Source organism: uncultured Gimesia sp. (genome assembly GCF_963972345.1).
Classification (GTDB): domain Bacteria; phylum Planctomycetota; class Planctomycetia; order Planctomycetales; family Planctomycetaceae; genus Gimesia.
Genome location: NZ_CAXAVM010000010.1, coordinates 1 through 57,671 on the forward strand (window position 1 = coordinate 1; position 57,671 = coordinate 57,671).

49 protein-coding genes, 1 tRNA gene and 1 pseudogene (1 of these 51 running past the window's edge) are annotated in these 57,671 nt (G+C 51.9%); 29 read left to right on the forward strand and 22 right to left on the reverse strand.

Annotated features, from left to right (window positions below; all coding sequences use genetic code 11):
* Positions 1–45 precede the first annotated feature (45 nt).
* Together AACZ40_RS02915 and AACZ40_RS02920 are read left to right on the forward strand one after the other, a co-directional pair.
* Positions 46–921, forward strand: a complete 876-nt coding sequence (locus AACZ40_RS02915; RefSeq protein ID WP_291176179.1) for a hypothetical protein — start codon at positions 46–48, stop codon at positions 919–921.
* A 225-nt stretch (positions 922–1,146) separates the two neighbouring features.
* The gene (locus AACZ40_RS02920; RefSeq protein ID WP_291176182.1) at positions 1,147–1,443 is read left to right on the forward strand and encodes a hypothetical protein; all 297 of its coding nucleotides are present in this window, start codon (positions 1,147–1,149) and stop codon (positions 1,441–1,443) included.
* A gap of 18 nt (positions 1,444–1,461) precedes the next feature.
* Here AACZ40_RS02920 and AACZ40_RS02925 read toward each other — a convergent pair whose 3' ends face one another.
* Both AACZ40_RS02925 and tdh read right to left on the reverse strand, forming a co-directional pair.
* Complete coding sequence (locus AACZ40_RS02925) at positions 1,462–2,652, reverse strand: glycine C-acetyltransferase (protein ID WP_291176184.1); 1,191 nt, start codon at positions 2,650–2,652, stop codon at positions 1,462–1,464.
* A gap of 57 nt (positions 2,653–2,709) precedes the next feature.
* On the reverse strand, positions 2,710–3,741 hold the full coding sequence (gene tdh, locus AACZ40_RS02930) for an L-threonine 3-dehydrogenase (RefSeq protein ID WP_291176187.1): 1,032 nt from the start codon (positions 3,739–3,741) through the stop codon (positions 2,710–2,712).
* Between the two features lie 134 nt (positions 3,742–3,875).
* Here tdh and AACZ40_RS02935 point away from each other — a divergent pair, with 134 nt between their 5' ends.
* Entirely contained in the window at positions 3,876–4,493 is a 618-nt protein-coding gene (locus AACZ40_RS02935) for an XRE family transcriptional regulator (RefSeq protein WP_291176191.1), read from the forward strand.
* 100 nt (positions 4,494–4,593) lie between these two features.
* On the opposite strand, the gene AACZ40_RS02940 is transcribed toward AACZ40_RS02935, so the two are convergent.
* From AACZ40_RS02940 to AACZ40_RS02955, 4 genes are all read right to left on the reverse strand, one after another.
* Positions 4,594–5,634, reverse strand: coding sequence for a bile acid:sodium symporter (locus AACZ40_RS02940; protein ID WP_339673208.1), 1,041 nt, complete (start codon positions 5,632–5,634; stop codon positions 4,594–4,596).
* 37 nt (positions 5,635–5,671) lie between these two features.
* Entirely contained in the window at positions 5,672–7,294 is a 1,623-nt protein-coding gene (locus tag AACZ40_RS02945; RefSeq protein ID WP_291176196.1) for a hypothetical protein, read from the reverse strand.
* A 210-nt stretch (positions 7,295–7,504) separates the two neighbouring features.
* A complete protein-coding gene (gene kdsA / locus AACZ40_RS02950; protein ID WP_291176199.1) occupies positions 7,505–8,365 on the reverse strand; it encodes a 3-deoxy-8-phosphooctulonate synthase in 861 nt (286 codons plus the stop codon).
* Positions 8,366–8,432: 67 nt separating this feature from the next.
* Positions 8,433–9,308, reverse strand: coding sequence for a diacylglycerol kinase family lipid kinase (locus AACZ40_RS02955; RefSeq protein WP_291176200.1), 876 nt, complete (start codon positions 9,306–9,308; stop codon positions 8,433–8,435).
* A 410-nt stretch (positions 9,309–9,718) separates the two neighbouring features.
* Here AACZ40_RS02955 and AACZ40_RS02960 point away from each other — a divergent pair, with 410 nt between their 5' ends.
* Together AACZ40_RS02960 and AACZ40_RS02965 are read left to right on the forward strand one after the other, a co-directional pair.
* The gene (locus tag AACZ40_RS02960) at positions 9,719–11,443 is read left to right on the forward strand and encodes a response regulator (RefSeq protein ID WP_291176203.1); all 1,725 of its coding nucleotides are present in this window, start codon (positions 9,719–9,721) and stop codon (positions 11,441–11,443) included.
* A 224-nt stretch (positions 11,444–11,667) separates the two neighbouring features.
* Complete coding sequence (locus AACZ40_RS02965; RefSeq protein WP_291176206.1) at positions 11,668–12,975, forward strand: Gfo/Idh/MocA family oxidoreductase; 1,308 nt, start codon at positions 11,668–11,670, stop codon at positions 12,973–12,975.
* A 104-nt stretch (positions 12,976–13,079) separates the two neighbouring features.
* On the opposite strand, the gene AACZ40_RS02970 is transcribed toward AACZ40_RS02965, so the two are convergent.
* From AACZ40_RS02970 to AACZ40_RS02985, 4 genes and pseudogenes are all read right to left on the reverse strand, one after another.
* Positions 13,080–13,466, reverse strand: a complete 387-nt coding sequence (locus AACZ40_RS02970; RefSeq protein ID WP_291176209.1) for a hypothetical protein — start codon at positions 13,464–13,466, stop codon at positions 13,080–13,082.
* 285 nt (positions 13,467–13,751) lie between these two features.
* Positions 13,752–14,708: pseudogene (locus AACZ40_RS02975) on the reverse strand (mannonate dehydratase).
* A 19-nt stretch (positions 14,709–14,727) separates the two neighbouring features.
* Positions 14,728–15,945, reverse strand: coding sequence for a mandelate racemase/muconate lactonizing enzyme family protein (locus AACZ40_RS02980; protein ID WP_291176213.1), 1,218 nt, complete (start codon positions 15,943–15,945; stop codon positions 14,728–14,730).
* A gap of 44 nt (positions 15,946–15,989) precedes the next feature.
* Positions 15,990–17,462, reverse strand: coding sequence for a M81 family metallopeptidase (locus AACZ40_RS02985; RefSeq protein WP_291176216.1), 1,473 nt, complete (start codon positions 17,460–17,462; stop codon positions 15,990–15,992).
* A gap of 168 nt (positions 17,463–17,630) precedes the next feature.
* Between AACZ40_RS02985 and AACZ40_RS02990 the strand changes: the two genes are divergently transcribed.
* Both AACZ40_RS02990 and AACZ40_RS02995 read left to right on the forward strand, forming a co-directional pair.
* On the forward strand, positions 17,631–18,389 hold the full coding sequence (locus tag AACZ40_RS02990; protein ID WP_291176219.1) for an IclR family transcriptional regulator: 759 nt from the start codon (positions 17,631–17,633) through the stop codon (positions 18,387–18,389).
* A gap of 7 nt (positions 18,390–18,396) precedes the next feature.
* Positions 18,397–19,065 carry an RraA family protein gene (locus tag AACZ40_RS02995; protein ID WP_291176222.1) on the forward strand — a complete coding sequence of 223 codons (669 nt, stop codon included), beginning with the start codon at positions 18,397–18,399 and terminating at the stop codon, positions 19,063–19,065.
* A gap of 9 nt (positions 19,066–19,074) precedes the next feature.
* Here the strand turns inward: AACZ40_RS02995 and AACZ40_RS03000 are convergent, their stop codons facing one another.
* Positions 19,075–20,547, reverse strand: coding sequence for a sulfatase-like hydrolase/transferase (locus AACZ40_RS03000; RefSeq protein ID WP_291176225.1), 1,473 nt, complete (start codon positions 20,545–20,547; stop codon positions 19,075–19,077).
* A 312-nt stretch (positions 20,548–20,859) separates the two neighbouring features.
* Between AACZ40_RS03000 and AACZ40_RS03005 the strand changes: the two genes are divergently transcribed.
* The 6 genes from AACZ40_RS03005 (at position 20,860) to AACZ40_RS03030 (ending at position 25,575) form a co-directional block, all read left to right on the forward strand.
* Entirely contained in the window at positions 20,860–22,107 is a 1,248-nt protein-coding gene (locus AACZ40_RS03005; RefSeq protein WP_291176227.1) for a hypothetical protein, read from the forward strand.
* 65 nt (positions 22,108–22,172) lie between these two features.
* Positions 22,173–23,528, forward strand: a complete 1,356-nt coding sequence (locus AACZ40_RS03010; protein ID WP_291176230.1) for an NAD(P)/FAD-dependent oxidoreductase — start codon at positions 22,173–22,175, stop codon at positions 23,526–23,528.
* Positions 23,529–23,552: 24 nt separating this feature from the next.
* Entirely contained in the window at positions 23,553–23,861 is a 309-nt protein-coding gene (locus AACZ40_RS03015) for a hypothetical protein (RefSeq protein ID WP_291176232.1), read from the forward strand.
* 43 nt (positions 23,862–23,904) lie between these two features.
* Complete coding sequence (locus AACZ40_RS03020) at positions 23,905–24,111, forward strand: hypothetical protein (protein WP_291176234.1); 207 nt, start codon at positions 23,905–23,907, stop codon at positions 24,109–24,111.
* A 93-nt stretch (positions 24,112–24,204) separates the two neighbouring features.
* Positions 24,205–25,080: a hypothetical protein gene (locus AACZ40_RS03025; protein WP_291176236.1), complete on the forward strand. Its 876-nt coding sequence runs from the start codon at positions 24,205–24,207 to the stop codon at positions 25,078–25,080.
* A gap of 48 nt (positions 25,081–25,128) precedes the next feature.
* Positions 25,129–25,575, forward strand: a complete 447-nt coding sequence (locus AACZ40_RS03030; protein ID WP_291176238.1) for a hypothetical protein — start codon at positions 25,129–25,131, stop codon at positions 25,573–25,575.
* Between the two features lie 147 nt (positions 25,576–25,722).
* Here the strand turns inward: AACZ40_RS03030 and AACZ40_RS03035 are convergent, their stop codons facing one another.
* Positions 25,723–26,802 (reverse strand): hypothetical protein, encoded by a 1,080-nt coding sequence (locus tag AACZ40_RS03035; protein ID WP_291176240.1) that lies wholly within the window; start codon positions 26,800–26,802, stop codon positions 25,723–25,725.
* Positions 26,803–26,925: 123 nt separating this feature from the next.
* Between AACZ40_RS03035 and AACZ40_RS03040 the strand changes: the two genes are divergently transcribed.
* Positions 26,926–27,207, forward strand: a complete 282-nt coding sequence (locus AACZ40_RS03040; protein WP_291176243.1) for a hypothetical protein — start codon at positions 26,926–26,928, stop codon at positions 27,205–27,207.
* Here AACZ40_RS03040 and AACZ40_RS03045 read toward each other — a convergent pair.
* On the reverse strand, positions 27,195–28,004 hold the full coding sequence (locus tag AACZ40_RS03045; protein ID WP_291176246.1) for an oxidoreductase: 810 nt from the start codon (positions 28,002–28,004) through the stop codon (positions 27,195–27,197). The genes AACZ40_RS03040 and AACZ40_RS03045 overlap by 13 nt on opposite strands.
* Positions 28,005–28,101: 97 nt before the next feature.
* A complete protein-coding gene (locus tag AACZ40_RS03050; protein ID WP_291176249.1) occupies positions 28,102–28,476 on the reverse strand; it encodes a hypothetical protein in 375 nt (124 codons plus the stop codon).
* A 584-nt stretch (positions 28,477–29,060) separates the two neighbouring features.
* Between AACZ40_RS03050 and AACZ40_RS03055 the strand changes: the two genes are divergently transcribed.
* Entirely contained in the window at positions 29,061–29,360 is a 300-nt protein-coding gene (locus AACZ40_RS03055; RefSeq protein WP_291176252.1) for a hypothetical protein, read from the forward strand.
* A gap of 67 nt (positions 29,361–29,427) precedes the next feature.
* On the forward strand, positions 29,428–29,835 hold the full coding sequence (locus AACZ40_RS03060; protein ID WP_291176255.1) for a helix-turn-helix domain-containing protein: 408 nt from the start codon (positions 29,428–29,430) through the stop codon (positions 29,833–29,835).
* Between the two features lie 60 nt (positions 29,836–29,895).
* Here AACZ40_RS03060 and AACZ40_RS03065 read toward each other — a convergent pair.
* The 3 genes from AACZ40_RS03065 to AACZ40_RS03075 all read right to left on the reverse strand — a co-directional run bounded on the left by AACZ40_RS03065 (position 29,896) and on the right by AACZ40_RS03075 (position 32,070).
* Positions 29,896–29,969: transfer RNA gene (locus AACZ40_RS03065), tRNA-Asp, on the reverse strand.
* Between the two features lie 257 nt (positions 29,970–30,226).
* The gene (locus AACZ40_RS03070; RefSeq protein ID WP_291176258.1) at positions 30,227–31,426 is read right to left on the reverse strand and encodes an alanine--glyoxylate aminotransferase family protein; all 1,200 of its coding nucleotides are present in this window, start codon (positions 31,424–31,426) and stop codon (positions 30,227–30,229) included.
* A 59-nt stretch (positions 31,427–31,485) separates the two neighbouring features.
* Positions 31,486–32,070, reverse strand: a complete 585-nt coding sequence (locus AACZ40_RS03075; RefSeq protein ID WP_291176261.1) for an isochorismatase family protein — start codon at positions 32,068–32,070, stop codon at positions 31,486–31,488.
* 181 nt (positions 32,071–32,251) lie between these two features.
* Between AACZ40_RS03075 and AACZ40_RS03080 the strand changes: the two genes are divergently transcribed.
* Complete coding sequence (locus AACZ40_RS03080) at positions 32,252–33,166, forward strand: formylglycine-generating enzyme family protein (protein WP_291176264.1); 915 nt, start codon at positions 32,252–32,254, stop codon at positions 33,164–33,166.
* Between the two features lie 181 nt (positions 33,167–33,347).
* Positions 33,348–35,063, forward strand: a complete 1,716-nt coding sequence (locus AACZ40_RS03085; RefSeq protein WP_339673229.1) for a S1 RNA-binding domain-containing protein — start codon at positions 33,348–33,350, stop codon at positions 35,061–35,063.
* A gap of 99 nt (positions 35,064–35,162) precedes the next feature.
* Here AACZ40_RS03085 and AACZ40_RS03090 read toward each other — a convergent pair whose 3' ends face one another.
* Complete coding sequence (locus AACZ40_RS03090) at positions 35,163–35,909, reverse strand: TIM barrel protein (protein ID WP_291176270.1); 747 nt, start codon at positions 35,907–35,909, stop codon at positions 35,163–35,165.
* Between the two features lie 394 nt (positions 35,910–36,303).
* On the opposite strand from AACZ40_RS03090, the gene AACZ40_RS03095 reads away from it, so the two are divergent.
* Positions 36,304–36,738, forward strand: coding sequence for a hypothetical protein (locus AACZ40_RS03095; RefSeq protein WP_291176273.1), 435 nt, complete (start codon positions 36,304–36,306; stop codon positions 36,736–36,738).
* 185 nt (positions 36,739–36,923) lie between these two features.
* Positions 36,924–37,421, forward strand: a complete 498-nt coding sequence (locus AACZ40_RS03100; RefSeq protein ID WP_291176275.1) for a hypothetical protein — start codon at positions 36,924–36,926, stop codon at positions 37,419–37,421.
* A 92-nt stretch (positions 37,422–37,513) separates the two neighbouring features.
* Here the strand turns inward: AACZ40_RS03100 and AACZ40_RS03105 are convergent, their stop codons facing one another.
* Complete coding sequence (locus tag AACZ40_RS03105; RefSeq protein ID WP_291176278.1) at positions 37,514–38,938, reverse strand: sulfatase; 1,425 nt, start codon at positions 38,936–38,938, stop codon at positions 37,514–37,516.
* A gap of 268 nt (positions 38,939–39,206) precedes the next feature.
* Here AACZ40_RS03105 and AACZ40_RS03110 point away from each other — a divergent pair, with 268 nt between their 5' ends.
* From AACZ40_RS03110 to AACZ40_RS03145, 8 genes are all read left to right on the forward strand, one after another.
* A complete protein-coding gene (locus AACZ40_RS03110; RefSeq protein WP_339673234.1) occupies positions 39,207–39,761 on the forward strand; it encodes a MarR family transcriptional regulator in 555 nt (184 codons plus the stop codon).
* 66 nt (positions 39,762–39,827) lie between these two features.
* Positions 39,828–42,605 carry a TolC family protein gene (locus AACZ40_RS03115; protein ID WP_291176284.1) on the forward strand — a complete coding sequence of 926 codons (2,778 nt, stop codon included), beginning with the start codon at positions 39,828–39,830 and terminating at the stop codon, positions 42,603–42,605.
* 256 nt (positions 42,606–42,861) lie between these two features.
* On the forward strand, positions 42,862–44,469 hold the full coding sequence (locus AACZ40_RS03120; protein ID WP_291176343.1) for an efflux RND transporter periplasmic adaptor subunit: 1,608 nt from the start codon (positions 42,862–42,864) through the stop codon (positions 44,467–44,469).
* Complete coding sequence (locus tag AACZ40_RS03125; RefSeq protein ID WP_291176287.1) at positions 44,466–45,179, forward strand: ABC transporter ATP-binding protein; 714 nt, start codon at positions 44,466–44,468, stop codon at positions 45,177–45,179. The genes AACZ40_RS03120 and AACZ40_RS03125 overlap by 4 nt, the downstream gene beginning before the upstream one ends.
* A 56-nt stretch (positions 45,180–45,235) precedes the next feature.
* On the forward strand, positions 45,236–46,576 hold the full coding sequence (locus tag AACZ40_RS03130) for an ABC transporter permease (RefSeq protein WP_291176290.1): 1,341 nt from the start codon (positions 45,236–45,238) through the stop codon (positions 46,574–46,576).
* Between the two features lie 201 nt (positions 46,577–46,777).
* Entirely contained in the window at positions 46,778–48,829 is a 2,052-nt protein-coding gene (locus AACZ40_RS03135) for a thioredoxin-like domain-containing protein (protein ID WP_291176293.1), read from the forward strand.
* 273 nt (positions 48,830–49,102) lie between these two features.
* Positions 49,103–49,375 carry a 2TM domain-containing protein gene (locus AACZ40_RS03140; RefSeq protein ID WP_291176296.1) on the forward strand — a complete coding sequence of 91 codons (273 nt, stop codon included), beginning with the start codon at positions 49,103–49,105 and terminating at the stop codon, positions 49,373–49,375.
* Between the two features lie 26 nt (positions 49,376–49,401).
* A complete protein-coding gene (locus tag AACZ40_RS03145) occupies positions 49,402–51,762 on the forward strand; it encodes a heavy metal translocating P-type ATPase (protein WP_291176299.1) in 2,361 nt (786 codons plus the stop codon).
* A gap of 3 nt (positions 51,763–51,765) precedes the next feature.
* Here the strand turns inward: AACZ40_RS03145 and AACZ40_RS03150 are convergent, their stop codons facing one another.
* The 3 genes from AACZ40_RS03150 to AACZ40_RS03160 form a co-directional block, all read right to left on the reverse strand.
* Complete coding sequence (locus AACZ40_RS03150; RefSeq protein ID WP_291176301.1) at positions 51,766–52,629, reverse strand: alpha/beta hydrolase; 864 nt, start codon at positions 52,627–52,629, stop codon at positions 51,766–51,768.
* A gap of 82 nt (positions 52,630–52,711) precedes the next feature.
* Positions 52,712–53,929 (reverse strand): hypothetical protein, encoded by a 1,218-nt coding sequence (locus AACZ40_RS03155; RefSeq protein WP_291176304.1) that lies wholly within the window; start codon positions 53,927–53,929, stop codon positions 52,712–52,714.
* Between the two features lie 72 nt (positions 53,930–54,001).
* The gene (locus tag AACZ40_RS03160) at positions 54,002–56,227 is read right to left on the reverse strand and encodes a tetratricopeptide repeat protein (RefSeq protein ID WP_291176307.1); all 2,226 of its coding nucleotides are present in this window, start codon (positions 56,225–56,227) and stop codon (positions 54,002–54,004) included.
* A 302-nt stretch (positions 56,228–56,529) separates the two neighbouring features.
* Here AACZ40_RS03160 and AACZ40_RS03165 point away from each other — a divergent pair, with 302 nt between their 5' ends.
* On the forward strand, positions 56,530–57,671 hold the 5' portion of the coding sequence (locus tag AACZ40_RS03165; protein ID WP_291176310.1) for a CRTAC1 family protein. The gene runs 622 nt beyond the window's last position; 1,142 of the gene's 1,764 nt are visible here — the first part of the coding sequence; the start codon lies at positions 56,530–56,532; the stop codon falls past the right edge of the window.

A 57,671-nucleotide genomic window follows, 5' to 3' on the forward strand; every position in this document is an offset into this window, starting at 1 on the left:
TGCTAAACGGGACCTCGTCCTGGCCGGAGGAGGCGAGACACCAGCATGATCAGCCGCCGCCGTCTGACATTTCAACTGACACCGCTGCTGGACCTGCTCCTGATCGTGATCTTTGCGCAGTTCATGGATACTCAGGAGACGACGGCTCGCATCGAACAACGTTCTCAGCAGCAGGTGACGCAGGCTGAGCAGGAAGCGAAAACGCTCAGAGAAGAACAACGAATCGCACACCGAAAGCTCGCCGAACTGAATCGTTCGAACAGGCAACTGCTACTTGATGCAATGCAGGCAGAAAAGAACGCCATCGAGATACAGAAGCAGGCGCGTGCCAAAGCACAACTGACGGAGAAGCAGAACCGCGAACTCAGCGAACAACTGGAACAGACGCGAGAACAACGCAACCTCGTGGGTGAAATGGTGCAGCAACTGTTTCAACTGCCTGATTCCCTGCTGGATCCCCTGTTAAACGCCAAACCAGATCCGGAATCCGAACAGACAAAAAAGGAAATCGAACGCATCAAAAAACAACTGCAGGAACTGGCGGGGGGCAAAGCCATTGATGTCGTTAAGCATTTCCTGACTTATGATGAACTGACGAAACGCAGCGACATCTGGGAACTCTATCTGACAGAGAATGGGGTTTTTCGCTTGAAAATCGGCGATCAGTCTGCGGAATTCCGGGCAGATTCCCCGCAGGAGTTTGTCGATCGCTTTTATGCTGTCTACAAAACCGTACCTCAACCCAAGAGCCTGGTGATCATCCTCTTCTCCTATGGCGATGCCCGTGCTTCGCTACGTTTTGCCGCCACGCAGGGCCTGCCCCTGGTCGCCGAACGCATGCGAACCGACAGCAGCGGCCGCACCCGTTACGAATACGCGGTGATGGGCTTCGCCCCTGAATCCGTTCCCGTTTCTCCCTGAGCGGCGTAGCGTCTCTGCACGCATGACAGATTGTCGCAAGTCACAATTGTGCTGTTGACGTCCTCGTAATCAATTCCAAAAATAAAAGCAGAGCCTGATATTGACTGCTGAATCAACTGGAGTCCTGCGGACTCTGTTTCCAGTTAATGACACAGGGGGCTGCGAATGTCTCTCAATTTACAGGTTCCACGCAATTGGAAAACCGAGGCAAAAAGGAGGGTTAATATGTTACGGTATGAATTTCACGGCGGATTACTCGACGGATATAACGTGAGTGAAGACTCTTCCGGGGTAGAAAAGCAGATCTTTGAAAAAGCCAACTTTTTTACGGAAGGAAAACAGGGGCATCATTTCAACGAAATTCCCAAACCGGTACTGGAAGAAGTTCTGGCAGACAGCGATTCCCCGTCTGAGAAAGTAGACCGGTTAATGGAAATGATGTGTCACCGTTACACAGTCGAGAAAAAAGACCAGGCAGGGGAAGACGAAGTCATCACCATGGCCTACTCGTCGAACAAGTAAGCACTGTTGAACGCGGTATTACGAACCGATTCCCAGTTCCGTTTTGACTTCTTTGAACTTCTCAATCGCGAAGTCCAGGTCTTCAATCGAATGGGCGGCTGAGATCTGCGTTCGAATCCGTGCTTTGCCCTTGGGGACCACCGGGAACGAGAACCCGATGACATAGATGCCTTTCTGCAGCAGCGCATCCGCTACACGCGCTGCCAGGGCAGCATCGCCTAACATGATTGGCACAATAGGGTGTTCGCCGGGCAGGACTTCGAAGCCGACTTGAGAAATTCCGGCACGAAAGTGTTTCGTATTGGCTTCCAGTTTATCACGGAGCTCTGTTGAAGCAGTCAGCAGGTCAATCGCGGCAATGGAGGCAGTCACGATTGACGGTGCCACGGAGTTCGAAAACAGGTAAGGCCGCGAACGTTGTCTTAACAGTTCAATGATCTCTTTGCGCCCGCTGGTATAGCCGCCACTGGCACCGCCGAGTGCTTTCCCGAGTGTCCCCGTGATGATGTCAACGCGATCCATAACCCCATGAAATTCATGGGTTCCTTTACCACGCGCTCCCATGAAACCGACGGAATGGGAGTCATCCACCATCACCAGCGCATCGTATTTTTCCGCGAGATCACAGATCGCCGGCAGATTGGCGATGTAGCCGTCCATCGAAAACACCCCGTCAGTGGCAATCATACGATACCGGGCTGATGCAGCGGCTTTCAGCTGTTCTTCCAGGTCCTGCATGTTGTTGTTTTTGTAGCGAAACCGCTGCGCTTTACACAGTCGCACGCCATCAATGATGCTCGCATGGTTCAGCTCATCCGAAATAATCGCATCTTCGGCGGTGAGCAGCGTTTCGAACAGGCCGCCGTTGGCATCAAAACAGGATGTGTAGAGAATCGTATCTTCCGTCTCCAGGAACTGGCTCAGCTTCTGTTCCAGCTGCTTGTGAATCGCCTGGGTACCACAGATAAAGCGGACCGAAGAGAGACCGTAGCCCCATTCATCCAGGCCTGCATGAGCGGCGGCGATCACAGCCGGGTGCTCCGCCAGGCCCAGGTAATTGTTGGCACACATATTCAGAACCGGCTCTCCCTCCGCGACACGGATATGCGCGTCCTGAGGCGTGGTGATGATCCGCTCTGACTTATAAAGCCCTTCCTCGCGGATCGTCGAGAGTGTCCGTTCCAGTTCCTGTTTGATCGAGCCATACATGAGACAAATCCTGTTTCATTCCGGAGGTTAAGTAGCGATTAAGTCTGATGGAGTTCGTTAAATGTTATTCCAGTCAAGAATGACTTTGCCGGACTGACCCGACAGCATCACGTCAAATCCCGCCTTAAATTCACTGGCATGAAAACGGTGCGTGATAATCGGGCTGATGTCCAGTCCACTCTGCAGCATGACGGTCATTTTATACCAGGTCTCGTACATTTCGCGACCGTAGATCCCTTTCAGGGTCAGCATGTTGAATACGACCACGTTCCAGTCGATGGCAATTTCCTGTTCGGGAATTCCCAGCATGGCAATTTTTCCGCCATGGCACATGTTATTCAGCATATCACGAAAAGCCTGCGGATTACCTGACATTTCCAGGCCGACATCAAAACCCTCTGTCATGCCCAGTTGCTGTTGGGCACTGGCAATGGGATTCTCGCGCACATCAAGGGCCAGCGTGGCGCCCATCTTGCGGGCCAGGTCGAGACGGTAAGGGTTCACATCAGTCACCACAACGTGCCGGGCACCCGCATGTTTGACGACAGCCGCCGCCATCACACCAATCGGTCCGGCTCCCGTGATCAGCACATCTTCTCCCAGCACATCAAAGGAGAGCGCTGTATGGACTGCGTTACCAAACGGGTCAAAAATCGAAGCGATATCGCGGTCGATTGAGTCATCGTGATGCCAGATGTTGGTCATCGGCAGGGAAATATATTCGGCAAAAGCGCCGGGACGATTCACGCCCACGCCCCGGGTATGAGCACACAGATGCCGCCGTCCTGCGAAGCAGTTACGACAGCGTCCGCAGACAACGTGCCCTTCCCCACTGACGATTTCGCCTGGCGAATAGTCGACGACATTGGAACCGACCTCGACAATCTCGCCCACAAATTCATGCCCCACCACCATCGGAACAGGAATCGTTTTCTGAGCCCAGTTATCCCATTTATAAATATGCACGTCCGTCCCGCAAATACCCGTGCGGTCGACTTTGATCAGCACATCGTTGATACCAATCGTGGGAAGGGGAACGTCTTCCAGCCAAAGCCCCGGCTTTGACTCCTTTTTAACCAATGCTTTCATAATGGAACTCATCACTCAGGAGAATTGGAAAAATTAAAGGGTGAGAATCCTTTATATTGACTCATTATCCATTATAATAGAAAAAGAATATCCGTTTTGCAAGAGTGAATATCCATTATATTGGATTGTGCGTCATGTCGGCTCATTCCGCCAGAAAACAGTCTGCTGCGGCAGCAGGTTCCGAATTGTCTCCTGATGAAATCAGTGGTCAGCTTTCGCAGCGCGTACGCGAACTGCGAAAAGAGCGCGGCTGGTCTCTCGATTCGCTCTCCGCCGCCTGTGGTGTCAGTCGTTCGATGCTCAGCCAGATTGAACGTGGTGAAGCGAACCCGACGCTGGCCGTCACCGTGCGGATTTCTCAGGCGTTCGGTATTGCATTGGGAGAACTGGTTGAAGCTCCTGTCTCCTCTTCTTCGATCGAAGTCATCCGGGCCGAGGATCGAACGTTTCATTATCGCTCTGATTCGGAATGCCGCATTCGGACGCTCTCTCCCCTGCACCTGGAAAAGGATGTGGAGTTCTACGAAGTCCAGTTGCACGCCAGTGGCAAGTTGCAGAGCGCGCCTCACTTTCGGGGAACTCGCGAATTCCTGACGGTGGAAAAAGGAAAGGTTCAGGTCGAATCAGGTGAAGACAGCACCCTGCTAGAGCCCGGCGATTCTGCCAGCTATCGCGTCGATGTCCCGCATGCGATTATCAACGTCGGGCGCGGCGAAGCCGTTCTGTTTCTGGTGGTCATTTACCAGAACTGATGTCAACGACGAAATCGCCTCACATTTAACCATGGCGCCTTCAAACTATTATACTCGGTTCAAAGGACCTTGGAGACGCTACGATAAAACGGGACACAGTCTATTGTTCGCAGGCGGTCAGGCTCGGTTCTGTTTCAGCTGCGGCTTGTTCCAGTTCGGCTTCAAAATATTTCTCGCGATGTCGATCCGCCAGGATTGTATCGATAAAGAATTGAGACGTATGAAACATCAGTAGTGGAAAGACGGCTGAGGGAATTCCTGCATTCCCCAACATCGACGCATCGGTGGCGACGAACACGGCAATCGGCAATGTTTTCTGACTGCCGGCGATGGCACTGGCGATCCGGTCGCGTGGTGCAAAGCGGAAGGTTTTTCCCAGCAGCAGATTGGCAGCAAATCCGCTGACATGCACCACGATACAGCTGATCCACACGACGGCGACTGCTGCCAGCGAGATGCCCACTTCGGAGGTCTGAATACCATAGCCGGTCTGCACTGCCGCGAGCAGCACCATGAATAACACAAAGACCAAAGCCACCGTTCCCAGCCGGGAAGTGATCCGGTCGGCAAACGCTTTGATCTGCGAATTCATGCGCAGGATCTGACCGAAGACTACAGGGAGCATCGCAGCATAGAACAGTTTGGTGATCATGGCGACGCGATCAAATTCGACCTCGCGTGACGTGATCAGCAGGATCCAGAATGGAACGGTAATAAAGCAGGCGCCGTTCGTAATCATCGTGACCATCAGGGAGATGCCGTCATTGCCGCCGCCACGGCGGGGCCAGACCGAGGCGCCACATAACGTGCAGGGTACGCAGGCCATGATGATCAATCCGATGCCAAAATCTGCCGTTAACTGCAGAGGCAGCAATGCCCAGGCAATCAAAGGCAGTAGAACCACGTTCGTCGCCAGGGACAGGATCAGTGGTCCCGGTTTTTTGATTGACGTCAGCAGGTGTTCTGAGTTCAGGCTCAATGACATCAGAAACAGCACAATCGCCGTTAACCAGGACGGGCGGATGAACAGTTTCACCTGCGCGAGGGTGTCCTGTGATCCCGTCTGCCCCGCGTAGACGCCGATCGCAATCACAATTGTTATACAGACTAAAAACCAGCGACGACGTAAAAAGTCAAGCATGACTCAGATTTCAGTTGGAGGAGTGCTGCAGGGCGCGTTAATTTTTGGGAGCATTATCGCGAATCGCGCGCCACCGTTTTTCCAGATAGGGGAATGCCGGCTTGAGCGCTGCGGGAGGTTTATTTTCCGCCACGGCGACAATGGCGCTGGAAAGTTTGCCCGACTTCGCATCACTGATTGCCATCAGGTACATGGAAGCGATGGTACGCTCGGGATCCACGCGAGAATAGAGTCGGAAGTAATCATTAAACGAACGGCTGGCGGAAGCGTCTTCCCCCTGCAGGTATTGGCCTAACGCCAGAAAATAGGTCGCTTGCTGGGCCGCCATCAAATGCATCAGTCGCGTTTCCTGCGGCACAATCAGGTCGGAAGGAAAACCGGCTTCCAGACGCGTGGTAACATAGCTTTCGATGGCTGCTTCCTGATCTCCCATTAACTGAGCAGTGCGTGTTTTCAGCAGTTTTCGCGTCGGCGCACCCCACTGCACTTCAAATCCTTCCGGTTTTTGTATCCTTGCTTTCGGATCAAAGGGCACCGGAGCACGAAATGGTAATTTGAGCGAAGCAATTCGTTTCGCCAGATCACCTTCGACGGCTTCACTGGCATCAATTTCTTTATCAGGGTATTCCGACACTTTGATTTCCGCGTCTTTCAGAATTCCTTTTCCAATGGTCTGCAGATGTGAGATGAAACCCGGATCCCCTTTTAATTCTTCCAGGTTGCGGAACAGCACAAAGGTCTGTTTGCGCGACAGGGAATCTTCCAGGCGTCGCATCCGGCTCGACCATTCACAGCTGCGTCCCATGATCAGGGCCTGCGGGGCTTTCAGTTCTTCGGCTGAAAAACGGTTCGCCGCGTCTTCGCCATAAAAGTCTTTCAGGATCTCGGGAGACTTCAGCACCTCAGCCAAAGTTGCCGTCTTCTGGATCAGAACGGTATCTGCCGGTTGATCTTTGGCAGGGATCGGCAGACCCAGCACCGGATCAAACAGGTAGACACTTTCATTCAGCAGGACTCCCACCAGTAATTTATAGGGAGCTTCTTTAGCAGGTTTTAACAGGACAGCGTCCAGACGCAACTGCCTGAGCATGTCAATGTAAATCCAGGCGCGTTGTTCTGCAGAGCCGGCACCCAGAATACAGATTTCATAAGGAGACAGAGGCAGTACATTTTGTTGGTTTGTGATGAGCACGACATTATTCATGCAGTAATAGAAGGCAGAAGTAATCCGTTCGACATCATTCGATTTGCCTTCGATTGAGGCGTTGACCATTCCATTAAAAAGCTGTGAATCACGGATGAATTTGCCATCAAATTCCGTAAATCGCGTCAGATCCATTTTCGCCAGTTGCGCTTCACTCAGATATTTTTTGAGAAATGACTTCTGGGAATCCGTCAGGGAAGGGGGATCAGTATCGAAATTTCCGCATTTGAAGGTCCACTGATTCAACAGGCCCACTGCACGTTCCAGGGACGAACTGATTCCCAGCCGTTCCGGCTCCAGCATGCTCATGGCATTATCGATATAGCTGTTGCAGTCGGGATCATCCTGATTACCAGAACCCGATTCGCCGGCAGTTTCCTCTGAACTGGTAGTTTTAGCAGACGTTGTGGGAGGTGTCTGCTTTTTACAGCCTGATACAGAAATCAACAGGGCCAAACAGCAAACACCAGTTATCATCATCAGGCGGGCAGCAGAGACGCATCGTATCGGATTCAGGATCATCATATCAGTTTTGGCTTCGTCGTACTGTACAGTTCCGGCTTTCAGAAGACGGGACCGTGTCTGTCAAAGATCGGTTAGGCCTCTGGAAGGAATTTCAAGAAATATCAGAGGAGAACACGCTGTACCAGATACTATAACCAATTTTCAGGCAGATGGAATGTCTGAAGTACTACCGATTTCATTGAACAGATCGCGGAATTTCTGCATCTGGAGGGCGAAGCCGGTGAATTCGTCCAGCGGGACCATATTAGGACCGTCACTGAGCGCCTGTGAAGGATCAGGGTGGGTTTCGGCGAAAATGCCATCGCAGCCACACGCGACTGCCGCCCGGGCCAGGAACGGAATCATTGCGCGATCTCCCCCCGTCGATTTTCCTCCCGGTGTCTGGACGCTATGGGTAGCATCAAAGATGACCGGCGGCCCCATCTGCTGCATGATCGGAATACAGCGCATGTCGTTTACCAGCCGACCGTAGCCAAAGGTGGTTCCCCGTTCTGTCAGCAGCAGTCGCTCCAGCCCGAAGGCCTCGCATTTTTTCACGGCATGAATACAGTCTTCCGGAGCCACAAACTGTGGCTTCTTGATATTCACCACACCATCATATTTCAGCGCCGCTTTGGAAGCCGCTTCCAGTAAGTCGGTCTGTCGCGCCAGAAATGCGGGGATCTGTAAAATCCGGCAGACCTCGGCAGCGGGAGCCGCCTGACATGGTTCATGTATGTCGGTGGTGACTTCCAGGCCGGTTTCCTGTTTCACTTTCGCCAGGATCTCCAGGCCGCGTTCGAGACCAGGGCCACGAAAACTGTCCACACTGGTCCGGTTGGCTTTATCGAAACTGCACTTGAAGACGAGGGACAGGTTTTCTTTCGAAGCGATTTCAGCCAGTCGCCTGGCAGTCGTCAGAACCAGTTCTTCACTTTCAATGACGCATGGCCCGGCAATGAATACCAGGGGAAGTTTTTTTCCGCATTGAACCTGACCAATCGAAACCGGGTTATGTGACACCTGTGAATCCTTTCCAACAGTATTACTTAAATTGATGCTTCGGGAATTATGGTAGAATTTGCCAGGTTCAGCAAGGCACGATAAATCGACCTGCCTTGGGGAGCACCGTAATTTCCAGTGGAGTCAGTCCGGTCGCATCCCCGTCGGTCTGAACGGGCACCGGCCGGGCAGAGCGAATCTGAATCCGATTTGCCTGAATGCGTTGCACATCAGGTGAATTCAAATGGGAGCCCCGTACGATCTGGTACAGGTATTTTAACGTGCTCCACAGCCCTTTTTTCTTAAACAGGATCACATCGAGCAGACCATCCGCGTCGTTCGCCGTCGGAGAGAAATTCAGCTTCAGACCGTAAGCGGGAATGTTAACAATAATCGCATGGTAGGCGGTGATTTCCTCAGAACTCTGGTCTGTCGAGATTAACAGTGGTTCATATGGATAGGAACGAATGGTTCGCCAGAGCGGTTTCAGATAACTCAGGTGGGAAATATTCCCTTTCCGGAATTCGGTCAGATCTGCCACGACGGCCGCATCAAAGCCCACACTGGCCATCAGGATGAATCGCTGCTGCTGCATCTGGCATAAGTCGATCTCCCGGGTTGCTCCCCGGCTGATCATCTCCCCGACAAATACGCCTGAGCGGGGGATTCCCAGGTAACGGGCCATCAGATTCTCGGTTCCCAGGGGAAGAATCGCGATGCGCTGGTCGGGGTAGCGATTCACCAGATCCTGTACGGTTCCATCTCCGCCGGCGGCAACCACGCACACAGGCGGGTTTTCCTGCGACCGGACACGCAGCAGTTCCTGCATACGTTCCCGGTTGGAAAATAATCGTGGGCGAATGCCTTTCTGCTTCAGGTAGCGGATCAGGTCGATGATCAGCGAGGCACGGGTTCCTGTTCCGGAGATCGGATTTCTTTGGATAGCGACCCAGGGTAAATTCATTTGCAGTCCATCTCTATCGTGGCGGCAGCCTGGCGAATCGGCTCGCTGGAAAGGGAATCAATCTGGAAATCAGGCGGAAAAACTTGAGAAAAAATATCGGGAATCGAGCAGAATTTGAAGAAAATACCAGATTCCGTTCGTTGATTCTTAATTTTGGCTGACAGAAAGCCGATTTCATAGGTACGATATCGTTATACTGTTTATGTTATTCAAGATTTTGGTGAAAAGCATAAAAACCAGGGCAGGCATTCTATCATTCGTGCCTGATTCTGCGTAATACAGGATTGAGGCATCTTGTTTTTTAGCCGGTTGTTACTACAAATAAGTAAGCCGAATCGACAAGTGTCCCCGTTTGTGATGCAGTATAAGTGAAGCAATAAATGTCTTAGTGGACAAAGGCTGTTTTCGTAGTGACCAATCCGCAAAAAATTCTCTTCTGTGGGCCTCCAGATGACCAGACTTCTGAGTTGCGAGAACAGTTCTCCAACGAAGACTATGTGGTGGTGACCCCGGAGAATCTCGCGGAAGGGATTGCGGAATTTGATCAGGGAAACATTTCCGCACTGGTCGTGCCAGCCACGACCGAAACCTTACCCCTGGCGCTCATTCAGTCTGGCTCCCTGCTCGAATTTTTACCACACGCTGTTGTGGTCCTGGATGCCGACCTGCGGATTATCTGGTCGAATCACCAGCTGGGAGAGCTGTGCGGTCACGAGGAGTCACTGATCGGCCACTCCTTCTACGATGCCTTCGGCGCTCCCGAAATACTGGGCCCCGACTTCAGCCCGTTTCATTCCGCGTTCTCCACACGTAAGATTGCCAAGAGCGGACTGCGGGTGGGAGATAAGAGCTACTTTGATGTCGAAGTCATGCCTGTACTGACGGCCCACGACAGTAAACAGGAACCCGCGTATCTGGTAGCCAGCGTGCGTGACATTTCTGAAGAAGTATTACAGCGGCAGAAGCTGAATGCCATCTACCAGGCTGGTCTTGAGCTCGGCGATCTTTCTCCCGAAGAAATCTTCGAGATGACAACCGAAGATCGTATTGAACTCCTGAAAGCCAAAATTCTGCATTACACCCAGGATCTGCTAGAGTTTGAAACCGTTGAAATTCGTCTGCTGGATAAAGCCTCCAATCGGCTCGATGTTTTACTCGCTGTCGGCATGGAACAGATTGCAACGAATCGCACCCTGTATGCGGATCCTGAAGCGAACGGCGTAACCGGCTTCGTTGCCGCGACAGGCAAAAGTTACCTTTGTGAAGACACGGCGCACGATCCCCTGTATATGACAGGGGCTCCCAATGCCCGCAGCTCCCTGACGGTTCCCTTAAGTCTGCACGATGAAGTGCTGGGAACCTTCAATGTAGAAAGCCCGCATGCGGGCGCGTTTGATGAAAATGATCTGCACTTCCTGGAACTGTTCAGCCGCGAAGTCGCGATAGCCTTAAATACTCTGGAACTGCTGGTAGTCGAAAAACTGACGACCGCCTCTGCCAGTACCGAGTTAATTATGCGTGGGGTCGTTGATCCGGTGGATGAGATCCTCAACGATACGGCCTGGATTCTGGAGCGGTATATCGGTCACGAGCCGAGTGTGTGCGAGCGATTGCAGCGTATCCTTAAAGATACTCGCCACATCAAGCAACTGATTCAACAGGTGGGAGATGAAATTGCTCCCCAGACACCTCATCATCACAAAGTGCCCACGATGAGACAGGTGAATCCCAAACTGGTCAACAAGCGGATTCTGGTCGTCGACAGTGATGCCACTGTCAGGCGGGCAGCACATGAACTGCTGGGCCGACTGGGCTGTGAGGTAGAAACTGCTCACGATGGCGAAGAAGCTTTCCTGATGGTCCGCAGCTTTCATTATGATGTGGTCATCGCCGATATCCGGCTGCCCGATATGAACGGGTACGAATGCTTCGCCCAGATCCGGGAAATCCATGAGCACCTGCCTGTGATCCTGATGACAGGTTTTGGGTACGATCCCACGCACTCCATCGTCAAAGCCCGGCAGCTGGGACTGAAATGTGTCCTCTACAAGCCGTTCCGCCTCGATCAGCTGATTTCCGGCGTGGAAAAAGCCGTCAGCATTTCGGAAGATATCACTTCAGAAACTTCGAATTGAAGTTCCTGCTTCCCGCTACGCTAGACGGGTCGCTCCCCTTTCCTGCTCGCTCATTTTCTCTTTTCAGAATACAGGCTCGATTTCGCTTCAGCCCTGCGATATATTAAAAAAAGTTAAAATATTGAATCCGCGCTCAGTTGAGATGACGATTTTTTAACTCGGATCACCGCCAGACAAATTCATTCCAGTGACACCCGGGATCACTTCTCACAAGGAGATTTTTCATGTCCAATTCAGTCGACCGCCGCGAGTTCCTCAAGAAAGCATTGATCGCGGGAACAGCCGTTCCAGCCTTCACCGGTGCACTGCCTCTGCTGCCACTGGCAGCGGCTCCCAAAAGCAAAAGTCCGAATGAAAAACTGAACCTGGCTTCGATCGGCGTGGCCGCCCGGGCTTATGCGAATATCAGCGGTACGAAATCAGAAAACTTTGTCGCACTATGTGATATTGATTCGAAGCGTCTGGAGATTGCCTCCAAAGAATTTCCCAAGGCCGACAAGTACGACGACTACCGCAAGGTTCTGGAACGCAACGACCTGGACGGCGTCCTGGTCAGTACTCCCGATCACATGCATGCCCCGGCAGCGGCAGCAGCGCTGCGAAAAGGTCTTCCCGTTTATTGTGAAAAACCTCTCACGCACTCTGTGTATGAAGCACGCGTCCTGACCGACCTGGCCGCCAAAGCTGGCGTCGCCACTCAGATGGGGAATCAGATTCACGCGAGTGACAACTATCGCAAAGTCGTAGAGATGGTTCAGTCGGGAGTGATTGGCCCTGTCCGCCGCGTGCATGTCTGGGTCGGTGGCGGAGTGCGGATTGAAGGCGAACGCTCTAAAGAAAATAATCCACCCGCTCATGTCAATTACGATCAATGGATCGGACCGGCTCCCTTCCGTCCTTACAATGAATCGCATTTCCACTTCAACTGGCGCTACTGGTGGGACTTCGGAAACGGTCAGCTGGGTGACTTCGGTTGTCACTATATGGACCTGCCTTTCTGGGCGCTGAAGCTGAAATATCCCAAGACGGTCGTCGCGGTGGGCGAAAAAGCCCATGGTGGTGTGAATGACTGTCCCAGCCTGATGAAGGTCGATTACGAATACGAGGCCCGCGAAGATCTGCCCCCGGTTCACATGACCTGGTATCACGGTGGCTGGAAACCCAAAGGTGCTGAAATGTACGAGAAAAACAGCGCCGTCCTGTTCGAAGGGGACGATGGACGCCTGCTCGCTGATTACGGCACGAACAAGGTCTTCATGGAAGCCGGCAAAGAAGCGAAACCGGTCGAACCCTATCTGACCCGTCCCAAGAGCCACCACATCGAATGGCTCGACGCCATCCGCAATGGTACTCCGACCGGAAGCAACTTCGGTTACGCGGGTCCTCTCACCGAGACCGTGTTGCTGGGCAATGTTTCCTACCGCGTCGGTCAGAAGAAACTGGAATGGGATGCCGACAATCTCAAAGTCACTAACGTCCCCGAAGCCGCCCAGTACATCAAACGCGAATACCGCGAAGGCTGGACGCTGTAGTTGGCATGAATCCAACGGACGAACTTTGCTTTGTCACAAAAAAAACAGCCTGCTGATTCTGGTTCAGCAGGCTGATTCTGTTTTCACTTTAAATTGCAATCAGCTTATTTATACTTCACAACCGTTTTATAGTTGGGAGCTAAAAACCGGGGACCGCGGCTCTTGTAGACCACTTTGCGTGGAGAGTAATACGAGTAGGTCGAGACTGCCGGAGCATAATAGGTGGTGACCGGTTGCACCACGACTGGCGTCTGGTAGTAAACTGGCGTCACAACCGGCGCCGGTACCAGGGCAGGAGAGTAATACGCGTTCATGGCCGGCACATAGTAGGCTGTGTTGACGGGTGCGGGAACCGAGTAAACGGGAGCAGGTCCTACATAGGGAAACGGTGAGCTGTAGTAAGTGATGCGTCCTCCCGCTTCGGATACGGATGACATCAACGAGAAACAGGCGACAACAGCGGCCGCGGTAAACAGCATTCGAATACGCATGGGTCTGACTCCTAAAGAGTGGAAAATCGAGTTTAGTCACGGATGAACCGGGCTCAGTTCATGCTGCTCAGGCACGTCCCCAAAGAGGTGCTTCCTGCCTGCGATCTCGACTTCCCTGTCAGACGTCATCAACTGGGTAAGTTGTGCCTGCTATATCGATTATACCGGGAAATCCGCGCACAGCTACCAGCCAGTTCATGTTTTTTCAATCTCAGACAAATCAATAAACTGTTATGGGTTCTGGCTTTCCGAAAAATTGACTCGATTCAGGCTTCAAAACGATCCTCAGGATTTCTGAGCCCCCTCAATCAGTCCCTGCAGGTATCCGAATGCATGCAGCCGTCCCAGCATGGTATAGCCGGGTTCCCCTGCTTCTTCTCCCACCAGCTGAGGCACATGATCGGGGCGAATCGGTCCTGTGAAACCGATTTTCTGATATGCTTTGACCGCGGAAAACATGTCGGTCGGGCCGTTATCGTGAAACGTTTCGACAAATCGTTCCCGCGTCCCCCGGATGTCCCGGAAATGGACATAGCGGATATGAGACCCCAGACGTTCAATCGTGGCGGGAATATCAACGCCCATCTCTGCAAACGTCCCCTGGCAGAAACAGATTCCGTGAGCCGGGCTGGAAGAGAGCTACATCAGCCGCTCAAAACTCTCCACGGAATTCATGATGCGGGCTTTCCCCATGAACGTATCCAGAGGCGGATCATCGGGGTGCATTGCCAGCGTCACACCGCAAGCTTCGGCGACGGGCAGCAGTTCCTGTAGAAAGCGTTCCAGGTTCTGCCATAAGCGGTCTGCTGTGATCGGTTCTCCCTGTTGCTGCTGCGTCGTCTGTGACAGTGAAACCGCCTGCTCGGCCTGTTCGACATCGAAGCCGGTCACCAGTGCGCCGCCCCGCTCCGGCGCTTTGAGTTCAGTGCGGACCCAATCGGTCCCCGCCATAAAGTTGTAACAGACAAACGGAATTCCCAACTGCTGAATATTCTGCAGCAGCACTTTCATCTCCTCGATCTCTTCGTCAAACCGTTCGTTGCCCAGTTTGATGTTTTCGATCGGCAGATAACCCTCGATTGCCGCAATCTGCAGACCGCAGGCGGAGACCTGTTCTTTGATCGACTGCAACTTTTCCAGGCCGGGTCCCGGATAACGGATCGTGACATGCGTGACGCCGATCTGTGCCAGCATCGTCAGGTTTTCGTTAGTAAAAGGCGTCACTACTGAAGTCAGTTGCATGGCGGAATTCCGTTTTAAGTTATGAAAACTCAGTCGCGCGATACTGGTTCGTCCCGGGCGTGAACAGTTCAGGCAGCCAGGCTGTTCCCAGCCCCGGCGTTTTCGGGATGACAATCCGCCCTGCTTCGACTTCCACCTGGGTATCGATCAGCTGTGGATACAGAATCCGCAGATGTGCACGCAGACTCTCCTGCCAGGCCACATTGTTCGAACTCGCGGCGACATGCACTCCGGACAGCAGCGTCAGCGGGCCCGTGCAGTCATGCATCACGACAGGCACATTATAAAACTGCGCCAGGCGGGTGATGTTACGCGTCTGTGAAATACCACCGACCCACGTCGGGTCGATCATCACAAAGTCGGCGGCCCGTTTTTCCAGCGCCAGTCGGTAGTCATCGGGGCCGTTGAACATTTCACTTACGGCAACCGGAATGCCTGCTTTATCCCTGAAGTCGCTCAAGGTATCGACACAGTCGACCCGCAGCAGATCTTCGGCCCAGAGAATATCATATTCCTGCAGGCGTTTGGCAATCCGAATGGCCGGGGCCAGCTGAAAGAAACCATGACCGTCGATGATCAGTTCGATATTGCTGCCCAGTGACTCCCGGATTTTCTGAAAAGGCTCCAGTGCCCGCGTGATATCTTTATGTGTGATGTGCAGCGGTCCGTTGGTTTTGTGCGCGGCGAAATCCAGCGTCCAGACTTTGAGTGCCTGGTAGCCTTCCGAAATCAGTGAGCGTGCCAGCTCCACCGGTTCATTGACGGCGGACCAGTAATCGTTCAGCGGTCCCTGGTTCCCCACCGATCCATATCCGGGCCAGGTATGAGTCGTTTTTTCTGCATTGGCTCCTCCGTAAGAGGGACCGCCGCAACTGTTGTATGTACGAATCGATTCCTGCACACAACCACCCAGCAACTGCCAGACCGGCTGTGAAGTCGCCTGCCCGAAAATGTCCCACAGCGCGAGATCAATCGCGGAAATCGCCCGCAATTCGGTTCCCCGCGAACCGAAGTTCGTCGCGCGTTCGTAAAGAAATCGCCAGTGCGCTTCGATATCCAGCGGGTTCTTGCCCATCAGGTAATGCGACATCCAGTCGTGGATCATCGCGGCGACGGCGTGTGGCGCGTAATAGGTCTCACCACAGCCGACGAGCCCTTCACTCGTGTGAATACGCACCAGCAGCAGACCGGGCATGATCGAATCGGCGATCGAGGTTTCAATTTTTGTGATCTGCATACGCTGGCTTTCTCAGAGGAAGACGATTCGTGGTGGAATTCCGTTTAATGGATCGATTCAAAGGGAAACAGGGGTTGACGGCGAAATTGATATTGGAACTGTTGCATGTCGGCAGAGGTGACTCCCGGCGTATTCACGCGAATCAGATTCGGGCAGACCGGGCTGTAGGCGGCCAGCGGAGCCTGCACTCCCTTGGCAATCAGGATCTGATAATCGGCGGGTGCAATGCCACATGAAGTCAACTGTCCCAGGCTGAACGGGGGCGTGCGATGGCTGTTGAGCATGATGGTCAGACCAAAGTCAGTCTTCACGACGGCAGTCGGTCCCATATGAAATTCGGTTTTGCCACCATGCCTCACTTCCGGTTCCTTGAAATGCCCGTCATGAATACTGACCACCGTCACATCGCAGATCAGGGGCGCACCATGCTGATCATCGGTTTTGCCTCCCATCGCGAGTTGAGTCAGTGTGGTCCCCGGTCCCGCGGCGATCGCCTGTTGAGCCGCCTGGGGATCGAACAGACAGGCGAAACTGGTGGGCCCGCCTCGACGTTTAATCGCATGTAATATCGTGGTGCCATCTGCCGGAGATCCGCCGCCGATGTTGTCCCCCATATCCAGGAAGCAGACTGGTCCCGTCAGCTGTTCCGCCCGGTCCAGTGCATCGTCGATACTTATCAGGTGTGCCTGGAATTCGTCACGACGCTGGATCAATGTTTCACCCAGCTGGTCTGCCAGTTGTTGTGCCAGTTCTGGGGCATTGTCGGTCACCACAATGAAACCCGATCCCATTTCGTACACATCAGCATAGGGGAATCCCAGGATAATGCTGTTACTCAATACGCCGGGCGTTTTGAGTAGTTCATCTGCCAGTCGATAGAGCGAGGCGCATGGTTCCGATGAGGTATGTTGACGCTCAATATTAATCGCGAGGGGGACGAAGCAGGCAGCCTGTGTCGGTTTGACTTCCCCTTTCAGAATGCGTTGCATCAGCCGGGCCGCTTCGATGCCTCGATCGCGCTGGTCGATGTGGGGATTCGAACGGTACACAATCGTGGCATTGCAGGCATCAATCATCGCCTGCGATACATTCGCATGCGCATCGAGAGTGCAGACGATCGGCATGTCTGGTCCGACAGTCTCACGGACCTGTGTCAGCCAGTACCCATCCAGATCCCGAGCCCCTTCGCTGACACCTGCACCATGTGGTGCAACCAGTAATCCATCCAGTGGGCCAGCTGCTTTTAGTTCTCTCAACATTTGTTGCAGCAATGTCTCGACGGTGGGCTGGGTGATTGTTCCTCCAGGCAGTGCACGCGCCACAAAAATTGGCACCGCTTCGATATCGGTTTCAGCAAGACTGGCAAAAAATCCGCCAATCTCATGGGCCGAATCTGCAAAGATCGGGTAGATCGACTCACCGGTCGCCAGCACATCATATTCAAAATCGGACAGTTCCGTCGCCGTCTGAATAAACGTATTGGATTCGTGCTGCAACGCAATGATTCCGACACGCATGAGAGGCTCCTTTGTGAACCGGGCAAAAATAATGACTACCGAAAATCCATAAGAAAACGAGCAGTTATATCTTAATGTGGAACGGTGTATTCAGTATAATGGAACAATGCTCTGGTTGCAAGCAGCCAGAAAATTCTTCGTCTTCTGTTTTTCTGAATGTCAATTGCAATGCTGGTCACCAAAGAAGTCACATCGCTGGGCAAGGCATTTCTGGTGCTGGAGGTGCTGGCAGCAGCCGATGGTTCGCTGACACTGTTGGAAATGGTACACGAACTCGGACTGCCCAAACCGACCGTGCATCGAATTCTGCAGGAACTGGTTGAACTGGGATACGTGAGCCGTCTTGAAAAAGGCGTGTATCAGATTACCCCGAAACTCCGGCGGCTGGCATCCGGTTCTCTGGAAGATCGCTTGACGGAACTGGCGGCTCCCCTGCTGAGGGAACTGCATGAGTTGACGGGCGAAACCGTCAATCTCGGCGTCCTGCGGGGCACTCATGTTCGCTACCTGAGCGTACTGGAGAGTACGCATCCCCTAAGGCGGATTGTGGAGCCCAGCAGCACCGATCCGTTTTACTCGACCTCTCTGGGCCGGGCGATCACTTCACAATTGACGGAGGAAGCATGGGACGCCCTGATCGCACGGACCCGGCTGGTCGCCCGCACGAGAGAAACGGTTATCGATCTCAAACAGCTTCGTAAAATTCATCAACAGACGCAGGCCGATGGTTATTCCGTCGAACAGGATCAGAACGATGTCGGCGTGACCTGCATCGGAGCGCCCCTCTATGAAGGGACGCAGATCGTTGCCGCTATCAGCCTGAGTGTACCCACGGCCCGCGCCGATGCAAAAGCGCTGCAGCGATTTATCAAAGCCGTGGTACGGACGGCCCGGCAGATTTCACAACAACTTCAACCTCAGACATGAGACAACCATGAATCAGCCACAACCGGAAACCATCACGCTCGACATGATGCGGGAGCATCTGCACTCAGCCATCATTTGCGACGCCCTCGATTCGCTGGGCTACACCAATCAGTCGCCACGCAAGGAACTGCTGCCCATGACGGTGGATGCGGTTGTCGTGGGGCGCTGCAAAACCAGCCTCTGGGCCGACATGTACCACGTTGATCCCAGTCCGTACGAACTGGAACTGAAAGCCGTGGATTCGATCAACGCCGATGAAATCTTCATTGCCGCTGCCAGTGGTTCGATGCGGTCGGGGATCTGGGGAGAACTGCTTTCTACCGCCGTCAAACATCGGGGTTGCTGTGGTGCCATTATCGATGGCGCGGTTCGCGATGTCCGGCAGATGCGATCCATGCAGTTCCCGGTCTGGGCGGCGGGAACGTCTCCCTATGACAGTAAAGACCGTCAGCGGATTATCGACATTGATGTGCCCGTCGAAATCGGCGGCGTTTACTTTGCGCCCGGCGATCTGGTATTTGCCGACGTGGATGGCATCGCTGTCGTGCCGCAGGCCGTCGAAGCCGAAGTGATTCAGTCCGCCTGGAAAAAGGTGCACGAAGAAAACACCTTTCGCGACAGCATCAAAAACGGCATGTCCGCAACGGAAGCCTTTGCGAAGTACGGGATTTTATAAAGACTGCCGCTAATCGGTTTTTGCAGGGTCCCACCAGGCATCCAGTAATCGTCGCAGCTCAGCCAGGGACTCAGCCTGTTCGGGGTCGTCGATCAGGTTCTGCGTTTCTCCCGGATCGTGTTCCAGATCGAACAGCACATCGCCGTTGGTGTAATTGTTCCAGGTTTTTCCCTGCGCATTCGGGTTATGAGAAGTGATCAGTTTCAGGTTCCCTTTGCGAATCCAGCGGTGTGCAACTTCGCGTCCCGGCTGGTTCAAAGCCGTCGCATCTCCCGGAAAGACTTCTCCATAGACGGCGCGATCTTCCGGCAATGTTGCTTTCCCGCGCGCCGATGGCAGCAGGTTGACGCCGGGCAGCTTTGCGGCTTGCTTCCCCTGCCCGGCTGCATGCAGCAGTGTGGGCACGATATCAATACTGCTGACCAGTGCCGTATGCGTGGCTGGTTTTGTATGTCCGTCCCAGCGGATCAGAATGGGCGAACGCAGACCATCTTCAAAGGGGGAGCGTTTACTTTCTTTGGTATGGTGAAAGTTCTCGCGTGGCTTCATCGGTCTCTCGCCCGGCGTCCAGCCATTGTCGATGACGAACAGAAACAGCGTGTTCTTGAGGTCGGCTTGCTGTTCCACAAACTGGACCAGTTCTCCGACGGTATCATCGAACTGCGAGCAACTGGCGTAATATGCGATTTCATGTTTCGCCACGCGCGGATTGTTGCGATACAGGTCGAAATATTTTTGAGGCGAATCGTGTGGCTGGTGTGGCAGATAGGGAGCATACCAGACCAGCCACGGCGTGGAGTTCTGTTCGCAGTCTGTGACGAAATCGTAAATCGGCTGCATGGTCTCCCGGCCGATCTTCAATCCCCAGTCTCCATTGCCGTGAGCCACCAGTGTGCCGTTTGCCAGTTTGCGGTTCCCGCCGAACGACTGGCCGGGAACTGGTTCAAAAATGGTCATGCCTTCAGTAAAGCCGGCGTTGCGATAATGGCCTTCCCAGAACTTGCCTGTCTGCAGGCAGCGATAACCGTTCGCCGCCAGGATGCGTGGCAGTGTATCGACGTTTTTGATCAGTTGAAACGCCTGGCTGCGGGTCGACTCGTATTCGTTGCGCGAAGTCATTTTATTGAAAGCACTGTTGCCTGGAGGCGGATGGTTATAGTGGATCCCGCTCTGATGCGGATAAAGGCCGGTCAAGAGCGTGGCCAGCGAGGGACTGCAGACACTCGTCGGCAGATAGCCATTCACATAGCGGGCCGACTGCTGTGCCAGACGATCGATGTGGGGCGTCTGAATCTCTGTGTTGCCCATAAAACCGAAATCGCGAAAGGTTTGATCGTCTGAAATAATCATCACAATATTGGGAGATCGTGCAGGTTCCGCTGCGGCCAGCTTCCCCGGAGAGCCGAGGAAAACAGAAAGAGACAGTATCAGGAAGAACGCATTCCAGAATGCTGACAGGGCATCAATTTGAGTGCGTTTCATTGGTGCGAATCTCTCCCTATTAAAATCGAGACGGTTTCCAGTCATTCAGCATAGCTTGAAGGGACGGGGCTGTCATTCCGAATCTGCGTTATGAAATTCCACTTTCGCCGCAACTCTGCCCTTCTGGAAACGGTATCTGCCTGTGAAAATAATGAAAAGAAAGCAATACCAACATTACAAATCCGGTTTTGTGCGGTAACATAACATCTACTGCAGTCAACGAAGCCGGATAATGGACTCGGGGTGACTGCGGTTGCTTTCAGATATTCAAAAAAACAATCGCGTCACAGTTTCAGGAAAAGGAAGATTCCCGTGAGTATCAATACATTAGAGTATCAACCGGGCGGCGATAAAAAGAACTCTGAATTTTTCGAAGACTACCGGATGAAAATCTTCGAACGTCGAAAATCCAGTGGCATCGAAGACCTGCTGGGGACCATGCGCGGCATCGTGCTGCAGGTGGAAACGGGAGAAGTGATACCTTATCTGCATGAACTCTACCTGATGACCCCCTACCGTTTTTCCGCTGCCTTCCGAAACAATACGCACAATGTGTATATCCTCACCTCGCATCCCGACTATCCGCGGATGTTCATCCTGGAGCCGCTGGAGAAGGACTACGCCGACGAAATCACGATGTTCAATCGGCTCTACCCGCTTTCCAGTAAAAAGCCCAACGCACGTTACATCGGTGAAATCTTCAGCACGAAAGATGTCAACGAAACGCGAAGCACGCTTGAGTCGCACAGCGTGCGGTTCAATTACCACCACGAAACCAAAAATCCGTTCTTTACCGATGCCCATTTTGTATTCACCTTCCCTTCTGACTTTACCTGTAACCGGGTCGGCTACACCCAGGAAGACATCGACGATTACGATGTGCTCCAACTGGGGAAACCCTTTGAACTCGACCCCGAAGTCATGGAGTCGCTGAATCAGGTGCTCGCGTTTGGCGAAGCTCATAAGCTGAATAAACTGGTGCTGGGAGTCGACCATCTGGCCACCCGGATTCTTGCTGGCGAACGGGAAGATGCGATCCTCGAATTCCTGACCATGTCCAACCATTACTTCTGGGGCGCTTATAATATTGCGGAGATGAACTCATCCACGAACGTGACGCGGAACGGTTACGTCGATAACGATAAAAAATCACCTGCCAAGGTCTTCACGGCTAACAACACGCCCTCCTTCGTGAACTCCTTTGAGAATCTGCCCATGCCCACAGAAGATTTCGTTCGCAATTACGGACGTCGGTTGCATCATGTGGCCTATGAAGTGCTCGACGGCGATCATCGGGGCGGTGAAAAGAACGTGGATTACGTCGTGCAGACTCTCAAAGACAAAGGCATTCCGTTCCTGGCACATGTCGTGGGGGAATGCGTGGATGAACCCAATCTGAAGCAGATTTTCTCCAAACACTCCCAGTATTCGATTCTGATTACCGAGTATGTGGAACGCTGTCACAAATACGAGGGTTTCTTTACCAAGTCCAACGTGGCCGCTCTGACCGAAGCCGCCGGCATCGACGAACGCTACGATCACGGGCACGTTTTCGACTGACAGACATGCCCGGACGTTCCCCGGAATTTTACGCTGCTCTACTCACACCATGAATTGAAATCACTATGAATCCTACTTCTTCAGAGCTGCCACGGCTTGTTGTTATCGGAGGAGGTTTTGGCGGCATCAATGTTGTCAAAGCATTTAAGAATGAAGCGGTCGAGATTGATCTGATCGACAAGCGAAATTACCACCTGTTTCAGCCTCTGCTGTACCAGGTGGCAACGGGCGAACTGGATCCGGCGAATATTGCGGCACCGATTCGCAAAATTCTCTGGAAACAGAAAAACGTGCACGTCGCGCTGGGGGAAGTCACCGCCATCGACTTTGATAAAAAACTGGTCTGCTTTGATGGTGGCGAACTTGACTACGATTACCTGGTCATCGCCACCGGAGCCCGGCAGTCTTATTTTGGTCACGATGAATATCGAGTGTATGCGCCGGGATTGAAGTCGATCGACGATGCGCTGGAAATTCGCAGGCGGTTGTATCTCGCGTTTGAAGAGGCGGAATGGGAAGCCGATGAAGAAGCCCGCCGTAAAATTCTGACGTTTGTGGTTGTCGGCGGCGGACCGACGGGCGTGGAACTGGCAGGTGCGATCAAAGAAGTGGCTTCCGAAACTCTACCCCGCGAATTTCGCAATATTCAATGTAATATGGCCCGCGTGATTCTCGTGGATGGTGGTCCGCGTCTGGTAGGCCCCATGCCTGAAGATCTGAGTGCCCGTGCGCAAAAAGTGCTGGAAAAAATGGGGGTTGAAATTCATCTGAATGTGCACGTGACCGATGTGACAGAAGATGGCGTGAAAATCGGCGAGGAAACCATTCAGGCCGAGAATGTGTTCTGGGCCGCGGGCGTCCAGGGACAGGATCTGGCGAAAACACTCGATACCGAAGTCGATCGAGGCAGCCGGATCGTTGTGGGCCCGGACATGTCAATTCCCGGCCACCCCGAAGTTTTTGTCATAGGAGACGCCGCACATGCGACCGATGCCAAAACTGGAAAACCGGTGCCCGGACTGGCACAGGGCGCCATTCAGACCGGTCGTTTCGTAGCAGACATCATCAAAAAGGAAATCAACGGAAACGCACCGAAAGAGCGGCCGCAATTCAGTTATTACGACAAAGGCTCGATGGCGATGATCGGTCGCGGTAACGCCATCGCCGCGATCGGCAAAATCCATTATGGCGGGATACTGGGCTGGATCTCCTGGAACATTCTGCACGTGATGTTCCTGGTCGGCTTTCGCAACCGCTTCAAGGTCATGCTCGACTGGTGCTGGAACTACCTCTGGAAAACCCGCCGCTCCCGTCTGATCACCGGCGATCCCAAAGTCCACATCAAACGCCTGTACTCGGATCATCAACCCCCCGAAGTCAAAGCGGGGAAAAAGAAAAAGCACGACGCAGGGGAATCCTGAACTTCAATTTGGGAGCCGTGAAACATGAAATATCTGATCGCTGCACTCATGGCAGGCTTTTTGATTCTGGCCATGTTCGGCTTTATCTGGAAAACGGAAGGCGAGTTTCGCCAGGCTGCGCTGGATCGCGGCTGGGATGGCGAACAGGATTTTGGCATGGAACTGCCCGGCGATCTGTTGCAGCGAGTTTCTATCGCCAACCTGCTGAGGGTGTATTCCAATCCGATTTCCGTCCTGCTGGTGGGGCTCTGCTTTGGAATCGCGTACCAGCTGGGAGGCTCCGGCGGCGATGCAAAATCTGATCAGCCGGTTGTGACCAAAGAGCAAAAGTAGCACGAATTGATACCAGTATGATTTCAACATGAGGAGGAATGACATGGATACGGAAGAACATAAAGCAGAAAAACAACGTGGCTCTGCAGAGGCGGGACTGGTCTATTTTGGCGCAATCCTGACCGGTTTTATTGGAATCATCGCATCTGCAACGGCATTTTTTAATGCAGAAATCGAGGGACGCAGTCTTTATCTGCTGGCGTCGGCTGTGGTCTTTGGTTTGCTGGCCAATGCCATGTATCGGAATTAAAGCGGAAAAATCGAATAATAAATGAAACAAAGGGGGCCCGATCGTCGTCTCAGAAGGTAACGTACTCACTAATCTGAATAAGGAAGTCCTGCCATGCGACGCGCGTTTCCGGTTTTATTGTCAGGCTTGTTGATCGTAAGTTGTCTCCCTTCCCTTGCCTGGGCTCTGGGGGAAGAAACGTTTGGTAATCGACGGTTGAACGCGTTGAATTACAAAGACTGGCCCGGAATTGAACCTGTTATCAATCATGAGAGCCGCGTCTATCATGTCTGGGTCAATGGAAATGAGCATGCTTACTACCGCGGCGATATCGATGCACTGAATGATGTCCTGCAGAAATTTGCTGCTACGAATCAGAAGCAGCATGAGATCGTACTGCGACCCGGCCCCGCTTCCACAAAGTCGTTTCGAGAGACACAAAGCATTCCCTATCAATGGGACCTGCATCTGGTGGGCGGCCTTGCCCGGGCCATGGCAAAGAAGGACCAGGGGGGAAAAATCTGGAACCTGCATCCGATGCTGTCTATCTATGTGGATGAGACGATTCCGCTGGATCAGCTCAAAATTCCCGCTGGTGTGACTCTGCTGGAACTGGCGGATCTGGAAAAGCGGTTTTCCGCCGGACTGACCAGCACCGATATTACGGTTCGTGGCTGGGACGCCGGTCAGCTGGCAGGACTCAATCCCTACAGTACCAGCAACATGAACGCGATTGCGAAACTGCTGGATGATAACGAAGTCTGGGTGCGGTTAAACGCCGCCGGGGCGCTGTCGGTCTTTGGAAAAAAAGCGACACCGCTGCTGCCGGACTTGCGCGCCAGGCTAGACACCGATGATGAAGCGTTCAAAAAAAGACTCACAGAGACGATCAAAATCATCGAAACCGCGCCGGACAACTCAGAGGCAGAAAAACAGCATCAGAAAACACGGGAACAGATCCATCTGTTTCTGAAGGCGCAGAAAAAATAATGTGCTCTATTGCGAACCTGCCTCATTTCTTCAACAGGGAGAGAAACGATGCCGACATGTAGACTCATCACGATGCTGTTTGGTTTACTGGGGCTGCTGTTGACGGCTCAGGATGCCTGGGCAATTGAGTTTGGAATCGGGCAGTCGAAGGAAGAACTCGGACTCAAATATGAGCTGTCCGTTGTCGACCATGGCACTGGTCGCGTGACAATCGAGCTGGAGATTGCCGATGCCGGGAAGTTGAAGCCCATCAATTCTATTTCGCTTTACATTCCGGAGGAAGGAACATCAGGCCGGCCCGATCTGATGGTTTCGCTGGCAACCAGAACGGTTGACGGAAAAACCCAGGTTCGTGCTCACATGAAAAAAGAACTGGCAGAACGTGCCCAGTTGCAACTGAAAACAACGAGCGATCCTCGGACCGGCAAACCGACGCCGCTGACCGGGTATTATTTTACCATCCATGTGGATGAATTCATCAAGGATAAAAAATAGAAGACTGACGGGCTATAATCTTCTAAAGGCAGCGCGCAAAAATAAGCAGGCCAGCAGAGGGGCATCTGCTGGCCTGCTTTGAGAGCAATACTTCACTCCGTCATTCAGTATTGCGGTCAGGAAATAGATCCTTATTTTTCAATTCAATCAGTCGGCTACACCAGCGCCAATTCCAGCACCGATGGCAGCACCCTGGTTACCACCAATGGCACCTCCGATACCAGCACCGATGGCAGCACCCTGTCGTTGATCGCGGTTCCAACCACGGTATCCGGTGCCATAGCGACCGTTAAATCTGTTGCCACGGTTGTTGTAGTATCCCTGTCCATAGCCACGACCGTAACCATATCCACGATTATTGTAGAAGTTGTTACCGTAACCATATCCCCGGTTGTAGTTTCGGCCATAGCCATAATACTGGGGTTGGCTGTAATAGTAACCACCCTGGTAATAACTTCCGTCGTCGTAGTAGTTGCTGGACTGATAGTTGTCGTCGTCTTGGTAATAATCCTGGTTCATAGGCTGACCGGGATTACGATAGGTTACCGGATCAAATGATTCCCATTGACCATTGGTATGGATCAACCATTCATTCTGATCGGTTTTGTACCACCAGTGACCGTTGTGATGACGATAACGGGCGCGGGTCGCATCATCAATGTCCAGATGAGCGGTTCCCTGACGTACGAAATCATCGATTTCGTTATTTCCCTGATTATCGAACGTCTGGGGGCGATTCGTCTGATGGCGCTGTCGCTGGTTGCCTTCCAGATCAACGTCTGCATCCCCTTGAACGTTCCCCCTCAGTTCGGCATCGCCGGGCGTGTTTTGAATGGCGCCATCGGCGGCATCAGGAGTCTGGGGCGGTGTCTGCAGATCTCGTCTATTCCTTTTTGTGTTGGCATCCACATCAGCGTCCAACTGTGTTTTGGACTTCAATTGTGAATCTTGGGAATTCGTATTCTGTTTAGATTTCGCATCCAGGTTTGCATCGGCGTCCAGTTGTCTGTTATTCAACTGAGACTTGGCATCCAGATCGGAATTCGCATCGATCCTGGCATCTTTTCCCGGTACTTTGGGAGCAGGGTTGGTAACCTGGCCCGCTGCCTTTGACTGTGATTCCAGTTGAGCGCCGGCATCTTCCAGAGGAGCCTGCGCGGTCAGCAATGCGGGGCTGATTCCCAGAACGGCTGCAGCAGCTAAGACTTTTATACTTCGGCGTAACATTTCATTTCCTTCCATATATTGTTTCGAGTATTAAGTGGTTTCATTCCTGGCCACGCTGGAAGAGAATTGCAAAGGCTATGCCAACTCCCAAAATACTCCAAAAATCGACTAAAGTGCGACAGGATGACTGAAATCGAAAGCGAATCTGCTGATGGGCGATCACACGACTGGATGCTCAGCGAACAACCCGCGCTTAAACCTGCCAGCAAAATCTGGAGAGCCGCGTGCGTGGTACACCAGTCCCTCAGGGCTGATACTGATAGGGAGGAAATCAACGTAGTCGCGCGTGAGAACAGCGTCTCGAGAACGGTTATTTTGTACAATGATGAGTCTCGAATGACCGCCGCTGTATCAGATTGGATTCTGGGAAAATCAGGATGGCTGGATGAGTTCTACTTCATCTGACTCAATACGATCTTATCGAACAGTTTGTCGCTGAAGAGTCGTTTGACCCGGGGCAGTAGCTTGGCATCCAAGGTGGTCGCGTAGCGGGTTTTGGGCTTCTTCGCTTCGATGGCCTTCACAACCGCATTGGCAGTACTTTCGGGGCCTGGACTTTTGGAGTAGAGATCACTCGTGAATTTGCGGAAGGCGGCGACGAGCGGCTTATAATCTTCTGTATGGTCCAGATTGTCCAGCGTAGCGAACGCCACCTCGTCAAATTCGGTTTTGACTGCCCCCGGTTCGATGACGACCACATCAATGCCCAATGATTTGACTTCCATCCGCAGCGCATCGGAAAACGCCTCAACTGCATGTTTGGTCGAAGCATACCAGCCCAGCACCGCCGTTGAGACATGACCGACGACCGACGCGGTGTTGATGATTCGCCCGGAACCCTGCTTTCGCATCTGTGGCAGCACGGCCTGCACGAGTCGCCCCATGCCGAACACGTTGACATCATATTGACGCTGAATCTCCTCCAGGGGCACATCTTCAATCGTGCCATAAGAGCCGTAACCCGCGTTGTTGAACAGCACATCGATTCGCTGCTGTTCTTCAATCACCTTCGCGACACCGGCCTTGACGGATTCCGTATCTGTCACATCCATATGCATGATATGGGCGCCCAAGGATTCCAGGTCACGCATTTTTTCGAGCCGCCGGGCAGCCGCGTAGACGGTAAACCCTTTCGTCAGCAGTTTTTCAGCAACCAGTTTCCCGAATCCAGCGGACGCGCCTGTGATCAATACCGTTTGCATGGTGCTCTGACTCCATTCCTGTGTCTGGTTCGATTGATTTGTGATCTGAAAATAGTGGGTAAATCAGATTCGAATCGTATCAAACCCGGAATCGCTGTCAATCGAGGTCTCGCGCAGACAGATAGAACTCACGATCATGTGCGTCAGCCTGATCGAATAATTCTTCCAACTTCTCAAACATATTGATGCGGGGTTGCATTCTTTGCTGTACTTCTTCAGAAGTGGCAGCCTGACGTCGGAATTCTTGGAGAAGTGAGCGGATCGACTTGAGACCTGCTCCCGCCGGATACCAGACTTCTCTATCAAAGGGAGCGTATGTGAAATCATCAAGTGGAGTCACGCCCAGTTGCTGGGTCAAATCGAAAGTATCATGCCAGGCAAATTCTTCAGGATCGACGGCCTGAAGATGGTTGATACCTGGGATCGGCTCATCCAGGATGACGTACAGTTTTTCCAGACGAAAGTCAGCCATGCGAATTGCTCCTGAGTTATGAGTCTTTATTGACTCATTCGGATATTTCATAGATCAATGTACCGAAGCGGAATACTATTTAAACTTCCTTGAAATGAGTCTGCAATAAGGGGTACTGTTATCGTATCATGATTAACACATCTTCACGCAAATTTCTTAATGCTAGCACAACACTATGGACGGCAGGCGTCTTGTTGTGGAAGTGATCGATAAAGCAATGGTAGAACTTCTACGGAAACAGGCTCCCGAAGAATGACTGAAGATTGCCGCTGAATTGTGGGAGACGTCACGGGTAATGGTGCGTGGAACGCTGGCTCAGGAACATTCAGAATGGAACGAGTTGACACTCAATCGCGAGGTGGCTAAACGGCTCTGCCATCGAGAAGTCAGGCACCTCTATGAGTGAATGCAAATATTGTGTTCTGATGCAGACCATCGTTGAATTTCGGGAAGACCAGGAGGCTGAAAATAATACGTTGCTATTTCAGATCGCGGTTATTTTAACCAGATGTCATGCAATCTGTGTTCTGGTATCAATAAATCATCTTGATCTATCCTACTGAGTGGGATAGAATGGTTTCGGTATGAAAGCTGTATTTATTGAATCAACTGAGTTTACCGAATGGGTATCTGAATTTTTACCCGACGAAGTATATGCTCAGTTACAGCAGGAGCTTATGGATAATCCTCAGAAAGGCACTCTGATTCCTGGCTGTGGAGGTCTCCGCAAAATTCGAAGTGCTGATCCCAAACGTGGTAAAGGAAAACGGGGTGGTGCAAGAGTGATTTATTTATACGTTGCAGATGCGAAATTTTTTTTCTGCTCGATATCTATGATAAAAATGAAAAAATTAATTTATCCCCATCTGAAAAGTCTGAATTGAAAAACTTAGCTGCAAAACTTAAACAACATTTGAAGACCCCGGTTACGCATAGAACAGAAAAATGAAAATGACAACCAGACAACGAAAACCATTATTTGAGCGAATCAAACAGGGATTAGAAGAAGGGATCGCCCATACTACAGGTGAACTGACTTTGAAAACTGTGGAAATTCCCAATGATCCACCGGAGATTGATGCCAAAACTTTGTCCGCTTTGCGAACACGAGCGGGAATGTCTCAAGCAGTATTTGCCAGAATGTTGAGTGTGTCCACTAAAACACTGCAAAGTTGGGAACAGGGCCTTAGAGATCCTTCGGCTGCGTCACGCCGATTAATTCAGATGTTTAGCGAGCATCCAGAATTGGTTTGTAAAAGTGTCGGCTTGCCAAGCATTACATTAAAAGGGGTTAAGGTAAAGGGGAAACGCATTGTCGTAAACCGGCATCAAGCTAAGGTAAAATCAAAAAGCAAATAGTAGAAAGCCCTCGCGCACAAAAAAACGCTCGCTGTCAATAATGACAACGAGCGTAGTAAGCGAGGCCGACGGGACTTGAACCCGCAACCGCCGGATCGACAGTCCGGTACTCTAACCAATTGAGCTACGGCCCCTTACAGGTGGTCGGAAATGATAGGCGATCATTTTCTCGATTGCCACTCATTCGACACAAAATTCGTGAGAATGTTCGAAAAATTTCTCACTGAAACACAGACGCATGACGCCCTATTCTGTTCTCAATATACCGCGACTTTCAACGGACAGCAAGTCAACTGAGAGTCGTATCTTAGGAATCGGAATTCCTGAGCGGGCTCATTAAATAATCAGCCTCCGATTCTCTGAGAAACCGAAAGTTCTCGCCGACTGGAGGTCAGGCTGTAATCGTTGTGCGGTAAAAATCGTTTGCAGCAGCTACGCCGGCGCCGGGCGTGAGTTGGTAGCCGGAGTGCAGCAGGCACTGTTCCAGGGCCGCCAGGAACAACAGCACATGGGTACTCTGGCTGCTTTCTCCCATTAAACCAATCCGCCAGGTCTTGCCTTTCAACGGTCCCAGGCCGCCGCCGATTTCAATGCCGAACCGCTGCAGCAGCTGACCGCGAATCGCCGCGTCCTCCACGCCATCCGGGATCACAACAGCGTTTAACATGGGGAGTTGATGGTCTTCGGCGACCGCGAATTCAATTCCAATCGCGTTCAGGCCCGCTTTAAGGGCACAATGGTTGGCATAATGACGCGAATAGCGGTTCTCCATGCCTTCTTCGAGTACCAGGCGTAAGGCCTGATGCAGGCCGAAATTCATGTTAATCGGTGCAGTATGGTGATAGGCGCGTGAATCGCCCCAGTAGGAACGGACCATCGACATGTCCAGATACCAGCTGGAAACCTTGGTTTTTCGCGCGTCCATCGCAGCCACAGCGCGGGAGCTGAATGTGACGGGAGACAGCCCGGGAGGACAGCTCAGACATTTCTGCGTCCCACTGTAAGCCGCATCGATATCCCACTCATCGATTTTGACGGGCATCCCGCCCAGTGATGTCACGCAATCGACGAGCAACAGCGCATCGGCTTCGTGAACGGCCTGAGAAATCTCTTTGAGCGACTGCGCAGCGCCGGTTGAAGTTTCCGCATGTACGATGCCCAGTACTTTGGGTTTTTCTTTCTGCAGGACATCAATCACTTCTTCCACAGAGAAGACTTCGCCAAACGGACGGTGAATCTGTACGACTTCGGCACCAATCCGTCCTGCGACATCAGCCATCCGGCCACCAAACACACCATTGGTGCAAACAACGATTTTGTCACCCGGTTCCAGCAGATTGACCACACAGGCTTCCATACCGGCACTGCCCGTGCCACTCACGGCGAGTGTGAGTTCATTGGTGGTATGGAAAATATTTCGCAGCATGTCCTGAACTTCATCCATCACCTTCAGAAAATAGGGATCGAGGTGTCCCACAGTCGGTGCGCCCAGCGCGGCCAGCACACTGGGGGCCACATCACTGGGACCAGGACCCATCAGAGTACGACGGGGAGGATGAATAGCAGGAGGAATATGATGTTCGAGTGTCATGTGAGCGGTTCTTTATGATTTGAAGGGACTCAAAATAGATTGATTTCTATGACCGGTACCTACGATTTTTCTGTGACCAGACGACTGATCTGTTTGAATTCAGGGGTGCCCGCAACCTCGCACCATTCAAACAGAATGGATTCCGTTGTCGTAATGCCGGCGCCCGAGTTTTCCATACGTCTGATGGCAATCTCCCGGTCCAGCTGATTGCGGCTGGCAATCGCATCTACCGGAATGATAACGCGATATCCGGCGGCTAACAAATCCAGGGCCGTCTGCTGCACGCAAATATGCGCTTCGATTCCAGCCAGCACAATTCGGGTACGGTTGTCGATGGTATTCGCCGCGGTTTCCCAGCCCAGGCATTCAGCGGCACTGAATCGCAGTTTTTCCCGGGGAGTCGGCAGTAAATCCGCCAACTCGGGCACCGTCGCCCCCAGTCCTTTGGGATACTGTTCGGAACAGTGCAGCGGGATTTCGAACAGGCGGGCTGCCTGGAGCAGTTGGCGGATACGATGCGTGAGATGAGCAGCCTCAGGAATGACCGGCAGGAGCTTTTCCTGAACGTCAACCACAACCAGCTGGCATTCCTGATGCGACAATAAATCAATGCTGCGTGGAATTAAGTTCGGAGACTCGGACATGAATAGACCTGACTCAAATAAAAACCTGACAGTGAAACAGGAAGAGAGCAGCAGTTTTCAGCAGACTGAGTTCGTTTGCTGCACTGGTTCAGTCAGCCTCTCTGCTTTCGAATTCGATGCGGAACTGGTAAAATGTAATTGCTGTTGTACCCTAACAAAATTCGAACCAGTAGTGAAGCATATGAACCCTCTCAAAAATGTCTCCTCAACCCGGCCACAGATGGCCTTGATCAGCCTCGTGTTTTTCATGCTGGCAGGGCTGACTACATTATCTGCGGAAGAAAAACCGAAATCCCCGCCTGCGAACCCCGAGGGGAAGACAGAGTTATTAAAAGTGTTTGTTAAAGAACTGGTGCCGATCACCCCCGGAACAGGGAAGTTTCCCCAGACGTTTCAAATGGGGTCTGTAAAAGGGGAACCATCCGAAAGACCTGTTCATAAAGTTACACTCACTGATAGTTTCTGGATGAGTCAGTACGAAGTGCCCCAGAACCTGTATCAGGCAGTGATGGGAAACAATCCCAGTCGCTGGGGAGGCCCCCGCAATTCGGCGGAAATGTTTGACTGGAAGACCGCAAATGAATTCTGCCGGAAACTGACCGCTGATTTAAGAAAAGCGAAGTTGATTGCAGCGAATGAGGAGATTCGGCTGCCCAGCGAGGCCGAGTGGGAGTACTGCTGTCGCGCCGGGACGAATACGGAATACAGTTTTGGTGATCAGCCTCAGAAACCCGGGGATGAGGACAAACTAGCCCGTATTCTGGACGAATATGCCTGGCATACCGGGAATGCCGCAGGAAATGACCCTCCGGTAGGGGCTCTGAAGCCCAATCCCTGGGGCCTGTATGACATGCATGGCTACCTGTGGGAGTTCGTTGCAGATCCCTGGCATGACAGTTATGAAAATGCCCCCGGAGATGGCAGCGTCTGGGGCTCTGTGACCGTTGATGCCCCGGTGGTTGTACGTGGTGGCGCCTGGACGGACCGCTATGACCGCCTGCGATCCGCCTCTCGTAAGCAGGAAGCAGCAACTTCAGTCAGTCCTGCACTGGGGTTACGTTGTGTGAAAGCAAAAGTGAAAAAATCGGAAAACTAGGCCCTGCGAATTGCAGGTCTGCTGCAGCGGTGATACTCTTTTAATTAGTCCCGCAGGTTTTTCAACCTGTATTGAAGTAGTTACTGCAGTCGGGTGGATGTCTGTCTGCGGCTGGCCTGACAAGCCTGTGAAACATTCCTGTATCTTGAAGTAAGTAATTAGGCGAGAAAGTTCATCTCCCATGAGTTCAGAACGACCATCAACTGAAGAAGTTAAAACGAGTGAAGAAGCTTTGGAAGCGCAATCACCTGCCGATCAGGATCAGCCCGCGGCTCCCGAGGAGTCCGCTGCCGACGTGAAAGAGGCAACCTCTTCAGCTCCTACTGAAACTCCTCAGACCGAATCGCCTGTGGAAACTGAGGCAGCCGCATCGCAGGAAACGGAAAAAACCGAACGCAAAGTCCAGCTGAAACCGAAGGTGGATCCGGCTCAGTTTAAAGCAATCCCTGCAAAAGGTTCCAGTTCCGCTCCTGCTTCCCCGGAGGGAGACGATGCAGCATCAGCCGCTGAACCTTCCCAGGAACAGCTTCAGGAAGCAGCAATGATGCAGATTGCGGAAGCAGCCAAGCCGGTTGATATCCCACCCGAAATTGATGATCTGGACGGCGATCTGGAAGCAGAACTCGCAGCCGCTCTCTCGGGACAGGGAGCACAGGAACTCCCCAAAACTCTGAGTGACGAAGAAGTAGCTGCCGAAGCAAAATCGGAAGACGCTGCTGCTCCCGCAACGCCTGCTGCAAAATCGGGTGCCGCAGAAGAGGGGATTGGAGAAGGCGATCGTCTGAAAGGGATTGTAGAATCCATCAACAACGATGATGTGTTTATCGATCTGGGGGCCAAAGCAATGGGAACGCCCGGAATTGTTCCCCTGCGTCAATTTGGCGAGAAAACCCCGTTGATCGGACAGGAAGTAGACGTCAAGGTTACCAGTATTAAAGAAGCAGAAGGTTTGATCCAGCTTTCATTGCCCCGCGGTCATCACAAACCAGCGGGAGACTGGGATGCCGTTTCTGCTGGTCAGGTTGTCGAATGTGTTGTTAATAAATCGAATAAAGGGGGACTGGAAGTCAACGTGGGAAGCCTGAGAGGCTTTCTGCCCGCCAGCCAGGTCGATCTGTATTTTGTCGGCGATCTCGAACCTTTCGTAGGTCAGAAGATGACGGTGCAGATTACCGAAGTGAACCCCAAGAAACGTAACCTGGTAGTGAGTCGTCGCAAGTATCTCGAATCGGAACGCGAAGAGATTCAGAAAGAGCTCTGGGAAAAACTGGCCATCGGTTACGAGCATACCGGGACCGTTAAGAACATAAAAGATTATGGTGCTTTCGTGGATCTGGGAGGCATCGATGGCTTCCTGCACATCGGTGAAATCAGCTGGAATCGGATCAAACATCCTAAAGACGCCTTGAGCGAACAACAGCAGATCAACGTGAAAATTCTCAAGATCGATAAAGAAAAGAATCGCATCAGCCTGGGAATGAAACAGTTGCAGCAGGATCCCTGGCAGCTGGCCGAAGATCGATATGCAACCGGATCGACTGTCTCCGGCAAGGTAACCCGTACGACGGATTTTGGTGCTTTCATTGAGCTGGAGCCGGGCCTGGAAGGTCTGATTCATATCAGCGAACTGGATCATCGTCGTGTCAAACGGGTGACGGAAGTATTGACGACCGGTCAGGAAACCTCAGCGAAAGTTCTGGAAGTCGATCCCAATCGGAAGCGGATCAGCCTGTCGATCAAAGCCTTGATCGAGAAGCCTGAGGCCGCCGAGACACCGGCAGAAGAACAGCCTTCCTACGAACGCAAACGCAAAGGGCCGCTGCTGGGTGGTAATGCGGATGAATCAGCGGGCGGCGGAAGCGGCGGTCTGTTTGGTAATCCCAAAGATTACAAATAAGACCTGTTTTCAGCATTAAATAAAACAGCCAGAGCCTCTTTGATTGGAGAAGGCTCTGGCTGTTTCTGTATGATCAGTTGATTATTGATTGTCAGCAGCTCAAATCACAACAGATTCCAGCAGCATCCTCAGTTTTCGCAGTTCCAGCGCCCGGTCGGCATCTTTCAGCAGTTCCGGAAGAATTTCCACTGAGAGAAACTGATGATATTCCTGACGTTCCAGCAAGCTGATCAGACGGCTGTAATCAATCTCTCCCAGGCCCACCGGAACCTGAATCTGGTCGGTGGTGGAATCCCGCAGATGGATGTGGCTGACGTACGGGAATACCAGGTCGTATGACGTCGTACTGTAAGGGCCACACGTGTAGTAACTCGGGTCGAGAGTCAGGCTTAATCCTTTCACCGACTGACAGAGTTCCGTCGCGGTACGTGGATCTTCTGTCAGCTGCCCTGTTTTTGTCTTGATGGAAAGTCGAATCCCATCGCGGCTGGCAATTTCCAGCAATGCTTTGAGCCGATCAACTTCCGTATTAAACGGCGTACCCATGGGGGAAGCCGGGATGGTGATCTGTGCGATCCGCAACATCTTGGCTGCCTTACACAGGGATTTGAATGACTGTGGTGTGATGTCATTCTCCAGGCAGAAGGCGATCGGCGTCAACCGGGTGGCTTCCCGAAAACGCGAATAAAACTCTTCTGGTGATGAGACGACTTCAGATGGTTTCAGATGATCGCTCTCTTCACTCATCCAGATTTCGATTTTGTCGAATTCCAGATCTGTGAGACGCTCACAACTGACTTCAAACGATTCATCAGAAAAACAACGTGATGATGCAGCTACAAACACGCCGAACACTCCCTTGTTGGCAAAGGACAAAGCAATATGAGCACTTCGTCACAGACGATGTCTTGCCTGAAAAAAACTCAAACTTTAAAACAACCCACTTTATCTATTTTTCATTAATGGTCTTATAGAGTAGGAAACTACGATAATCTATCCCGGTTTTAACGATTCTGCAAGGTCGATCAGATTTGAATATTACACCGGTTTTCCGTTTCTTGGTGATTTTAACTATTGTTTGACTCAAAATGACCGATAAAAGAATTAAGTCATTAACAGACTGTACACGATCTCTAACCAGTCAGTGTCCGCAGATTTTCTGCAGGTATCAAGCATACCCAATAGTTGAGCGCGAACGGAAACACGCTCAAATTCAGTAAAACCGGGGGAAAGGAAGCCAATGAAGCCTCACTTGTTATGTAAAATGGCCGCTTGTCTGATTCTACCATTATGTGTGGGATGTTCGAATAGCCAGGTCATTCGGGGTCAGTCGGCTGACGGAGAATTCCTGATGCAGCAGCAGGCTGAAATGATGGAAAAGTATCAGAAGTCAATGCATCAGCAGGCCATGCACCAGCAGTATGCAGGGCAGCAGGCTCCTATTCAGCAGATGGGACACCGTCGTCATGGAGGCGCTTATTGCCCACCGGGGGCCGGTGGTGGCTGGAAATCCGGACACAAAAACACCTACCATCACAACAAGCGTCCCCAGCACTATCAGACCTACAAATATAACCCCCCTGCGGCTGTTTACCCACAGCAGAATCAGCCTCTGGGGATTGTGCAGTATCCTTACTACACGCACAAAGGACCAGATGACTTCTTTTTGAAATAAGAAATCAGGCTGCTTCACCACCGTTCATCAATGGAAGAGCTGATTGGGTTTTGACTCAATCAGCTCTTTTTATTTTCAGATTAGGGGATGAATGGTTTTGCGGTTTTCAGATATAATCTCAACTCAGCAAACACGCTTTCAGTGCCCCTGAAGATTTCGTTTCCTTCATTCGCAGTTAAATAAAAATGAATCATCATCCTGCCGATCTGGCGCAAACGATAAAAACGATCGAGGCAATTGCTCCTGACGGATATGGTCGCATGCCGATTCCGTCTGATACCGATGAAGAGCTTCAGGAACAGGTTGAAATTGCTTTACAGTTTAAAAACCATAAAGACTTTCTTCTGAATCAGCGTGGCGTAGACAACCTGCTGAAATTTGTGGAACGCATGGCATCAGAATGTATGCGCGAAGCCCGTTTCAAGGACTGTCTGTATGCGGCCCGAGCATTGGAACTCTTGATATGCCAGCCTGAACTTGAGGAACATACCACGCTGGTCTCCCTCGCTTTGATTCATGATGCTTACAATCGACTGCCCGAGCCTCGCCCGGAATTTGATGCAGCGCAACTGCCCCGGTTCTGTGCGGAATGGAGCGGGTTCGATCAGGAGAAAATGGCAAAGTCTGTCCAGTTTCGTATCAGGGAAGAACCGGAAGGGCCCCGCTATATCTGTTACTGGTAAACGGAACAGTTTCGCGCAGGCACAGGCAATTTTCGCTTGCACTGCGCACCGATTTACTCGATCTAATCACCCTGCAGACTAAACCATCAAACCTATTCCGGCAGAGGGATTTCCAGTTGAGAAACAACCGGTTTCACCGTTTTTCGATGCTGCTCAGCCGCCGTCTTGAGCGTTTTGATGACATCGGGATGGTCTTTCGCGACGTCATACTTTTCAGAGGGATCGTGTTCCAGGTGGTATAAAACCGGCGGATCATGTTCCTGGAAAGGTTCGCGGCCATAGGCGGGTTTTGTGATGAAGTGTGCTTTCCAGGGACCTTTTCTGATCGCCATCAGCTTTGTGCCTCGATAGTAGACCATTTCATCACGGGGGCTGTTTCCCCCTTCCAGTAAGACAGAAGTCAGATCGACTCCATCCACCACCCGGTCAGTCGGAACAGTTCCACCGGCAAGTTTGATGGAAGTGGTGTAGATGTCCATGGTACTTCCCAGTTCCTGAGACACCGATCCGGCAGGGATATGGCCGGGCCACCAGGCGAGTGTCGGTTCACGCATCCCCCCTTCCCAGGTACTGCCTTTCCCGTCCCGCAGCAGACCTGCTGAGCCCCCCTGCTCATCAAAGATCAACCACGGGCCGTTATCGCTGCAAAACCAGACAATCGTATTCTGATCCAGTCCCTGGGATTTGAGTTCATCCAGAATCTGACCCACACTCCAGTCGATCTCTTCAATCACGTCACCGTATAATCCGCGGCGGCTTTTGTCCTGAAACTCCTGGGAACGGAAGAGCGGGACATGTGGCATATTGTGTGCGAGGTAGATAAAAAAGGGCTGCTGCTTATTCTGCCGGATCAGCCTGATTGTTTCCTCTGTGTAGCGTTTTGTAATCGTGGTCTGGTCGGCCGGTTGTTCGATTACTTCGGTATCACGCATCAGGGGAACATTCCAGTATTTCACTTCCGGTTTGAGAAAGATACTGCGACCCAGTTTGCGATCCGCGATGCGATCCATATCGTTGGAGTAAGGGATTCCAAGATAGCTGTCAAAGCCGTTGTTTGTCGGAAGAAACGGAGGCAGATGCCCCAGGTGCCACTTGCCGACACAAGCCGTCTGATATCCGGTTGCTTTCAATGCTTCTGCCAGCGTGACCTCGCTCGCTGGGATGCCGCCGCCTGAATTGGGAAACAGCACCCTGCGTTTGTCGCTGCACATCCCTGAACGAATAGGATAACGGCCTGTTATCAACGCTGCCCGACTGGGGGTGCAGACGGGAGCCGCCGAGTAAAACTGGGTAAATTTCATCCCTTCCGCAGCCATCTGATCCAGCGCGGGGGTCTTGATGGTCGGGTGACCGAAACAGGCCAGATCCCCATATCCCAGATCGTCGGCGTAGATCACGATCACATTCGGATTGGATGCTGCATAGATATCGTTAACTGGGAGCAATAGTGTGGCCAGGGCAACCAGGAAGAATGCGAAGATGGTGGATTTGTAACGAGTGAGTGCTGATCGTTTCATGTAAAGCGTTCTCCCGGATGGGGTTTAGAATAAATCTGTCTCAAACCATTCTGTTGATTGTTCCTGTTTTCCAGGGACAGTGCAACCTGAAACAAGATTTTACTTATGTAAAACTTTGCGGGTTATGCCGATAACTCCTTCAGATACTAATACTTCATGTCCGAAATATGAGTAGGGGCAATTGCGCTGCCCGGCGAAGACAGGGTTCATTTTGAACTGGGTTGGAAGAATCAGGTTAAGGCTGAAATCTATGGAACAGGAAAATCACATGAATTTCAATTCAATGTCAGGTCCTGCTGACTGGCGTTCTCTGCAGCATCATGAGAGCGTCGAACAGATCGATCTTTTGATCCGAACCGCACACTTGATCCGGGTGGCATTGAATCAAAGTTTCTCGCAGCTGGAAATTAATGAAGTTCGCTATTCGGCACTGAAGGTGATTGACTCAGTCACGGAAGCCGGTTGTTCGCAGTCCGAACTGGCGCGGAAGCTGGGGCAGTCAGAGTCCAACATCTGCACCTTGATTGAACGCATGGAAAGCGACCAGCTGGTTATTCGACGTCAGTCTCAGAAAGATCGACGGAAGCGTGTGCTGGAAGTAACTGAGCAGGGCGCTCAATTGCTGGAGCGGGTGAAGACTTTTCATGGCATCGTATCGCAGCGACTGCTGGCAGCACTCTCAGCCGACCAGCGCCGGCAGTTGAATGGCATGCTGCAGTCTTTATTAAAGTCCGCGCATATTCAACGTTCACAACGGGAAACCGTCAATACGTTCCCCGATACTTCAGGGCCTTTTCCCATACAGGGAACGCCGGCTGCTTAATACATTCATGTTCTTTTTTTCGAGACTGCCAGACTTCTATTTCAATTCTGTTACGGATGCTCATTCATGAGGCGCACAAGTCTGATTTCCTGTTGTGAGACGTACAAGACAGCTCTTTCTGTCACGATGATGGTCGGTCTCATGCTACTGACAGCCGGTTGCTCTCCCACATTCTGGGCTGATCAGGCCAATTCGGACAGTTATGAAATTCTGGCTGAGAAAGCCAATGACCCGGCGTGGGAAGTACCACGCTATGATGTGGAACCAGATCCCCGCAGCCGCTTCTACGATCCGTATGATCCGAACCATGAACCCCTGCCTCCCGACGATCCGGCGGCCAATGTTTACATGCACTGGCTGCAGTGTAAAAAGGGTTATAAGAGCTGGCATAAATTTGGCCGGGCTCTCAGTATCGAAAACCCGGACTGGCTCGTGCAGTATGGAATCAGTCCTGAGTTAAGTGCTGAAATCGCTGCTTCCGGTAATTCAATGCCGGGCGTGGAATTACCGGCGCTGGATGATGTGACCCTGCGGGAAACCATTGACATTGCCAATATCAACAGTCGTGAATATCAGTTTCAAATTGAAAATCTGTTTCTGGCCGCTCTGGATTTAACTTTTGGACGCTTCCAGTTTGATGTGCGTTACCTGGGAGTGGGCGGTCAGAATCCCCAGGTGGAACTGAATCGTCGTCGACTGCAGAATGGAACACAGGAACTGGATCTAAGCAGCCGCTTAGGCGTCAATCAGGTTCTACCCAGTGGTGCCCAGTGGGCAGTCGAGCTGGCTAACAATACACTCTGGTTGTTTTCCGGTTCGAACCAGACAACCTCGGTAAGTGTACTTTCCTATTCACTGGTGCAACCTCTGCTGTTTGGTGCCGGACGAAAAGTCGTCTTGAATAACCTGACCCAGGATGAGCGAAATGTATTGTATCAGACTCGTATTCTGGCTCGTTTCCGTAAAACATTTTTTACGCAGAACGTAGCAGGCGGAAACGGCTTCTTACAACTGCTGCAACAGCTGCAGGTGATTTACAACGAACGGGATAACATCAAACGTCTCGAACGCCAGGTGGAAATCCTCAGGGCACTCTCATCGCAGAAACCAAAAGTGCAATCGGAGCGACTGGATAAACTGCCTGAGAACTGGATCATTCCACCAGCGCTTGTGGAAAAACTTGAGTTTGATGAAGAGTCGCGGATGCTCTCCTGGAACGGTGAGATGACCGCAGAACAGGAAAAACAACTGCTTGCTCTCAGTGATGAAGATTCCTTTCAGGCCACCGCCGGCGAACTTGTGCAGCGCATCCGTACCGAAGTAGTCACGCTGGATGTGGCCCAGCTGGAAACCAGACTGGCACAGTCGATCAACCGTCTGCGTTCTCTTGAGCGGTCCTATCAGGATTCACTGGGGAGTTTTAAACTCTTTCTCGGTCTGCCTCCCAATATGCCAATGAGCATTGATGAATCGTTGCTGAAACCATTTCAGTTGATCGATCCCCTGTTGCCGGAAATTGAACAGGAGATCTATGACTATGTCGAAGTCTGGGCGCAGGTCTACGTGGAAGACTGGGAAGATCCCAATCTCGTTCCTCCCACAACGGCGGAACTGCTCAAAGTTGTGGAAGGCCTGCAGGTGCTGCAGGAGCGACTCAGTAATGATGCGGTGCGGACGCTCGAGCAGGACATCAGAAACGTGGATCTGCTGCTGGGGAATACACAGGAAGAGGTCTCTGAAGAGATTCTGCAATTACGCAAACGCCGATTCCAGTCTGAGGAAGATCGTGACAGGATCCGTCAGAGCTCGGCAAACGATATACGCCTGTATTCAGGCGTTCGTAAGGAAGTTCAGGAGATTAAAAGCCGTCTGGAAGGGCTGAGAGGCTTTCTGAGTGAGGAAACCCTGTCTAATGATCAGAAAAAACAAATAATTCTGGAAATGGCCAACTTGCGGGAAGACATGCTCAGAATTTCACAGGGGATGCAGGTGATCGAGATCGGGCTGCGTGTCGAACTTATTACTCTGGAACCGTTTACGATGAATATCACTGAGGCGGTGGAACTCGGTATGGAGAATCGTCTTGACCTGATGAACCAGCGCGCATTCGTGATGGATGCCAGAAGACTGATGGAAGTGCGGTCTAATTCCCTCGAAGCGGTGTTAAATGTCGTAGTAGATGGAGACGTAAGCACGCCCCTTGGCCAAAATAAGCCTCTCGACTTCCGCGGTAGTCAGGCTGGATTGCGGGCAGGTATCGAATTTACGGCTCCATTGTCATTAGTACAGGAGCGAAATGCTTATCGCGAATCTCAAATCGAATATCAGAGACAGCGCCGAACCTTCATGGAGGCCCAGGACAACATCAAATTTGATATTCGACAGAGCTGGCGACAGTTGAGTGTGCTCCGTCAAAACTTTGAGACATCACGGGTGCAGATCCGTCTGGCGGCATTGCAGTACGACAGTGCAGTCGAGGCGACTTCAGACCCGGCCCAGGCTGGTCGAAACCAGGGGTTAAATCTGTTAAATGCGTTATCTTCTGTATTGGATGCACAAAACAGTTTAATCAGCAACTGGGTAAATTATGAACAAAACCGACTTAACATCTATCGAGATATGGGTATCATGGAGATAGATGAAAATGGTATTTGGGAAGACGATTTCTATCAACACCGCGCGGGAAGAAGCAGGCCTACCAATGAGCACCGCCAATCCAACCCAGGAACAACAGAAACAAGAGTCACTGCAGGAGAAGACATCCAACCAGTCGTCTTCCGACCTGCAGCAGAACTCAACGCACTCACCGAAACAGAAGAAGAGCCAGCGCAAGCGCCCCAGTAAATTAACAGTGCTGATCGCAGCGCTGATTGTCGTCGGAGTTCTCGTTCTGACGCTACCTGCTCTGCGCACGCCGCTCTTTTCTGCGTTTTCTTCGGGTTCCACGAAGAATACGACTTACATTACAGACAGGGCAACCAGGGGCTCGTTTAAGGTGTCGATCACCGAACGCGGTCAGCTTGACAGTTTGAACAACGTCACCCTCTCCAGCAAGGTCAAAGGCTTTACCACGATCATCAGTATTGTGCCCGAAGGGACAATGGTTGAGAAAGGGGACGTGGTCTGTGAACTCGATTCGTCTCTGCTGGTGGATAAAGAAAAACAGCAGCAGATTCAGGTGACTCAGGCCGAAGCCGAACTGAAGCAGGCTGAAGAGAATGTCGCAATTCAGAAGACCCAGAATGAAAGCGATACTTCGGCTGCAGAACTGGCACTGGTACTGGCGAGACTCGATTTTGAAAAATTCAATGAAGGCGAATCTCAGCGGGATCTTAACGTCAAAGAAGGCGCGATCACCAAGGCGCGAGAAGATCTGCAGCGAGCCGAAGAGACGTTCGAGTTCTCTAAGCGCATCGCCAAGAAAGGCTATAAAAGTCAGAACGACGTCGAAGCCGACCGCATCAATGTGGTGAAAGCAGAGATTGATCTGGAAATAGCCAAAGAAGACCTCAAAGTAGAAAAAGATTACGTTCAAACCCGCAAATATAAAGAGCTGAAAGCAGACATCGACGAAAAAGTTCGCAACCTGGAACGTGTCAAACGACAGGGAATTGCCACGCTCGCCCAGTTTGACGCCCGCCTCAAAGCCAGTCAATTGACTTATGAAGTGGAGAAGAGCGAACTGGAACGCAATCGCGAGCAGATCGTCGCCTGTAAAATGATTGCACCGCAAAACGGGCAGGTCGTTTATGCCAACCAGGACAGTGGTCGTCGCAGCAGTGGCGAGGACGTGATTGAGGAAGGGACAGAAGTCCGTGAACGCCAGGCGATTATTCAACTCCCCGATTTCTCACAAATGAAAGTGGATGCCCGCATTCACGAATCAAAAATCAGCATGATCAAGCAGGGGCTGCCCGTTGATATTCGCGTTGACGCCTTTCCGGAACAACTCTATCGAGGTACCGTCGATCAGGTTTCCTCGGTGCCGATTTCTTCCAACTGGATGCGACCCGACTTAAAAGAGTACAAGGCCACGATCAGAATTCTTCCCGACAGTGGTGACATCACCAAGCTCAAACCGGGCTTAACAGCGGAAATCGAAATTCGCATTGATCAGCGTCCTGATGTTCTGCAGGTGCCGGTGCAGTCTGTAATCACGATTGGGGAACAGCGCTATATCTTTATTCTCATGCCAGATGGAAGAACTGAACGAAGAGAAGTCAAGATCGGTCAGGCCAGTGATACCATGATCGAGATTCTCTCCGGCATCGAAGCGGGTGAAGAAGTGATTTTGAATCCACGGACTCACTTTGCAGATGAACTGATCGACCTGGAAGAACAACTGGCCATCGAAAAGAAAAAACTGGCTGCCAAGAAAGGCCCCGCCAGTGTTGAGGCGGACCAGGCAACTCCTGCAGGCGAAAATGCTGGTGGAGAAAAACCAGGCGGTGAAGCAACTGAGAAGAAAAAACCTGCTGGCGGAAACGCGGGAGGCATGCTGCAGCGACTGGATAAAGACGCCGATGGTAAACTTTCCAAAGAGGAAGCGCCCGAACGGATGCAGGAACGCTTTGATGAACTCGATGCCAACAAGGATGGTTTCCTGGATGCCGGAGAACTCAGTAAACTTCGAGGTCCCGGCGGTGGTGCAGGTGGCCCTGGTGGTGGAGCAGGAGCCCCGAGGTCTGGCGGAGAAAATCGACCATGAGGCTCGCTGCTCAAGTTATCGATCTCACCAAATTCTATGATCTGGGATCGGTTGTTGTCAAAGCGCTGCGGGGCGTATCCACGGACTTCCCGGAAGGGGACTTTGTGGCCATCATGGGATCGTCGGGTAGTGGTAAAAGTACCCTGCTGAACCTGCTGGGCGCACTGGACCGACCAACCAGTGGTCAGTACATCCTCGGCGGACGCGATGTCTCGACACTGGATGATGATGAACTCTCAGAAATGCGGAATGACATGATTGGATTCATCTTTCAGTCGTTCAATCTGATTACACAATATACCGTACTCGAAAATATTGAAGTTCCCCTGCTCTACCGCGCCGGTTACCCGGCAATTGGACGCGTCGAGCGGGAATGGTGTATGGAACTGGCACGTATGGTTGGCCTGGGTGATCGCATGGATCACCGCCCGTTTCAGTTGTCCGGTGGACAGCAGCAGCGTGTTTCCATAGCCCGTGCATTAGTCAATGACCCGCAAATTATTCTGGCAGATGAACCGACCGGAAACCTGGATTCTACTACCGAAGCGGAAATTATGGATATCCTCCATAATCTGAATGCGGAGGGGCGTACGATTATTATGGTGACCCACGAACCGGGTATTGCCCGACAGACCAAGCGTCAGATTATGATGAAAGACGGTCTCATCGAAAGTGAGACCATTCTGGAACAGGCCCTCCCTGCTTCTTAACGCGACGGATCGTCGCCCGTTTAATCATTCTTTTATTTTACAATCAGGCACCTGGCATGTCCCGTATTATTCGTATTGTTCGGCTCGCTTTAAAAAGCTTAATGCTGCATAAGCTGAGGTCCGGACTGACGATGCTGGGGATTGTGTTTGGTGTGTTCTCCGTGATTGCGATGCTGGCAATTGGGGAAGGTGCCAGCGCCCAGGCTCAGAAACAGGTGCTGGAACTGGGGGCAACCAATGTCATCGTCCGCAGCGTCAAGCCGCCTCATGAGGTCACACAGTCTTCCACCCGCAGTCGTGTTCTGCAATACGGTCTGCTGCGTTCTGATTACAAAATTCTGACAGAAACACTGCCCACGGTCACCAGTGCGGCCCCGATTCGTGAAGTGGATCGGGAAATTCGTTATCTCAAAGAAGCCATGAATGCCCGCGTCGTGGGTTGCACCGCCGACTATCTGGAGATGAACCATCTGCAACTGTCTCAGGGGCGGTTCCTGACAAACAGTGATCAAAAAAATCTGTTGAATGTGACCGTGATTGCCAACGACGTGGCTAACAGATTGTTTAAATATGAGGACCCGCTCGGAAAGTCCATTCGGATTGGTCCCATGTTTTATACCGTGGTCGGCATTACGAAAGACAGGACGGCATCCGCTGCCATCGGAGGCAGTCTTTCCGGTCAGGATTATAACAAAGACGTTTACATTCCCATTAAAACATTGCAGGCCCGTGAAGGGGATCTGGATATTAAAAACCAGGCTGGCAGTATGACAGCCGAACATATCGAACTCAATCAGATCACGCTGCGCGTGAATAATAAAGATTCTGTCCTGCCCACGGCACAGGCCATCCGGGAAACGCTGGATCAGTCACACCCCCGCACCAAAGACTACGCGGTAGTAGTTCCACTGGAACTGTTGAAACAGGCGGAACAGATCCGCATGATCTTTAACGTCGTGTTAGGCTCCATTGCTGCCATCAGCCTGGTGGTGGGGGGCATCGGAATTATGAACATCATGCTGGCAACTGTTACCGAGCGAACACGTGAAATCGGGGTGCGACGTGCGCTGGGCGCCCGCCAGCGAGATATCATTGAACAGTTCCTGACAGAAACGATTGTGCTGGCCGGTTCAGGGGGGCTGATTGGAGTCGTTTTTGGTTTGCTCACCCCGGTCACCTTTCTGGGGATCCAGTGGTTCGTGAAGAACTTTGTCATGGAAGGGGCTTCCACCGGTTCGGAAGTCGGCCGCATGTTTTTTGACCTGCATCCCCAGATTGCCTTCTGGAGCCTGCCGGTCGCCTTTGGTATTTCAGTGACCATCGGAATCATCTCCGGGATTTACCCGGCAATTTCAGCAGCGCGCCTCGATCCCATTGAAGCACTGCGGCACGAGTAAAGCTCCCAATCAGGGCGGCAGTTTCGCCGGTTATCTTAAATCGTGGAGTTAAGGAATCTGAATTCGTCTGTTAAAAAATTCAGGTTGAACTGTTCCACTCCCCTGCTGGCATCTTACAATAGCAGTGTGCTCACTCCGCAGCACACGCATCCTATTTTGAACCTGCCCCCCAATTGCCAACCAGAAAATGGAGAATCAGGCATGCCAGGAAAGTCAGCTTTTCTGAATCAAATCACCTGCACAATGACACTCTTCGCTGTATTGTTTGCCGGTTGTCTTTCGTCCGCGCTCGCTGATGAAAAACCTCCCGCTGAACCGGCTGATGTGGAAATCAAAAACCCCTTTCCGGATCGTCCCCAGGCACCCAGTATTGATGGTGGCGTCGAGTGGTTGAATACTTCGGGAGAAATTACACTGAAAGATCTGCGCGGCAAAGTGGTGCTGATCGATTTCTGGACCTATTGCTGTATCAACTGCATCCATGTACTGCCGGACCTGGCTTACCTGGAAAAGAAGTATCCCAACGAACTGGTGGTCATTGGCTGTCACTCTGCCAAATTCGATAACGAAAAAGAGACCGATAATATCCGCCGCGCCATTCAGCGCTATGAAATCAAGCACCCGGTGATCAATGATGCAAATATGACGGTCTGGCGGAAGTTTGGAGTGCGTGCCTGGCCATCAATGGTGCTGATTGATCCTGAAGGAAATTACTGCGGCCATCTGTCAGGTGAAGGCAACCGGGAACTGCTGGATAAAGTTCTTGAAAAAGTCATCGCCTATCATCGTGCCAAAGGCACACTCGATGAGACTCCCGTACATTTTGAACTGGAGTCGGCCAAATTAAAACAGACGCCGCTCAAGTTTCCCGGCAAACTGCTCGCCGATGCGGATCAGCAGCGATTATTCATTTCCGACAGTAACCATAACCGGATTGTGATCGCTTCGCTGGATGGAAAACTCATAGACGTCATTGGGTCGGGTCAGATTGGCAACAAAGACGGCGACTACCAGAGTGCCTCGTTTGATCATCCGCAGGGAATGGCTCTGGTGGGAAACACATTGTATGTAGCGGATACGGAAAATCATCTGATCCGGACTGTTGATCTCGATAAAAAACAGGTCAGTACGCTGGCAGGTACCGGAGAGCAGGCCCGTTTTCGCTCTGCCGGAGGAAAACTGAAGGAAGCCGCGCTGAACAGTCCCTGGGCCCTGGCAGTCATTGATGAGGTGCTCTATGTGTGCATGGCGGGACCACACCAGATCTGGTCTCACAAACTCGGTTCCGATGAGATCGGCGTTTATGCCGGCTCCGGTCGGGAAGACATCACCAACGGCCCGCTGGAAACATCGGCGTTCGCGCAGACATCCGGTATCGCCGTTGATGGAGAAGTCTTCTATGTTGTTGACAGCGAAGGCTCCTCTGTTCGCAAAGTGGATACGAAGAATAAAATAGTAACGACAGTCGCCGGTACTTCTGATCTCGAACGGGGACGTTCTCTGTTTGAATTTGGTGACAAGGACGGCATCGGTGCAGAAGCCCGTCTGCAGCATCCGCTGGGCGTTCTGTATGATAACGGGCGTCTGTTTGTCGCTGACACTTATAATCATAAACTGAAAACCATCGATCTGAAGACAAACGAAGTCAAAACTTTCCTGGGAACCGGGGAAGAGGGCAGCAGTCTGAAGCCGGCTGAGTTTTCTGAACCATCGGGTCTGGCGAAAGTCGGCAATCGACTGTTTGTCGCTGACACCAACAATCATCGTATCTGCGTTGTGAATCTGGATGATAACTCGGTCAGTGAATTCACCGTCGCGGGCTTAACGCCTCCCCGCCTGCCCAAAACCGTCGATGACAGCTTTACCGCTGCTGCAGAGAAGCCGTTAGAGGCGACTCCGCAGAAAGTGGTTCCCGGCTCTGCGATCAAAATCAAAGTGTCCCCCCAGCTACCCGCGGAATATAAACTTTCTCCCTTAGCACCGGTGAAGTTTACCTTCCAGTCAGCAGACAATCCTGAAGTGGTCCTGGCCCGCGGAAAAGGGACAGTGACAGGAGATCAGCTGGTCCTGGAGTTACCCGCCTTGAAGCAGGTTTCGGGGACGTACGTTTTGAATCTGCGATTTGGTTACTGTCGCGATGGCGTTGGCGGTCTATGTAAACAGCATTCCGCACAATGGAAGATTCCCCTGCAGGCCGATAAGGAAGCGAAATCAGACAGCATTTCGCTGTCTCTGGATCTTTCAAAAGAGTAATCACAGCACTCGAAAAAACAGTCTTAACCGCGGTTGCTGATCTCTCAATCTGACAGAACAGCAACCGTTTTTTTATTGATTTAATCTGCTCGTATCTGTGATTTCATTTCCTGCCTCATCCCTAAAACCTGACTTGGAATGACTTACTGCCAAATTTTGCCGCTAAATTCAGACTGGCATGGCAATTGCCATTATCTCTCTAAAGGCAATACATTCGTGTATTGTTTATTTAATAATTGCTGCAGTATATGATTCCAGACAGGAGAAATCGTGATGGCACAGCCTGATGAAAATTATGACCTGGCCCGGGAGCGGGTCGAAAAGAAAATGGGTTTTATGATTCATGCTGGTATTTACGTGGTGGTCAATGCGGGCCTGATTGCGTTAAACTTGACGAGGTCCCCCGATAACTACTGGTTTATCTGGCCCCTGCTGGGTTGGGGGATTGGCATCGTGTTTCACGCCATCAAAGTATTTGGGCCTGCCAGCTCGACCAGCTTAAAAGAAAAAATGATTAAGAAGGAGCAGGCCAGGCTTAATCATTAATCCGAACAGAAATAGAAAATCTCTGCATGACTGCCACTGATCCGATCTGTCATATGGAAGTCGACGAGTCCACTGCATTGCAGGCAACCGTCGATGGTCAAGACTGGTATTTCTGCAGCCAGGGGTGCCGCGACAAGTTTGTAGCGCAGCATGCAGAGCCTGAGCCGGTGGAAAAAAAGAGTTGCTGTCATCATGATCCACATCAGGGCCATGAGCATCATGCCAGGCAGCAGGCTCATAAACCGGACCCAAAAAATCTGCCCGCGGGTACGATCTATTCCTGTCCCATGCATCCGGAGATTGAACAGGAAGGTCCCGGGAGTTGCCCCATCTGTGGTATGGATCTTGAGCCACTGATGCCACAGAAAGAGGAATCACCGGAAGAAGCCGCCGAGTATGCGCGTATGGCCCATCGTTTCTGGGGGGGCCTGATTCTGGGCCTGCCTGTATTTCTGCTGGCGATGCTGCCCATGACCGGCATTCCGGTTCACAGCTGGATCTCACCGGAAGTATCTGGCTGGATTCAGTTCCTGCTCAGCACACCAGTCATGTTCTGGGCCGGTTGGCCTCTGTTCGAACGTGCCTACCGTTCGATCATCAGTATGAATCTGAATATGTTTACGTTGATCGGAATTGGTACTGGCACCGCTTATATTTACAGTCTCATCGCATTAGTGGCGCCCGGGATCTTTCCCCCCTCCTTTCAGCACAACGGAACGGTCGAGTTGTATTTCGAAGCAACCGTCGTGATCACAGTACTGGTTCTATTAGGACAGATGCTGGAACTGAGAGCCCGCAAGCGGACCAACAGCGCGATCCAGGAACTGCTGTCGCTTGCACCACCGACGGCCCATCTGGTCGTTGATGGCGAAGAACGGGAGATCTCTCTGGAAGAAGTCCAGGCTGGAAATCTGCTGCGGGTACGTCCCGGAGAAAAAGTGCCCGTCGATGGCGTCATCCAGGAAGGAAAAAGCCTGATTGATGAATCGATGATTACCGGCGAATCAGTGCCCGTTTCCAAAGCACAGGGAACCGAAGTCATCGGGGGGACCGTCAACCAGACCGGTTCATTCCTGATGAAGGCCGAGAAAGTGGGAGGCGAAACCTTGCTTTCACAGATTATACAGATGGTCTCCAGTGCGCAACGGAGCCGCGCACCGATCCAGCGGGTAGTAGATACGATTGCCGCGCGGTTTGTACCTGCGGTCCTGGCGATTTCTGTGATTACTTTTCTGCTCTGGAGCTGGCTGGGGCCGGAACCCCGATTTGCATACGCGCTGATAAATGCCGTCGCAGTGTTGATTATCGCCTGTCCCTGTGCACTGGGGCTGGCCACTCCCATGTCGATCATGGTCGGAGTCGGACGCGGTGCAAAGCAGGGGATCCTGATCAAAAATGCGGAAGTTCTCGAGACCCTGGAAAAAGTGGATACACTGGTGGTTGATAAAACGGGCACACTCACCGAAGGCCAGCCACGCCTGACAGAATGTGTGTCGGCAGCAGGCTACAGTGAAGCGGATCTGTTGCAGATCGCAGCCTCCGTCGAACAGCACAGCGAACATCCCCTCTCACAAGCGGTCGTGGTTGCCGCGAAAGAACGTGATTTGAAACTGGCAGAGGTCAGTGACTTTGACTCCGTCACCGGTGCCGGGGTGACAGGGACCGTCAATGGGAAGCGGGTACTTGTGGGCAGTGCTGCTTTTCTGCAGGAGCAGTCAATCAGCATCAGCGACGAACTGAGTTCACAGGCAGACCAGCTGCGCGAACAGGGGCAGGGCGTTATCTTTGTCGCCGTGGCAAAGGAGTTTGCCGGCTTCCTTTCGGTGACTGATCCCATCAAAGAGAGCACGGCGGAGGCGATCAGGAAGCTGCACGAACTGGGACTTTCGATTGTGATGGTGACGGGAGATAACGAAAAAACGGCCCGCGCAGTTGCGAAGTCGCTCAACATCGATGATGTGGAAGCGGGAGTCAAACCCCAGGACAAATACGAAAAAATCAAAGCGCTGCGGCAGGCAGGTCACAAAGTGGCGATGGCGGGTGACGGCATTAACGACGCGCCGGCCCTGGCGGAAGCCGATGTGGGCATCGCGATGGGAACCGGCACCGATGTCGCCATTGAAAGTGCCGAAGTGACTCTGGTCAAAGGAGATCTCCGGGGCGTCGTCGATGCCATCCATCTCAGTCGACTGGTGATGAAGAACATCCATCAGAATCTGCTGTTTGCCTTCGGCTATAACGCACTGGGCATTCCGATTGCGGCAGGTATTCTGGTTCCTTTCCTGGGAATGCATGCCCTGTTAAGTCCGATGATTGCTGCCGCAGCCATGAGCTTCAGCTCGATCTCTGTGATCAGCAATGCACTCCGCCTGCGTTCCCAATCCTGAAAGTTACCTGGAAGCCGTCTGCTTTTTCGCTTTGACAATGCGTTTGACTTCTTCCAGCAGCAGGAAATGTCCCGGTTTGACCATGGAGCCGTGGGTAAAACCATCCAGTTCGAACAGTTGAGCCTGCGGATGTTTGACTACCTGTAACAGGCTGTGCAGATAAGCGTTTTCTTCATAACGTGTCGGGAATTCCAGTTCCCGGTCGCCCGTGATCAGCAGGATCGGCGGTGCATCTTTGCGGACATGAAACAGCGGAGCCATGTCGTCAATGACAGGTTGTGTGAGTTCGATTCCCATTTCTTCGCGGACCGTCATATGGGTAATACAGTGACCGCTGTAGGGAATCAGGCCGGCGATATCATTCGCTTCGATCTCATGTGCGGCGAGCCAGCGTTGATCCAGCCCCAGCATGCTGGTCAGATAACCGCCTGCGGAATGACCGGCGACAAAAATCAGCTCGGGGTTACCGCCATACTCTTTAATATGCTGAAACGTCCAGGCGACAGCTGCCGCTGCGTCTTCGAGGTAAGCTGGTTTTCTGGCTTTGGGATACAGACGGTAATTGACGGCAACAATGGCCAGCCCCTGGTCCTGCAGTTCTTTCGGAATCGATTTGCTGCCCCCTTTCAAACCACCGCCGTGAAACCAGACAACTGTGGGGAAACCTTTGATATTGGTGGGATAGTACAAATCCAGTTTGCAGCGTTCCTGTTTGTATTCGTTCTGTTGTGTCTGCTCTGTTGTATAATAGGAAATGTCGTTCCGCGTTTTGTATTGAACTTCGGTTTCCTCTGCATGAGCGACCTGCACCGCTGTTAGAATAAGAGTCAGTATCATCAGGGTGAATGGGATTTCTTGCTTTCGCATTGTTCTGCCTTCTCATGCTCAATGATTCTATAAACTGATTTCAAGATCGTACCCGTTCTTCGGGATGATGGCTGCTTTGCAGTTAAAACCCGGTATCGGGTTTTGTCTCGTTAGGGCTGTCTGGTTCGAGAAACCAGGGGACATCCTGTTTCAGCCATTCGATGATGGCCTTGCTGGCAATCGTATTGGCTTTTCCATTGGGATGATGGTCTGTGGCGTGAACCCACAGGTCTGAAGTATTCCGTCCCTTAAACGCACTGGTCAAATCCAGGACGGGTAAGCCCGCCTGTTCTGCAATCGCAGCGACCTGGTCATGAATGGGTTTCAGCGGGTACTCCGATTCAAAACCTTCCATCAATGGATAGATCACAAAAACAGACCGGCATCCCGGGATTTTCGGAATTGTCTGAATCGTTTCTTTGAAAACCCGCAGGTTTTCCTTATTGAATTCCGGGTTGTAGGAATCGAGATACCATTGCACGGTTTCCCGTTTGATTTTGTCCATTTCAAAAGGAGCGGTCAGCAGATCCACCGATTTCAGATAGCCTCCATGCCAGCTGTTCTTTTGGTAATCGTCGAGGTACTGATCCCGGATCTGTACCAGGTCGTTGATGTACTTCTGACGCTCAGCAAGACGAGGATGCAGCGGGATATCATTGGGAATAAAGACAAAGATCGCCCGATGGCAGTCTGCTTCCCGTGCAATGGCTGCCAGGATCTGCAGTTCATCCATGGTATTTGCGCCGACCTGACCGCCGTTGATGACCTCGTATTTTTTTCCCAGCTGAGATTCCAGTTGCCGGGAGATCGTTTTTTGAATGGGAACTCCTTCGCCGAAGACAAAGGAATCGCCCACGCAGGCAATCCGCATCACTCCGTCAGGCGCTTCGTTTGAATATTCACGGTCCCGAATTCCTTTGGAAGAATGCGTGTATTTGACGCACCAGGGAGTCTCAGCCAGTCGGTTAAGGGGCAGGGGTTTGGGGGTGAGGGTAAAAGTCGAGAGTTCCCATTTTCCCTGTGAGGTATCGGGGACAGGAGAGAATTCTTCATGCGGATTATCAGGATAGCATTGATAATATGTGATCTGTTCCTGATTTGTCAGATCGGTGAGCTGTCGCTTGGAAATCAGGCGAGGAGGCTCGACGTGAAAAAAACGTACGAGTGCTTCCGCGATGGCCAGACTGAGAAGCAATCCTACCGCCAGGGCGGCAATACGAAACAGAATCGTTCTGTTCCTGCTGCGTTCAACAGGGCCGATGCTGTTTTGACTGGTCGTCTTCTCGGAAGGCTGATTCAAGGGAGATTCGATCTGGTTGAAGGGATTTCAAAACATAATTCTCTGATTATAAGTTTTCCAGCCATGAGGTGACTATTGTTTTTGATATAAATCGATCCGTTTTTGAATATCTTGAGCCGGCTCTGATCCGGCTGGCACCAGTTTCAATGCCGTCTTTAACGCAGAAAGCGCAGCAGGAGTCTGTCGAAGCTGCTGTAACGACTCGGCCAGATTATAGTAGGCAGGGGCAAAATCAGCCGCATGCTTGATGGCGTTTTCAAAGTGGGTTTTTGCCTGTGCGTGTTGTCCCTGTTGTTGCAGGATGGTTCCCAGCAGGTTGGATGTCAGCGCCAGTTCCTGACTGATTTGTTGAAACTGCTCTGCAGAAGTCTGTTGATCGATATGATTCAAGGCCGTTTCATAATGCTGGATTGCCTGCAGCCAGTTTTGACTTTTCGCAGCCATCAGTCCCAGGTTAAATTCGGTGGCGGGATCAATCGCTCCCAGTTTTCGTGCCCGTTCAAACTCCTGTTGTGCCTGCTGCTCATCTCCCTGTTCCAGGTAGAGCATTCCCAGGTTTTGATGCAGGGCAGCGTCGTCTGGTTGAAAACGTAATGCCCGTTGATAGTATTTCAATGCGTCCTGAAACTTGCGCTGTTTCCGTGCGATATTACCCAGTCCCTGGAGTGCGGAACTGTTTTGTGGATCTGCCTGCACAGCCTGCAGGTAGTGCTCGAACGCATTTTTGAGCTGACCCTGTGATTCCTGATAGACTCCCAGCGCCAGGTGGGCTCCCGGATGCTGTGGATCGATTTCCAGCACGCGTTGATAATGGTTGAGTGCCGCCGATTCGTTTCCGAGTTTCATCAGGGTGGAAGCCAGATTTTGATTCGTGCCTGCATCGTCGGGGATCACCGCCAGGGATTTTTCAAAGTAATGCCGGGCAGTGTCATATTTTTCTGCCTGAAATGCCAGATGCCCCAGATTGCTTAATGCGATAAATGCGCGCGGGTTGACAGCCAGGCAATGCTGATACAGGATTTGATTTCCCGCCCAGGTCGCTGTCTGGACAAAACTCAAGCCGGCACAGATCATCAGGAGAACCAGAACCGCTACGCGTGGTGCCAGACTGGATACACCACGCATCAGCCAGGCTACCGCCAGTGCGGGAGCCAGCAGGGATAGATAAATATAGCGGTCGGCGACATTGGAAACAAACTGATAGGCGAAAGGAATCAGCCCCAGTACAGGCAACAGACCTGCGATGAAGATACCCGCGATGGTCAGCCAGATCCGCTGTTGTCTGCTGAAACAGGCAGCCAGTAAGAGGAGGCAGGGGATGATCCAGAACCAGTATATGGTTTCCGTTTCCAGAACCAGCCGGATACTTTTGTCGTACTGCATCGCCAGCGGATAAGGAATGACCAGCTTCCATAAATAGAAGGTCAGGGAATCACCGGCGATCAACGGGCGTGCCCAGAGAGGACTTTCAAACAACAGTTCTGACTGCTCCCCACGATTCAGCATAATAAACGCGACTGCCAGTACCAGCCAGCCGGCGATCCAGATAAGCAGTGATTTGAATTGAGCGGGGAAAAAACCGATTACCAGAATGCCAATGATCAGGGGAGTGGTGACCGAACTGGGTTTCGCCAGCAGGGAGAGTAGAAAACAGATACTGGCGAGAATCAGGGGACCACGCGAGGCAGTACCGGATTTTGATTCGAGCGAAGTGGCCGATTGCACTACCGTCATATTCTGACTAATAAATTTGAGTGAATAATAGATCGCGGCGATGGAAAAACAGTGACTCAACAGACCCCGCGTTTCGCTGATCCAGGCCACCGATTCCACCTGCAGTGGATGCAGCAGAAACAGCAGACCTCCCAGGCACGCTGCCCGTCCATCCTTGACCAGCAGAAACAGAATCCGATAGATCAACAGCGAATTGATGAGATGCAGGCATAAGCTGCCTGCGTGAAACAGGTAGGGTGCCAGTTCGCCATTCCTCTCTCCTCCCAGCAGACGCGTGAGGGCTGATTCACCCGCAAAAAAAGTGTAACTGAGGGGAATATACAGACCTTCATAAGGCTCGGACCAGATCGTTCCCAGGCTGCTGAATGAGACAGGATTCAGATTGGGATTCTGTGTAAGATGCATCTCGTCATCCCAGTCCAGCAGTGGATACGTCAGGCAGCGGGAGAACACGAGCAGCAGGATGATCAGGTAGAGGAAAGAGACTTTCCGCATCGAGCGTCGGTCAACATTTTCTGATGACAGCGCGGGGTCGTCTGATTCAGCAGGAGCAATGTCATTCATCGATGGTGATCTTAAAATGCCAACCCGTTTCTGGAGGATCTGTTGCAGGAATTCCGCCAGGGATTGACTCGCTTCGGTACTGCAACCGTTGTATGATTCTATTTAACAATGTTTATAGAGGGAAAGCAAATCAATCCAGGCTCGGATGGAGAGCGGCCTCTCCCGTATTCTTTATGGTAGCACTCGCGGAAGAATCAGAGAATTCGATTGAATCTGAGCAGACGCTCACAAATAATAATCAGGCAAGCTGACGAATTCCTATTTCTTACAGTTGCAGGGGTGAGGTGAATTTGGTTCCGTTCATGAGGCAGCACCGATTACCGGTTGTAGTGTTCCTGTTTTGTCTGTTGCTGATCGTCGGCTGTGATCAGAACAAATCCGATCCCGAGCCATCGTCTGTCACTCAGGTTGCACCCGACCTCAAACTGAACAAGGCGCCTACACAGGCAACTGCGAAGCCGGCACCGTTTCAGTTTAAAGACATCGCGCACCAGAGTGGTCTCGAATTCACCTATTATGGTAATCCCAGTCCACAGCATTACATGGTGGAACAGAATGGAGGCGGAGTCGCGCTGTTTGATTTTGATGGCGATCAGTGCCTGGATGTATTTCTTTCCAATGGCTCACATTTTGATCGACCTGCAGAGGACGCAGGGGAAGTGCATCGGTTGTATCGCTCCATCGGGCAACTCCCGCAAGCGCTGCAATTTGAAAACGTCGCTGCGGTTGCCGGTGTGGAACGGTCGGATTTTGGCATGGGAGTGGCCTGCGGGGATTATAACAATGACGGGTTTGTAGACCTGTATTTATGCACGTATGGGAAAAACTGTTTGTGGGAGAATAATGGAGATGGCACCTTTTCCGACATCACAGACACCACGCTGACGGGGGACGAACAGTGGGGGGCGAGCGCCGCCTTTGGTGACCTGGACGGAGACGGTGACCTGGATCTGTATGTCACTAACTATGTCGAGTATTCCCGTGATGATCCTCCCTGCTATACCACGATCGGATCGCAACGGGTCAAGATTTCGTGTGGCCCGATCGGCAGGATCGCGCAACAGGATCTGCTCTATGAAAACCTGGGAGATGGTCGGTTTGTGGATCGCTCACAGGAAGCAGGCATCATTCAACCCACTGCGGGAAAAGGACTGGCAGTCCAGATCGTAGATCTGAATCGCGATGGGCTGCTTGACATTTTTGTGGCGAATGACACCACCGATAATTTTCTGTTTCTCAATCAGGGAAACATGAAATTTGATGAACAGGCGCTGGTGCTGGGTGTTGCCGTGGGTGATCAGGGGGAACCGCAGTCATCAATGGGAATCGCCTGTGCCGACTTCAATCGTAACGGTCTGCTGGATCTGTTCGTCACTAATTTTGAAAACGCGGTCAATGATTTCTATGAACAACTGGAGGTCGGCGGTTACCTGACCACCAATTC

Coding starts and splice junctions, on each gene's coding strand:
- AACZ40_RS03060 (WP_291176255.1), top strand. CDS start 29,428: ATGACAACCAGACAACGAAAACCATTATTTGAGCGAATCAAACAGGGA.
- AACZ40_RS03010 (WP_291176230.1), top strand. CDS start 22,173: ATGAATCCTACTTCTTCAGAGCTGCCACGGCTTGTTGTTATCGGAGGA.
- AACZ40_RS03070 (WP_291176258.1), bottom strand. CDS start 31,426: ATGACACTCGAACATCATATTCCTCCTGCTATTCATCCTCCCCGTCGT.
- AACZ40_RS02985 (WP_291176216.1), bottom strand. CDS start 17,462: ATGCGTGTCGGAATCATTGCGTTGCAGCACGAATCCAATACGTTTATT.
- AACZ40_RS03080 (WP_291176264.1), top strand. CDS start 32,252: ATGAACCCTCTCAAAAATGTCTCCTCAACCCGGCCACAGATGGCCTTG.
- AACZ40_RS03095 (WP_291176273.1), top strand. CDS start 36,304: ATGAAGCCTCACTTGTTATGTAAAATGGCCGCTTGTCTGATTCTACCA.
- AACZ40_RS03145 (WP_291176299.1), top strand. CDS start 49,402: ATGACTGCCACTGATCCGATCTGTCATATGGAAGTCGACGAGTCCACT.
- AACZ40_RS03115 (WP_291176284.1), top strand. CDS start 39,828: ATGAGGCGCACAAGTCTGATTTCCTGTTGTGAGACGTACAAGACAGCT.
- AACZ40_RS03000 (WP_291176225.1), bottom strand. CDS start 20,547: ATGAAACGCACTCAAATTGATGCCCTGTCAGCATTCTGGAATGCGTTC.
- AACZ40_RS02995 (WP_291176222.1), top strand. CDS start 18,397: ATGAATCAGCCACAACCGGAAACCATCACGCTCGACATGATGCGGGAG.
- AACZ40_RS03110 (WP_339673234.1), top strand. CDS start 39,207: ATGAATTTCAATTCAATGTCAGGTCCTGCTGACTGGCGTTCTCTGCAG.
- AACZ40_RS03045 (WP_291176246.1), bottom strand. CDS start 28,004: ATGCAAACGGTATTGATCACAGGCGCGTCCGCTGGATTCGGGAAACTG.
- AACZ40_RS03025 (WP_291176236.1), top strand. CDS start 24,205: ATGCGACGCGCGTTTCCGGTTTTATTGTCAGGCTTGTTGATCGTAAGT.
- AACZ40_RS03055 (WP_291176252.1), top strand. CDS start 29,061: ATGAAAGCTGTATTTATTGAATCAACTGAGTTTACCGAATGGGTATCT.
- AACZ40_RS03030 (WP_291176238.1), top strand. CDS start 25,129: ATGCCGACATGTAGACTCATCACGATGCTGTTTGGTTTACTGGGGCTG.
- AACZ40_RS02990 (WP_291176219.1), top strand. CDS start 17,631: ATGCTGGTCACCAAAGAAGTCACATCGCTGGGCAAGGCATTTCTGGTG.
- AACZ40_RS02955 (WP_291176200.1), bottom strand. CDS start 9,308: ATGAATTTACCCTGGGTCGCTATCCAAAGAAATCCGATCTCCGGAACA.
- AACZ40_RS03140 (WP_291176296.1), top strand. CDS start 49,103: ATGGCACAGCCTGATGAAAATTATGACCTGGCCCGGGAGCGGGTCGAA.
- tdh (WP_291176187.1), bottom strand. CDS start 3,741: ATGAAAGCATTGGTTAAAAAGGAGTCAAAGCCGGGGCTTTGGCTGGAA.
- AACZ40_RS02915 (WP_291176179.1), top strand. CDS start 46: ATGATCAGCCGCCGCCGTCTGACATTTCAACTGACACCGCTGCTGGAC.
- AACZ40_RS03160 (WP_291176307.1), bottom strand. CDS start 56,227: ATGAATGACATTGCTCCTGCTGAATCAGACGACCCCGCGCTGTCATCA.
- AACZ40_RS03050 (WP_291176249.1), bottom strand. CDS start 28,476: ATGGCTGACTTTCGTCTGGAAAAACTGTACGTCATCCTGGATGAGCCG.
- AACZ40_RS03150 (WP_291176301.1), bottom strand. CDS start 52,629: ATGCGAAAGCAAGAAATCCCATTCACCCTGATGATACTGACTCTTATT.
- AACZ40_RS03105 (WP_291176278.1), bottom strand. CDS start 38,938: ATGAAACGATCAGCACTCACTCGTTACAAATCCACCATCTTCGCATTC.
- AACZ40_RS03130 (WP_291176290.1), top strand. CDS start 45,236: ATGTCCCGTATTATTCGTATTGTTCGGCTCGCTTTAAAAAGCTTAATG.
- AACZ40_RS03120 (WP_291176343.1), top strand. CDS start 42,862: ATGGTTGAGAAAGGGGACGTGGTCTGTGAACTCGATTCGTCTCTGCTG.
- AACZ40_RS03135 (WP_291176293.1), top strand. CDS start 46,778: ATGCCAGGAAAGTCAGCTTTTCTGAATCAAATCACCTGCACAATGACA.
- AACZ40_RS03020 (WP_291176234.1), top strand. CDS start 23,905: ATGGATACGGAAGAACATAAAGCAGAAAAACAACGTGGCTCTGCAGAG.
- AACZ40_RS03040 (WP_291176243.1), top strand. CDS start 26,926: ATGACTGAAATCGAAAGCGAATCTGCTGATGGGCGATCACACGACTGG.
- AACZ40_RS03085 (WP_339673229.1), top strand. CDS start 33,348: ATGAGTTCAGAACGACCATCAACTGAAGAAGTTAAAACGAGTGAAGAA.
- AACZ40_RS02935 (WP_291176191.1), top strand. CDS start 3,876: ATGTCGGCTCATTCCGCCAGAAAACAGTCTGCTGCGGCAGCAGGTTCC.
- AACZ40_RS02920 (WP_291176182.1), top strand. CDS start 1,147: ATGTTACGGTATGAATTTCACGGCGGATTACTCGACGGATATAACGTG.
- AACZ40_RS03075 (WP_291176261.1), bottom strand. CDS start 32,070: ATGTCCGAGTCTCCGAACTTAATTCCACGCAGCATTGATTTATTGTCG.
- AACZ40_RS02970 (WP_291176209.1), bottom strand. CDS start 13,466: ATGCGTATTCGAATGCTGTTTACCGCGGCCGCTGTTGTCGCCTGTTTC.
- AACZ40_RS02980 (WP_291176213.1), bottom strand. CDS start 15,945: ATGCAGATCACAAAAATTGAAACCTCGATCGCCGATTCGATCATGCCC.
- AACZ40_RS03035 (WP_291176240.1), bottom strand. CDS start 26,802: ATGTTACGCCGAAGTATAAAAGTCTTAGCTGCTGCAGCCGTTCTGGGA.
- AACZ40_RS03100 (WP_291176275.1), top strand. CDS start 36,924: ATGAATCATCATCCTGCCGATCTGGCGCAAACGATAAAAACGATCGAG.
- AACZ40_RS02965 (WP_291176206.1), top strand. CDS start 11,668: ATGTCCAATTCAGTCGACCGCCGCGAGTTCCTCAAGAAAGCATTGATC.
- AACZ40_RS02925 (WP_291176184.1), bottom strand. CDS start 2,652: ATGTATGGCTCGATCAAACAGGAACTGGAACGGACACTCTCGACGATC.
- AACZ40_RS03015 (WP_291176232.1), top strand. CDS start 23,553: ATGAAATATCTGATCGCTGCACTCATGGCAGGCTTTTTGATTCTGGCC.
- AACZ40_RS02940 (WP_339673208.1), bottom strand. CDS start 5,634: ATGCTTGACTTTTTACGTCGTCGCTGGTTTTTAGTCTGTATAACAATT.
- AACZ40_RS03125 (WP_291176287.1), top strand. CDS start 44,466: ATGAGGCTCGCTGCTCAAGTTATCGATCTCACCAAATTCTATGATCTG.